Origin of the sequence: Streptomyces sp. NPDC007084 (genome assembly GCF_040703595.1) — a bacterium.
Classification (GTDB): domain Bacteria; phylum Actinomycetota; class Actinomycetes; order Streptomycetales; family Streptomycetaceae; genus Streptomyces.
This window is the reverse complement of sequence record NZ_JBEYFY010000028.1, coordinates 60,837-103,843: the sequence shown is the minus strand read 5'-3', so window position 1 is coordinate 103,843 and position 43,007 is coordinate 60,837. Positions and strand designations below refer to the sequence as shown.

Sequence of the window (43,007 nt, the reverse complement as noted above, 5' to 3'; positions counted from 1 at the left end):
CGGGACCTGCTACCGGGCACTCCGGTGTCTACCCGGACGGGACTTCCACCCGCAGGCTGGGACCAGCTTTCAGGACGCAACATGGCGGCAACCTATCCCGCGCCCGCCGGCCGGCCGTCCGGCGTTCAGCGGGCTCGGGGCAGGTCACGGCGGCCGGCCGGGGCGGCGCCGAGGACGACTCCGCCGAGGATGAGGGCCGTGCACAGGGCCTGCGTCCAGGTGGTGCGCTCGCCGAGGACCAGGTAGGAGAGGGCGGCCACGCAGACCGGCTGGAGGTGATAGACCGCGCCGGCGCGGGCGGGGCCGATCAGGGCGATGGCCCGGTTCCAGGCGAAGAAGGCGAGCGCCGAGGAGGCGACGCCGAGGTAGAGGAGCGGGCCGAGGGTGGCGGCGGACGGGGTGAAGGGTCCCTCGGCCGCGAGACTCACCGCGTAGGCGGGCAGCAGCAGCGCGGTGCCGAGGGCGAAGGTGGTGAACAGGAAGGCGGGACCGGCGAGTTCGGCGGGGCGGCGGCGCAGCAGGGCGCTGTACGACCCGAAGCACACGGCCGCCGCGATCATCCACAGGTCGCCCGCGCCGAACCCCGTGCTCCCGGCCGGCCCGCCGCTCACCAGGAGCAGGACACCGGCGCAGGCGACGAGCAGTCCGGTGACGCGGCGTGCGCCGAGCCTGCTCCCGCCGAGGCGTTCGCACACCGCCATGAGGACCGGCGACGCGGCCATGATCATGCCCATGTTCCCGGCGGAGGTGGTCCGGCCGGCCTCGTTGACCAGGGTGTTGTAGACGGTGACGCCGAGGAGCGCGGCGAGCAGTACGTACCCGAGGTGGCGGCGGACGAGGGCCCGTTGCCGCCAGGCCTCGCGGGCGGTGAACGGGGCGACCGCGAGGAGGGCGATCACCCAGCGCCAGAAGGCCTGCTGGACGGGCGGCACGCTGTCGTGCAGGGCGCGCACGGCGACGAAGCTGCCGGACCAGACGAGGGTGGCGACGACGGCGAGGCCTAGTCCGGTCCCGGCCCGCTTCGGCCCGCCGGGCCGCGCGCCCTCCGGCCGGACGGCGGGGCCGGGGTGGGGCCGCGCGGTGGTGGGGGTCTGCGTCCGGTCCAGGACTGCCATCTATATGCCGTGCCTCTCGGTGGTCGGGGAGCACGTGGGGTCGGAGATCACGTGCGCGTCCACCGTCGCAAGCCGGGAACCATCAGGTCCATCGAATCTTTTCGAGCATTCCATTCAGCAGAACTGAAAGGTTGGGAGGTGGCGGCACCCGCCCCGACGGCCGCCGTCCGGGCGGCACCCGCCCCTACCGCCGCCGTCCGGGCGCGCGAACGCGTCGAGGGAGTCACCGCACACCATGGGTGCGGTGACTCCCTCGACGGAGAACGGGGAGCGGCGAAGGGGTGAGCGGTGCTCAGCCCCGCTTCGGCTGCTTGCGGGACTTGTCCAGGACCATCACCAGGCCGGCGATGACCAAGAACAGCACGATCGGCGCCGCGACGTAGAGGCCCAGCGTGTCGATCACGCTCAGCCCGTCGCCGGGGTCGTCACCGTCGTCGCGGGTCAGCGCGAGCGCGGGGGACGACATGAGCAGCATCATCAGCGTCGTACCGGCGGCCAGGGCACCGGCGCGCAGAGCGTTCTTCTTGTCCACGGTGCAAACGTAGCGAACACCGGAACGCCCCGCGCGCCCGGGGGTGCCGTACGGAGGTCACGGCCGCCCGCCCACCTCCGGCGGGGGCCCCTCGCCCGGCCCCGGCGCAGTCCCTCCGCCAGACTCCGGCCCCGGCCCCGCTCCCGCCGCGCCCCCCGGCCCGCCCTCCGCCCGTACGACGTCCAGCAGGGCGTGCAGCCGGGGTGAGGCGGCGAGGTCCTCCAGGGTCACCGGGCGGCCGTCCGCGTCGGCGATGGGCAGCCGCCAGTTGGGGTACTGGTCCCAGGTGCCGGGGAGGTTCTGCGGGCGCCGGTCCCCCACCGTGTCCGGGAGCCAGACACCGATCATCCGGGCCGGGGTGCGCAGCAGGAAGCGGTGCACGGCCTGGATCTCGGCCTCCTCGGCCGACGCGGGGCTCCCGCCGGCCGTGCCGTGCAGCAGTCCGAGCCGGGACAGCAGAGTGAGCCACTCCCGGGTGTCCGCCGCGGCGGCGGCCCGCTCCTCGTCGAGGGAGCCGAGCAACAGGCCGAGACCGGCGCGCAGTTCGACGTGGTCGCCGGTGAGCCGGGCCGCGGTGGACGGCAGGTCGTGGGTGGTGGCGGTGGCCAGGCAGTCGGCGCGCCAGCTCTCCGGCGGCAGCGGGCGCCCGTCGCCGTCCCAGTCCCGCTCGAACCACAGCACGGACGTGCCGAGCACACCGCGCTCCTGGAGGGTCTCGCGCACACCGGGTTCGACCGTGCCGAGGTCCTCGCCGATCACCAGGGTGCCGGCCCGCGAGGCCTCCAGGACCAGGATCGCGAGCATGGCCTCGGCGTCGTAGCGGACGTAGGAGCCCTCCGTGGGCGGCTGTCCCTGGGGGACCCACCAGAGCCGGAACAGGCCCATGACGTGGTCGATGCGCAGGGCGCCCGCGTGCCGCAGCAGGGCGCGCAGCAGGCGGCGGTAGGGGGCGTAGCCGGAGGCGGCCAGCCGGTCGGGCCGCCAGGGCGGCAGGCCCCAGTCCTGGCCGCGCGCGTTGAACGCGTCCGGAGGCGCCCCGACCGACATGCCGGCCGCGAAGTACTCCTGCTGCGCCCAGGCGTCGGCGCCGTCCGGGTGGACGCCGACGGCGAGGTCGTGGACGAGTCCGACGGCCATGCCCGCGTCGCGCGCGGAGCGCTGGGCGGCGGCGAGCTGGGCGTCGGTGAGCCAGGCGAGCCTGCTGTGGAAGTCGACGCGGTCCATCAGCTCGCCGCGCGCGCGGGCGGTCTCCGGCGAGCGGGGGTCGCGCAGCCCGGCGGGCCATGTCCGCCAGTCGGAGCCGTGCACCTCGGCGAGCGCGTACCAGGTGGCGTGGTCCTCCAGGGCCTGGCCCTCCTCGGCGAGGAAGTCGGCGTAGGCGGCCCGCCGGCCGGGGCCAAGCGGCACCGCGCGCACCGCTTCCAGGGCCTCGCGCTTGAGTTCCCAGACGGCGTCGCGGTCGATCAGCGCGCCCTTGCGCAGCACGGACTCGCGGAGCTGCTCGGCGCGCTCCAGGACCGGGGCGAGCCGGTCGCGGTCCGCCACGTACGCGTACTCCGGGACGTCCTCGACGCGCAGGTGCACGGGGTCGGGGAAGCGCCGGGAGGAGGGCCGGTACGGGGAGGGGTCGGTGGGGTCGCCGGGGACTGCCGCGTGCAACGGGTTGACCTGCACGAATCCGGCGCCGAGCGCGCGGCCCGCCCAGGCGGTCAGCTCGGCGAGGTCACCGAGGTCGCCCATGCCCCAGGAGCGGCGGGAGAGCAGGGAGTAGAGCTGGACGAGCAGTCCGTACGTGCGTCCGGGCGGCGCGGGCAGCCGGGCCGGGGCGACGACGAGGTGGGCGTCGGCGGTGCGGCCGTCGGGGGCGGTGGCGTGCAGCGCGTGGACGCCGGGCGGCAGGTCGTCGACCGAGGCGCGGGTCTCGCCCTGTTCGGTGGTGATCCGCAGCCGGGTGCCGTCGGGGAGGGTGTCGAGCCAGGCGGGGGCGCGGCCGGCCCAGCGGACCACGGTCGGCGGCAGCAGGCGCCGCGCCGTCTCGGTCTCGTGGCGGGCGAGGGCGGCGGCGACGGCTTCCGGGGTGCTCGCGTCGACGCCGAGGGCGGCCAGGATCGCGACGAGCGCGGTGTCCGGGGCGGCGACCGTGCGGTCCGGGGAGGGGCTGTAGGACGGGGCTACGCCGTGCAGTTCGGCGAGCCGGGACAGCGGGGTGCGCGGGGCCGGGTCCGTCGGCGTCCGCTGCGGCTCGGCGGGCCCACTGGATGCCATCTAGAACCCCGACGCGGCGCCGGTGGAGGTGGGCTCGCTCGTCAGGTGCGCGGCGTCGGCCAGCGGCGGCTCGCTGGTCAGCGGTTCCGCGTCGGGCAGCGGGGGTTCGCTGGTCAGCGGCAGCTCCGTGCAAGCGCCTTCCGCGCTGAGCAGGCACAGATCGGGGCCGGCCGGTTCGGCGGCGGCGCGTCCGGAGCGCTGGCCGGGCAGGGCCGGCTCCGCGTCGCGTTTGGACAGGGCCGAGAGAAGCAGGTGAGCCGATGCGGCCACGGGGGCCTCCTTGGTCGAGTCGAGTCGGGTACGGCGTCCGAGGGCGGTGCGGCGGGTGGCGGGTGTGCGGCGGGTGATGGCGTGCCGTTGCCGCGAAAGGCCCGCCCGGGCGGTCACCGCAGCCCTACCCAGCGGGCGCGACGGCAGACGTACCCGGGCGGACAACGTGCTCCTGGTCACACTCCACCGCCGTCCCGTCCCTCGGGGCACCCCTTCCAGGCTGGGGCAATCCTGACACTTCGGCCGCCCTCGTTGACACCCTCACCACCCGGATGGTGGGCTCGTCGCCACTCCGGCGCTGCGGCCGGAGGCGAGCTACGAGGGGGAAGCGTGCGGCTCCGGCGGGCGAAGGGGACGACTGCACTCGCGTTCGCCGTGGTCGCGAGCGCTCTGGGGACGGCTCCCGTGGCCGTCGCGGCGCCGCACGGTCCGGGTCCCGCGGTCGCCGCGGACGACGGTTCCGCCGCCGACGCCGAGTCCACCGGCGGCGCGCCCTCGGTCTGGCCCCGCCCGCAGTCGCTGCGCGCGAACGGCGCCCCGGTCGCGGTCCCCGACGAGGTGGTCCTGGTCACCGGCCCGGCGGGCGCCCCGGCGTCCGGTGCGACGGCGGACCCGTACGCCCCCGGCGCACCGCACACCCCGTACGCCCCCGGTGTCACCCTGCCCTCCCCGTACGCGCCCGCCCCCTCCGGCCCGTCGAACGCGCCCGAGGCGCCCGAGGCATCCGATGTGTCCGAGGCATCCGACGGCACGCTCGACCCCTACGCCGTCGAGGTGTTGCGCGCGGTGCTGCGGGAGGCGGGCGCGCGGAGGATCAGCACGGCGCGCGAAGGCGACCCGCTGCCGGAACGCGCGCTGGTCGTGCGCCTGGGCACGGAGGCGGCGCACGCGGGCCGTTGGGACGCGCGGGGCGCGGCCTCGCTCCCCGGCGCCCGGCCGAGCGCCCTGGAGCGGGCGCTCACCTCGCTCGGCGCGGCACCCCGCGCCGACATCCCCTCCGGCGGCTACCGGCTGGCCGTCGGCCGGGCCGACGGCCGCGACACCCTCGCGCTCGCCGGCGTCGGCGAGGACGGCCTGTTCCACGCCGTGCAGACGCTCCGTCAACTCCTGCGCCCCGACGGGACGTTCGCCGGAGCCGTCGTCCGGGACTGGCCGGGCACCGGCGTGCGCGGTATCACCGAGGGGTTCTACGGCAGCCCGTGGACCGACGAACAGCGCCTGGAACAGCTCGACTTCATGGGGCGGACCAAGCAGAACCGGTACGTCTACGCGCCCGGCGACGACCTCTACCGGCAGGCGCGCTGGCGTGAGCCGTACCCGGCGGCGCGGCGCGCGCACTTCCGGGACCTGGCGGAGCGGGCCCGCCGCAACCACGTCACGCTGACCTGGACGGTGGCCCCCGGACAGGCGATGTGCTTCTCCTCGGACGCCGACGTGAAGGCCCTCACGCGCAAGCTCGACGCCATGTGGGCGCTCGGCTTCCGGGCGTTCCAGCTCCAGTTCCAGGACGTCAGCTACACCGAGTGGCACTGCGGGGCGGACGCCCGCGCGTTCGGCTCCGGACCCGACGCGGCGGCGCGGGCGCAGGCCCGGGTGGCGAACGCGGTGGCCCGGCATCTCGCCGCGCGCCACCCGGACGTGGCCGCCCTGTCGCTGATGCCGACGGAGTACTACGAGGACGGCTCGACGGAGTACCGGCGGCGGCTGGCGAGCGCGCTGGCCGAGGGCGTCGAGGTCGCCTGGACGGGCGTCGGGGTGGTGCCGAAGACGATCACGGGCGGTGAACTGGCCCGCACCCGCGAGGTGTTCGGCGATCACCGGCTCGTCACGATGGACAACTACCCCGTCAACGACTACGCGCAGGACCGGGTGTTCCTAGGCCCCTACCAGGGGCGGGAGCCGGCCGTCGCGACCGGCTCGGCCGCGCTGCTGGCGAACGCGATGCCGCAGGCCGAGGCCTCCCGTATCCCGCTGTTCACCGCCGCCGACTACGCGTGGAACCCGCGGGACTACCGGCCCCAGGAGTCCTGGGCCGCCGCGATCGAGGACCTCGCCGACGGGGACGCCCGGCGGGCGGGCGCGCTGCGGGCGCTGGCCGGGAACGAGGCCTCGTCCGTGCTGGGCGGCGAGGAGTCGGCCTATCTGCGTCCGCTCATCGAGGCGTTCTGGCGGGCGCGGACGACCACGGACCGGGCCGCGAACAAGGCGGCGGCCGAGCGGCTGCGCGCCGCCTTCACCGTGATGCGCGAGACCCCGGGGCGGCTCGCGGGACGGCCGGTCGCCGCCGAAGTACGGCCCTGGACCGAGCAGTTGGCCCGCTACGGCGAGGCCGGCACGACCGCCGTCGACCTGGCCGCCGCGCAGGAGCGCGGGGACGCGACGGCCGCCTGGACGGCGTATCGCACGCTGGGGCGGCTGCGCGCCGAACTCGCGGCGAGCGGGGTGACGGTCGGCAAGGGCGTCCTCGACCCGTTCCTGGCGCGGGCCCGCACCGCCTACGAGCGCTGGGCGGGCCTCGACAACGCTCCGTCCGCCGGGTCCGGGGAGGCAACGGAGCCCGGCGGGACCGGGCCGGACGACGGGGCGGCACCGGGCGACGACGGCCGCACGGACACCGGCACCGGCACCGGCACGCCCGACGGCACTGGCGCGCCCCGGCGGGACGGCGAGGGCGACGCGGACGGCAAGGGCGACGGCGGCGGGGGCGACAGTGGCGGCGCGCGGGACGGCGCGCCCCGGGACAACGGCGGTACGCCGGACGACGACGCGCGCCGGAACGCCGACCCGCGCTCCCTCACCCTCCCCCACCCCCGCGCCCTGGCCGCCGTGAGCGTGCTCACCGACCCCGGCGCCACGGGTTCCGTCGAGGCGCACGTGCCCGGCGAGGGCTGGCGGCGGCTCGGCGCGCTGACGGCCGGGGGCGCGACGGAGATCCACATGCCGGAGGTGCGCGCGGACGCCCTCCGGGTCAGCGGGCCCGCACCCGAACAGGTCCGGCACCTGGTGCCGTGGTTCGCCGACTCCCCCGCCGCCGCACTGGAGTTGACCCGGCCGACGACGGACGTGGAGATCGGCGGCACACGCCGGGTGACGGCCCGGCTGACCTCGCTGCGCCCCTCCGCCGTCCATGGCGAACTGACCGCGAAAGCCCCGAAGGGCATCCGGGCCGAGGTGCCCGCCGGCTCCTCGACGCTCCCGCGCGGCGCGGTCGTCGACACCCCGGTGGAGATCACGGTCGCGCCGGGGACCGCGTCCGGCACGTACGAGGTGCCGGTGTCCTTCGGCTCGCAGACGCGCACGCTGACCGTCCGGGCGTTCCCGCGCACGGCGGGCCCCGACCTGGCGCGTACCGGCACGGCCTCCTCGTCCGGGGACGAGACGCCCGACTTCCCGGCCTCGGCGGCCAACGACGGCGACCCGGGCACCCGTTGGTCCTCCCCCGTCGAGGACGGCGCCTGGTGGCAGGTCCGCCTCGCCGCACCGGCCCGCGTCGGCCTGCTCACCCTCCACTGGCAGGACGCCCACCCCTCCGCGTACCGGGTCCAGGTCTCCGCCGACGGCCGCGTCTGGCGCACGGCGGCCACGGTGACCGACAGCCGGGGCGGCCGGGAAGAGATCCGCTTCGACGAACGCGACACCCGCTACGTACGCGTCCAGGGCGTCAAACGGGCCACGCGGTACGGGTATTCGCTGTGGTCGGCGGAGGCGTACGCGGTCGCGGACTGACCCACCCCCACCGACCGACCCACGGGCGCCCCTCCCGGCACCCCCCTCCCGGCACCCGTCCCTTCCCGCGACCCGCTCCCTCTGGCGACCCGCCCCTCCGGCCACCCGCTCCCTCTGGCGCCCCGCCCCTTCCGGCGACCCTTCTTCGACGGGGCCGCGATCGCTCCGGCCGGTCAAATTCCGGCGATCTCCGGGCAGCTATTCACTCAGTACATATCCTCAGTACATACTGAGTCCCATGAGCACCCGTCATATCCTGTTGGGGCTGCTCGCCGGAGGGCCCAGCCATGGGTACGACCTCAAGCGACGGCACGACGAACGCTTCCCGCAGGCGCGCCCGTTGGCCTACGGCCAGGTCTACACGACCCTGCAACGGCTGGTCCGCGACGGACTCGCCACGGTCGACGGCACCGACTCGGACGGCGGTCCGGAGCGGACGCTGTACCGGTCGACCGACGACGGATCGCGCGAACTGACCCGCTGGGCGGGCGAGATCGCCCCGCCCGCGCCCTTCGTGACGAACGAGATCTTCGCCAAGGTCGTCGTCTCGATCCTCGCCTCGGCGGACGCGGCCGGTTACCTCCGGGCCCAGCGCGCCGCCCACATGGAGCGGATGCGCGAACTCACCGCCGTGAAGACGGCGCCCGGCGCCGACCTCGCGACCGTCCTCTCGGCCGACTACGCCCTCAACCACCTGGACGCCGACCTCCGCTGGATGAACACCACCGCGGCCCGGCTCACCCCCCTGACCGCGGAGGTCGACGCAGCATGAGCAACCCCCTTCTGGCAGCCCGTGGCCTGGTCAAGGCCCACGGTCCGACCCCGGCGCTGCGCGGTGCCTCGATCGAGGTGGCCGCGGGCGAGGTGGTCGCGGTGACCGGGCCCAGCGGCAGCGGCAAGTCGACGTTGCTGCACTGCCTGGCGGGCATCCTCCGGCCGGACATCGGCACGGTGGAGTACGACGGCCAGCGCCTCGACCTGCTGCCCGAGAAGCGGCTCAGCGAACTGCGCAGGACCGAGTTCGGGGTGGTCTTCCAGTTCGGCCAGCTCATACCCGAGCTGACCGCGGCGGACAACGTGGCGCTGCCGCTGCTGCTCGCGGGCACGCCCCGCCCGGCGGCGCGCGAGCGGGCGGGCGAGTGGCTGGAGCGGTTCGGCGTCCGGGACCGGGAGGGGCGGCGGCCCGGCGAGATGAGCGGCGGCGAGGCCCAGCGGGTGGCGCTGGCCCGGGCCATGGCGACCGGTCCGCGGGTGGTGTTCGCGGACGAGCCGACCGGCGCGCTGGACTCCCTTGCCGGGGAGCAGGTGATGACCGCGCTGGTCCGGACCGCCCGGGAGTCCGGCACGGCGGTCCTGCTGGTGACGCACGACGACCAGGTGGCGGCGTACGCGGACCGGGAGGTCGCCCTGCGGGACGGCGCGGTGCCCGGCGACGGCTCCCCGTCGACGGTCTCGGCGGCGCTCCTCGCGGGGGAGGCGGCCCGGTGAGAACGGACCTCGCGCTCGCGCTGCTCCTCACCCGCGGTTCCGACCGGCGGGAGTGGTGGCGGGTCACGCTGACCGCGGCCGGGGCGGCGCTCGCCACCGGTTTCGCGCTGGCCGCCGTCACGCTCGTCGCGATCCGCGGGCACCAGCGCGTGCCGATGGCCCACGGCCTGCTCGACGATCCCAGCGAGCGTTCGGGCGTGGTGATGGCCCTGGTTCTGCTGCTGATGCCGGTGCTGGGCTTCCTCGGGCAGTGCGCCCGCGTCGGCGCCGTGCACCGCGACCGCAGGCTGGCCGCGCTGCGCCTCGCCGGGGCCACGCCCGCCCAGGTCCGCCGGATCGCCGCCCTGGAGACCGGCCTCGCCTGCCTCGCCGGCTCCGCGGTCACCACCGCCTTCGCCGTCCGGTATCTGGGGCACCGGTGGTCAGAGCCGCCCGTCCACCTGTGGGTGGCGTGGGGGCTGATCGCGGTGGCGGTGCCCGTGCTGGGCGGGCTGGTCGGCGTGTTCGCGCTGCGCCGGGTCGTGGCCTCGCCGCTGGGCCTGGTGCGCCGGACGCGTCCGGCGGCCGGGCGGGCGCCGGGCGCCGCCGTGCTGGTGGGGGCGGTGACGGTGTTCCTCATCGGTCTCGTCCTGGTCCCGCGCCGCCTCGGCGGGTTCGAGACGACCCGGGGATTCCTCGTGACCGTGGTGGTGCTCACCGGGCTCGGCGCCGTCCGGGCGGTCGGCGCCGGGGCGCGGCTGATCGGCCGGGTGCTCGCCGAGCGGACCGGCAACCCGGCGACGCTGATCGCGGCCGAGCGGCTGCGGGACGACCCGTGGGCCGGTGCCCGCACCCACGCGGCCGTGCTGCTGGTGACGGTCGTGGGCACCGCCTTCGTGGGGGTGAGGGAGGTGCTGCTCGACGACCTCGCCGGGCGCGACCCGCGCACCCTCGCGGCGGACCTGGCCTTCTACACCACGGGCGTCGACCTCACCGGGGCGGCGATCCTGATCGCCCTCGCGCTCGCGCTGTCCGGGCTGGCGGTGGGGACCGCCGAGTCGCTGGCCACCCGGCGCCGGGGCCTCGCGGCTCAGGTCGCGGCGGGCGTGCCACGGGCGGTGCTGGGCCGCGCGCTGCTCCTGGAGACGGCGCTGCCGCTCGCCCCGGCCGTCGCGGTCGCCGGCGCCGGGGGCTTCGGGATCGGCCTCTGGTACGGCTTGCTCGTGGACGGCGGAACGGTCCCGGTGCTGCCGCTGCTGGTCCCCGTGGCCGTCTACGCGCTCTGTCTGCTCGCGGCGGCCACGTCACTGCCTCTGCTGCGCCGCTCGATGCGGCCGGCGGAGCTGCGCCGGCTCTGACCGACGGCAGGCGACAGGCGGCAGGCGGCAGGCGGCAGGCGACAGGCGCACGCGCCGAGACACGCGTCACCGCCCCGGCCGCCGGAAGGCACAGCGGGCCTTCCGGCGGCCGATGGCCGGTGGCCGATCACCGGCGGCCGGGATGGGGCGGCCGGTGGCCGGGGTGTGGCCGGTGTCGCATGTGGCGGTGCCAACACAAAAGCCCGGATCGTCAGGCGGAAATGCCGTCGATCCGGGCCATCGCGTCGTCCGCGCCGTACGGCTGCAGGTAGGGCAACCAGCGCGGGTCCCTGTGCCCGGTTCCGATGATGCGCCAGGCGAGCCCCGTCGGCGGGGCCGGTTTGTGGCGCAGGCGCCAGCCGATCTCGACCAGGTGGCGGTCGGCCTTGGTGTGGTTGCAGCGGCGGCAGGACGCCACCACGTTGTCCCAGGCGTGCTGACCCCCGCGGGAGCGCGGGATGACGTGGTCGACGCTGGTTGCGACGCCACCGCAGTACATGCACCGGCCGCCGTCGCGGGCGAACAGCGCCCGCCTGGTCAGCGGGACGGGCCCACGGTAGGGAACCCGTACGAACCTCTTCAGCCGGACCACGCTGGGTGCGGGGACAGTAACGGTCGCGCTGTGCATGAAGGCGCCGGATTCCTCGAGGGAGACGGCTTTGTTCTCCAGGACGAGGACGAGCGCGCGGCGGAGCGGTACGACGCCGAGCGGCTCGTACGACGCGTTGAGAACCAGGACGTGCGGCACGGATGCCTCCTTGTACGCCGGCGGCGCGTGGCTCGCGCCGGGACGATCTGTAGTCAGTCTCTCCTCATGCCTGGTGGAAGCGCCACCATGTCCCGGTAACGGGCTGGGAGTGTTTTCGACCACATCCCCCGCCTGCCCAGGTGAGCACCGTCTCTCCCGCCGGGAGGACAACGATCCACTCACGATGCCCCGTTAGTGTGGTGGTTCTGCCCGAACGGCGCCTCGTGTGTCCCCGGCCGTGGGCAGACCGCTACGCCTGGAGGTACCTGCTGTGTCCCTGCCCGTCCTATCGGCCCTGGCCGCCGGTCCGACCCCGTCGCCGTCCCCGTCGACGACCGGTCGGGTCGCCCCCACGCTTCAGGACGCCCAGGAGAGCGCGACCAACGCCGCGAGCTGGGTCGAGGAGAACTGGTCGACCTGGCTCGCGATCGGTCTGCGCGTACTGCTCATCGTGGTGATCGCCGCGATACTCAGAGTCGCCGTGCGGCGGGCGATCACCAAGCTCATCGACCGGATGAACCGCACGGTGCAGGCGGTCGACGGCACCGCCCTCGGCGGTCTGCTGGTGAACGCCGAGCGCCGCCGCCAGCGCTCGCAGGCCATCGGCTCGGTGCTGCGCTCGGTCGCGTCCTTCGTGATCATGGGCACGGCCGCGCTGATGATCCTCGGCACCTTCGAGATCAACCTCGCCCCGCTGCTCGCCTCGGCGGGTGTGGCCGGTGTCGCGATCGGTTTCGGCGCCCGGAACCTGGTCACGGACTTCCTCTCCGGCGTCTTCATGATCCTGGAGGACCAGTACGGCGTCGGTGACACGATCGACGCGGGCGTCGCCTCCGGCGAGGTCATCGAGGTGGGCCTGCGCGTGACGAAGCTGCGCGGCGACAACGGCGAGATCTGGTACGTCCGCAACGGCGAGGTCAAGCGCATCGGCAACCTCTCCCAGGGCTGGGCCACGGCCGGCGTCGACGTCACCGTGCGCGCCTCGGAGGACCTGGACCAGGTCCAGTCCGTGCTGAACGAGGTCGCCGAGGCCATGAGCAAGGAAGAGCCCTGGAACGAGCGCCTGTGGGGCCCGATCGAGATCCTCGGCCTGGACAGCGTGCTCCTGGACTCCATGGTGGTCCGCGTCTCGGCCAAGACCATGCCCGGCAAGGCGCTGTCCGTCGAGCGCGAGCTGCGCTGGCGCATCAAGCGGGCCTTCGACCAGGCGGACATCCGGATCGTCGGCGGTGTGGCGGCCGACGCCGAGGAGGAGCCGGCCGACCCCTCGGAGGGCGTGGCGGCCCCCTCGGCGCACGCCAACCCGACGTCCCCGCAGTCCCTGGCGGCGGCCCCGATCGTCCCGGCGCCCAGCTCACCGGGCCCGAACAAGTAACGCGCCCAGGCGCCCCCGTACGGTCGACGCACTTCCGTACGGTCAAGGCACTTCCGTACGGTCCAGGCGCTCCCGTACGGCGGAGGCGGCACCCGGTCATCCCGGGTGCCGCCTCCTTCTCGTACACCCCGGTCCGCGCGGGCTCGTACACCCCGGTCCGCGCGGGCCCTCCGCACGCCCCGCACCGCGCAGGTAACGAGTCGGTTGCCTCGGGGGTGGTTTCTCTTGACGCCTCCGCCTCCCCCGGCCTAGTTTCCTCGCACCAGCAATAGGAAACTTTCCTAACAATGATCTTTCGGTAGGGGCAGGTGGCGACAGACATGGCAGGACCCGCCGGTACGCCGGGCACCCCGCGCGTCCTGCGCGCCATGAACGACCGGGCCGCACTCGACCTGCTGCTCGCGCACGGCCCCCTCTCGCGGACCCGCATCGGCAAGCTCACCGGCCTGTCCAAGCCCACCGCCTCCCAGCTCCTCGCCCGTCTGGAAGCGGCGGGCCTGGTGCTCGCCACCGGCACCAGCGAGGGCCGGCCAGGGCCCAACGCCCAGCTCTACGCGGTCAACCCGGCCGCCGGTCACGCGGCGGGCCTGGACGTCACCCCCGAGCGCGTCCTCGCCGCCGTCGCCGACATCACCGGCCGCACGGTCGGCACGTACGAGCTGCCCACCCCGGGCCGCCGCCCCGCGCAGCCCGTCGTACGCCAGGTCACCGACGCCCTCGACGGGGCGGTGAAGGCCGCCGGGCTCGCCCGGGACGACGTGCGCCGTCTGGTCATCGGCACCCCCGGCGCCTTCGACCCCAACACCGGCCGGCTGCGGTACGCCTCGCACCTGCCCGGCTGGCACGCCCCGACGCTGCTCGACGAGCTGGCGGCGGCGCTGCCGATGCCCGTCGAGTACGAGAACGACGTCAACCTCGTCGCCATCGCGGAGCAGCGGCTCGGCGCGGCCCAGGGCCACGAGGACTTCGTGCTGCTGTGGAACGAGGGCGGTCTCGGCGCCGCGCTCGTCCTCGGCGGCCGGCTGCACCGCGGCTGGACCGGCGGCGCGGGTGAGGTCGGCTTCCTGCCGGTGCCCGGCGCGCCCCTGGTGCGCCAGGTGACCCGGGCCAACAGCGGTGGCTACCAGGAGCTGGCCGGCTCCCAGGCGATCCCCAAGCTGGCCCGCGAACTCGGCGTCAAGGACCTGCCCACCGGCCCGTACACCGAGGTCGCGGCCACCCTCGTCGGCCGGGCCGCGGCCGTCGGGGACGGGGACGGGGGCGGGGTCGGGGTCGGGGTCGGGGACAACCCCTACCGGCGGCTCCTGGAGACCTACGCGACCGGTCTCGCCACCGGTCTGGCCTCGCTGGTCTCGGTGCTCGACCCCGAGCTGGTGGTGCTCAGCGGATCGTCGCTCACGGCGGGCGGCGAACCCCTGCGCGCCCTGGTCCAGGCCGAGCTGGAGGAACTGGCCGCCTCCCGGCCGCGCCTGGTGGTCGGCGGCGTCCGCGAACACCCCGTCCTGCGTGGCGCGCTGGAGAGCGCCCTGGCGGCCACCCGCGACGAGGTCTTCGACACCTCCCGCTGAACCGCCCGCCGCCCCCTCACACCCCGCACCCCGCACCCCGCACCCCGCAAGATCCCCTTCCGTCCCGCCCGCCTCACCCCCCGCACCCCTCTCAGCCCTGTCATCCATCCCGCCCGTCATCCCCGTTTCGCCCCGTCCTTCGCAGGGAGACCTCGCCATGCCCGGAATGTCCCGAAAGGCGGCTGTCGCGCTCGCCGCCTCCGCCTCGATAGCCCTCCTCGCCACCGCGTGTACCGGCCAGTCCGACGCGGGCGCGAGCGACGACGCCTCCAAGGAGCAGACGATCAACTTCTGGCACGCCTGGAGCGCGCCGGGCGAGGTCAAGGCCGTGAAGTCGCTGGTCGCCGGCTTCGAGAAGGCGCACCCCAACATCCACGTCAACGTCGTCGCCAACATGACGGACGACAAGATCAACCAGGCGCTGCGGGCCGGCGGTGACAAGGCGCCCGACGTGATCTCCTCGTTCACCACGAACAACGTGGGCAAGTTCTGCTCCTCGGGCGCGCTGGTCGACCTCAACCCCTTCTTCAAGAAGGCGGGCATCGACCCGGAGACGACGTTCCCGAAGGCGATGAACGAGTACACCCAGTTCGACGGCGACCGCTGCACGGCGCCGCTGCTCGGTGACGCGTACGGCCTCTACTACAACAAGACCGCCTTCGCGAAGGCCGGGATCTCCGCGCCGCCGAAGACCTGGTCGGAGTTCGAGAAGGACGCCAAGAAGCTCACCGTCCCGCAGGGCGACTCCTACTCGCAGCTCGGCTTCATGCCGAACTACCACGGCTGGGAGTCCACCACCGAGCACTACTTCGGGCAGTTCTCCCCGACGTACTTCGACAGCGACGGCAAGTCGAACATCGCCAAGGACCCCGCCTTCACCGCCGGTTTCACCCTCCAGAAGAAGCTGGTGGACGAACTCGGCGGCTTCAGGAAGCTGGAGACCTACCGCTCCAAGCTCGGTGACGAGTGGGGCCCCAAGCACCCCTTCCACACCGGCCAGGTCGCCATGCAGCTCGACGGCGAGTGGCGGCTCGGCATGGCCGAGGAGACCAAGCCCGGCTTCGAGATCGGCGTCGCCCCGCTGCCCGTCCCGGACGACCAGGCCGACCAGTACGGCAAGGGCTACATCACCGGCACGATCACGGGCATCGCGGCCACCAGCAAGAAGCAGAACGCGGCCTGGGAGCTGGTCAAGTACATGACCACGGACACGGACGCGGTGGTCGGCTTCGCCAACGCCATCCACAACGTGCCGTCCACGCTCGCCGCCCTCAAGTCGCCGAAGCTGAAGTACGACCCGCGCTTCAAGACGTTCCTGGACATCGCGTCGAACCCGGCCTCCACGACGACGCCGGCCTCCGTCAACGGCGGCACCTACCTCGTGACGATCCAGCAGTTCGGCTACGACTACGAGAGCGGCAAGACGAAGGATCTGAAGGCGGGCCTCGCTTCCACCGCCCAGCAGATCGACACGGACATCGCGCAGGCGAAGTAGCCGCACGATGAGCACTGTCACGCCGGCCTCGAAGCGCCGCAGGGCGGCGCTTCGGACCCTCGCCTTCATGTCGCCCTGGCTGATCGGGTTCGCGGTCTTCTTCGCCTACCCGCTCCTGTCGACCGTCTACTTCTCCTTCATGCACTACGACGGCTTCAAGCCGCCGACCTGGGCCGGGACGAGGAACTGGACGTACGTCTTCGAGAACTACCCGCTGTTCTGGCCCGCGTTGCGCAACACACTGTGGCTGGTCCTGGTGATGGTGACCCTGCGGGTCCTGTTCGGACTCGGCGTGGGCCTGCTGATCACGAAGATCAAGACGGGCACGGGAGTCTTCCGCACCCTCTTCTACCTGCCCTACCTCGCCCCGCCGGTGGCGGCCACCATGGCCTTCGCCTTCCTCCTCAACCCCGGTACCGGACCGGTCAACTCCCTGCTGGGAAAGGTCGGCATCCCGGCCCCGGGCTGGTTCAACGACCCCTCCTGGTCCAAGCCGGCGCTGACCCTGCTGGCCCTGTGGGGCATCGGCGACCTGATGGTCATCTTCATGGCCGCGCTGCTCGACGTGCCGGCCGAGCAGTACGAGGCCGCCGAGCTGGACGGCGCCTCCGCCTGGCAGCGCTTCCGGTACGTCACCCTGCCGAACATCTCGCCCATCGTGATGTTCGCCGTGGTCACCGGCGTGATCCAGACCATGCAGTACTACACGCAGCCGCTGATCGCCGGGAAGGTCGCCTCGGGCGTCATCCAGGGCGCCGGTACGCAGTTCGAGCCCGGCTATCCCGACAAGTCGACGCTCACCCTGCCCCAGCTCGTCTACAACCTCGGCTTCCAGCGCTTCGACTACGGCTCCGCCTGTGTGGTCGCGCTCGTGCTGTTCGCCCTGTCCATGGTGTTCACCGCGTTCCTGATGCGGCGCCGGGGCGGTCTCATCCAGGCAGGTGACTGACCGATGACCCAAGTACTCGACAAGCCCGCGGAGTTGGCCAAGGCCGTCTCCCCCGCCGAACGCGCCGCCCGGCGCAGGGCGCTCCTGGAGTGGGTCGCGGTCCACTCGCTCGGCGTCGCCGCCGCCCTCTTCTTCGTGCTGCCCTTCGTGTTCGTGTTCCTGACCTCGCTGATGAGCGACAGCCAGGCACTCAGCCGCGACCTGATCCCGCACACCTGGGAATGGGGCAACTACAGGAAGGTCTTCGACACCCCGGGCTTTCTCACCTGGTGGAAGAACACCCTGCTGTACGCGGGCTTCGGCACCGTCCTGACCGTCGTCTCGTCGGTCCCGGTCGCCTACGCGCTCGCCAAGTTCCGCTTCCGCGGCCGGAACCTGTCCCTGATGCTGGTCATCTCGATGATGATGCTGCCGCCCCAGGTCGTGGTCATCCCGATGTACCTGTTCTGGGCCAAGCAGCTCGACCTGTCCGGCACGCTGTGGCCGCTGATCATCCCGATGGCGTTCGGCGACGCGTTCTCCATCTTCCTGCTGCGCCAGTTCCTCATGACCATCCCCAACGAGTACCTGGACGCCGCGAAGGTGGACGGCTGCGGGGACCTGCGGACCCTGCTGAGGGTCGTCCTGCCGATGGCGAAGCCCGGTATCGCGGCCGTCGCGCTGTTCCAGTTCTTCTACGCCTGGAACGACTACTTCGGCCCGCAGATCTACGCCTCCGAGAACCAAGGCGCCTGGACCCTGTCCTACGGCCTGGAGTCGTTCAAGGGCGCGCACCACACCGACTGGAATCTCACCATGGCCGCGACCGTTCTGGTCATGGCCCCCGTGATCCTCGTGTTCTTCTTCGCGCAGAAGGCGTTCGTCGAGGGCGTCACGCTCACCGGAGTGAAGGGTTAACCATGAAACTCACCGTGGTCGGCGGAGGTTCGACCTACACCCCCGAACTCATCGACGGATTCGCCCGGTTGAGGGACACCCTGCCGGTCCAGGAACTCGTCCTGGTCGACCCCGCGGCCGACCGCCTGGAGCTGGTGGGCGGGCTGGCCCGGCGCATCTTCGCCAAGCAGGGCCACCCCGGCCGGATCGTCACCACCTCCGACCTGGACGCGGGCGTGGAGGGCGCCGACGCCGTGCTGCTGCAACTGCGCGTCGGCGGCCAGGCCGCCCGCCTCCAGGACGAGACCTGGCCGCTGGAGTGCGGCTGCGTCGGACAGGAGACGACCGGCGCGGGCGGGCTCGCCAAGGCGCTGCGGACCGTCCCGGTGGTGCTGGACATCGCCGAGCGGGTGCGCCGCGCCAACCCGGACGCCTGGATCATCGACTTCACCAACCCGGTCGGCATCGTGACACGCGCGCTCCTCCAGGCGGGCCACAAGGCGGTCGGCCTGTGCAACGTGGCGATCGGCTTCCAGCGGAAATTCGCCGCCCTGCTGGGCGTCTCCCCCGCCGACGTGCACCTCGACCACGTGGGCCTCAACCACCTCACCTGGGAGACCGCGGTGCGGCTCGGCGGCCCCGAGGGCGAGAACGTGCTGCCCAAGCTGCTCGCCGAGCACGGCGACGCCGTCGCCGACGACCTGCGGCTGCCGCGCGACCTGGTCGACCGGCTCGGCGTGGTCCCCTCGTACTACCTGCGCTACTTCTACGCGCACGACGCCGTGGTGGACGAGCTGCGCACCAAGCCCTCGCGGGCCGCCGAAGTCGCCGCGATGGAGCGCGAGTTGCTGAAGATGTACGGCGACCCGGCGCTGGACGAGAAGCCGGAGCTGCTGGCCCGCCGGGGCGGCGCCTTCTACTCGGAGGCCGCGGTCGACCTCGCCGCGTCGCTGCTCGGCGGGGGCGGCAGCCCCTACCAGGTGGTGAACACGTACAACCGGGGGACCCTGCCGTTCCTGCCGGACGACGCGGTGATCGAGACGCAGGCCGCGATCGGCGCCAAGGGCGCCACCCCGCTCGCGGTGCCGGCCGTGGACCCGCTGTACGCGGGCCTGATGGCGAACGTGACGGCGTACGAGGACCTCGCCCTGGAGGCCGCCCTGCGCGGCGGGCGCGACCGGGTCTTCCGGGCCCTGCTCGCCCACCCCCTGGTCGGCCAGTACGCCGTGGCCGACGCCCTGACCGACCGACTGATCGCGCACAACCGGGAGCACCTCGCGTGGGCATGACCTCGACGGAATCCGGCGCCGGGACGGCCGCCGGGTCCGGCCCGACCGGTCTCGTACTGGCCATCGACGCGGGCAACAGCAAGACGGACGTCGCCGTGGTCGGCGCGGACGGCCGGGTGGCCGGCACCGCGCGCGGCGGCGGGTTCCGGCCCCCGGTGGTCGGCGTCGAGACCGCCGTCGACGTGCTCGCCGACGCCGTGCGGCGGGCCTTCGCGGAGGCCGGGGTCACCGCGGTCGAGCATGTCTCGGCCTGTCTCGCCAACGCCGATCTGCCGGTGGAGGAGGAGCGGTTGGCCGCGGCGCTGGACGCGCGCGGCTGGGGCGCGGACGTGGCGGTGCGCAACGACACGTTCGCGATTCTGCGCGCCGGGATAGCCGAGCCGCGCGGGGTCGCCGTCGTGTGCGGCGCGGGCATCAACTGCGTCGGCATGCGGCCCGACGGCCGTACCGCCCGGTTCCCCGCCATCGGGCGCATCTCCGGTGACTGGGGCGGCGGCTGGGGTCTCGCGGAGGAGGCCCTGTGGCACGCGGCGCGGGCCGAGGACGGCCGGGGCGGGCCCACCGCGCTGGCCCGCACGCTGCCCGCGCACTTCGGCCTGGACTCCATGTACGCGCTCATCGAGGCCCTTCACCTGGAGCGCATCGGCAACGCGCGCCGGCACGAGCTGACCCCGGTCCTGTTCGCCACGGCGGTGGACGGCGACCCGGTGGCCCGCGCGCTCGTGGACCGGCTCGCGGAAGAGGTGGTCGCCATGGCGGCCGTCGCGCTGGCCCGCCTCGACCTGCTCGCGGAGGAGACGCCGGTGCTGCTCGGCGGCGGCATCCTCGCGGCCCGCCATCCGCAGCTCGACGACCGGATCGGCGAACTCCTCGCCGCTCGCGCCCCGAAGGCGGTCCCGCGGGTGGTCACGGCCCCGCCCGTGCTGGGCGCGGCGCTGCTCGGCCTGGACCGGGTGCGCGCCGGAGGCGACGTCCACGCGCGCGTGCGGGCCTTCTACGAAGGGGGCTGAGAAGGGGCTGAGAAGGGGGCCGACCGCCTGCCGCCAAGGAGGTGGACGGACCGGCGGAACACGGGGGCGCCCGAGGGGGGCGCGTCCGTGTTCCGCCGCGCCGGGGCGGGAACCAATCCGGACCGGAACACGTGTTCATGGACAGGGGCGCGGCGGCGGGGGTTTCGTGCTGCGCCGTGATCCGAACAAGATCCAGGCAAGGCCTGTGCGGATGTCGGTCCCGGCGGCGATACTTGCCGCCGTGCACCTACGCCGTACGGCCGCGCCGGCCGTGTCCGCGGCGAGCGTGACCGGACGGATGACCATGGGGGAGGTCAAGTGACTCAGCCGACGAACGGCAGGGCGGCGCCACCGGGGCGCGGCGCGCCGACGATGCCCGCCGTGCCGCCGCCGGCCGGGCCCGCCGTGCCGCGGCAGGCCGGCACCGCTCCCCAGGGCCCGCCGCCGGCCGCCGGCGCCCCCGCACCGGCCGCCCCGCCGCGGCGTACCGCGTGGGCGGAGGGCGTGGACCGGCTGCGGGCCGGCGCGACCACCGAGCCGGGCCGGCTGCGGATCATCGGCGCCGTCCTCGCCCTGCTGGTCGTCGCGTTCGGCGCCGTCACCGCCCTGCAGACGACCCAGCGTTCGGACGCCGCGGACAACGTGCTGCACAGCAGCCAGCCGCTGAGCGCGAGCGCCGCCGACATCTACCGCTCGCTGGCCGACGCCAACACGGCCGCCGCCAGCGGTTTCCTGGCGGGCGGCGAGGAGACCAAGGAGTCCCGCGACCGCTACGAGCAGGACATCCGGACCGCGGCGGCCAAGCTGATCACCGCGGCCAACAGCTCGAAGCCGGGCTCCCCCTCGTCCGCCACGATCTCCCGGCTGAACGAACTGCTGCCCGAGTACAAGGGCCTGATCGAGCGCGCCCGCGCCAACAACCGCCAGGGCTACCCGCTGGGCGGCGCCTACCTGCGGTACGCGAACGACATCATGCAGAACCAGATGCTGCCGAAGGCCCAGCAGCTCTACACCCGCGAGAACCAGCGGCTGAGCGACGACTACGCCGACGCGAAGCCCTACCCGTGGGCGGCGATCGCCCTCGGCCTCGCCGCGCTCGGCGCCCTCGCCTGGGCGCAGCGGCGCCACTACCGCCGGACGAACCGGGTGCTGAACCAGGGGATGGCCGCCGCGACCGCCGCCTCCCTGGTGGTCCTGCTGTGGCTCACCGTCGGGCACACCGTCGCCCGGTCCGGCCTCGACGCGTCCTACGACCACGGCGTCCGCTCGCTGAACGTGCTGCACGACGCCCAGATCGCCTCCCTCAAGGCCCGCGGCAACGAGAACCTCACCCTGGTCAGCCGCGGCGCGGAGACCGCGACGAACGCCGACGGCGAGACCGTCGACCTGTACGACAGCGAGTTCGACGCGGAGATGAAGTCGCTCACCAAGGGCCTCACCGTGGCGGCCGGCCTCGCCGACGACCCGGCGGGCGAGAAGCCCGTACGCACGGCGACGGCCAACATGAAGGAGTGGAAGGCCCGGCACCGGGACGCCCGCGTCCTGGACGAGCAGGGCAAGTACCAGGACGCGCTCGACAAGGTCATCGGCTCCGCGGACAAGAAGCCCACGGGCGCGTGCTTCGACGGTGTCGACAAGAGCCTGACGCGCGCCCTGGCGCACGAGCAGGCGCAGTTCCAGCGGGCGGCGGGCGACGGCCTGGACGCCATGACCGGACTCCCGGCCGGCGCGGCGGTCCTCGCCGTACTGGCCGCGGCGGGCGCGGTGTTCGGCATCGGGCGCAGGCTTTCGGAGTACCGGTGAGAGGGGGAGCGGCGATGATCGCACGACGCCTGAGGGCGAGCCTGCGCGGCTGGGGCGGGGTGGGCGCGATGGCCGTCGCCTGCGCGGCGGCCCTCGTCCTCGCGCTGCTGCTCCCGCTGAGCGACCCGCGCGGGGACGGCGGCGCGGGCGTCGGCGGCCGGGGCCTCGGCCGGGGCACCCAGGCCGCGGCGGCGAAGTGCGCCGACCCGCAGGACCAGAGCCTCACCCCCTCGGGCGCCGACGGGCCGACGATCGAGGCCATCAAGGCGCGCGCGGACCGGCGGCTGATCGTCGGCGTCGACCAGAACAGCTACCACTGGGGCTACCGCGACCCGAACAACCCGAAGGCCGGCAGCGACCTGGAGGGCTTCGACATCGACCTGGTCCACGCCATAGCCGAGGAGATCCTCGGCGACCCGAACGCGGTGCAGTTCCGGGCCATCCCCACCAGCGAGCGCGTCGCCGCCCTCCGAAAGGGCACGGTCGACATGGTGGTGCGGACCATGACGATCACCTGCGACCGCCTGAAGCAAGTGGCGTTCTCGGCGCCCTACTTCACGACCGGGCAGCAGGTCCTCGCCCCCGACACGTCCGGGATCACGGGGTATGACAAGTCCCTCGCCGGCAAGCGGATCTGCGCGGCGGCCGGCTCCACGGCGAACGACCGGCTGAAGGCCGACCGGCAAAGCGGCAGGCTGGTCTCCTCCGCGACCGTCACGACCGTGCCCAACCAGCTCGACTGCCTGGTGCGGCTCCAGCTCGGCGAGGCGGACGCGGTGGTGACCGACGGCGCGCTCGCCGCGAGCCAGGCGGCGCAGGACCCCACGGTCGGGCTCAAGGGCGACACCTTCACCACCGAGTACTACGGGGTGGCGATGAAGCTCGGCTCGGACGACCTGGTGCGCCGGGTCAACCGGCTCCTCGCGGACTACCGCAAGGACGGCTGGCGGCAGTCCTACGACAAGTGGCTCGCGCCGACCCTCGGCAAGGACTCCCCCTCGCAGGACCCGCCCACCGCCCGCTACAAGTAACCGCACACATAACCGACCTGATAACACTGGAGAGTTGCCCGGGCGCACCGCCGAGTGCGCGGGAGACGGACAGGAAGCGAGAGGTGATCGATGGGCGCCACGGAGCCCCCCGGGCCGGTGATGGACCGGGACGAGGCGGACCGTGCGCTGGCGCGCCTCGGCGCGGAGCACGAGGCCATCGAGACCTCCCTGCTCGCCTTGCAGGACCACGCGGGCCGCAGACTCCTGGAAGGCGCCGAGCTGACCGGCGTCACCAAGGAGCGCTGGGCGTCCGCGGACGCCTCGATCACCCTGCTGTGGGCGTACTTCGACGCGTACACGGACGCGCTGCGCGCCGCCCGGGAGATCCGCTCCCGGCGCCGCTGGTCCAGCCGCGAGGACCTGGCCGAACTGACCGAGCTGCTGCGCGGTTCGGGCATCACGGTCGCCGGTTCCACCACGGCGACGGCGAACGCGCCGACCCTGGCCGGCACCGGCAAGCTCAGCGAGCGGTTCACGCTGGCCGCCCTGGTGGACCGGATGAACGAGCTGTACGCGTCCTCGCTGGACATGGTCGTCTCCGCGGACGCCGTGTGGTCGGCGCTGCCCGCGCGGATCGATTTACTGGCCGCGGAACTCCAGCGCACCCGCCGGCTCGCGCACTCGGTGGGCGTGCGCCCCGGCGAGCATCCCTCGGGCGACGACCTGGAGCGGATCACCCGGACGCTGACCGCCCTGCGCGAGCAGGTCGTCTCCGACCCGCTGGCCTTCTGGAAGCCCGCGCAGGGCAGTTCGGCCCCCGGCGGCGGCAGGCCGGACACCACGGCGTACGACCGCGAGGCGCGCGCCCTGGAGGAGGTGCGCCGGGAGATCGACGCGGTGCTCACCGTGCGGCAGGACGCGGAGGCGCGGCTGGTGAAGCTGCGGGACGTGCTCAGCCGCGCGGACCGCACGCTCGCCGAGGCCCGCAGCGCCCGCGGCGAGGTGCTCGCGAAGATCGCCGCGTCGGAGGTGCCGGCCGTGAGCGGTCCGCCGACGGCGTTGCAGGAGCAGCTCGCGACGGCCGCGGAGTACCGCAGGCACGCCCAGTGGCACCGGCTGTCGCCGCTCCTCGAAGCGCTGGAGGAGAAGGCGGAGGACGAACTGCGGCGCGCCCGCGAGTCGTTGACGGCGGTCACCGCACCGCTCGCGGTCCGGGCGGAGCTGCGGGGCCGGCTCGACGCGTACAAGGCGAAGGTCGCCCGGCTCGGCCTCGCCGAGGACCCGTTCCTGGTGGAGCGCTACGACGCGGCCCGGCGCATGCTGTGGAGCGCTCCCTGCGATCTGCGGGTGGCGGAGGAGGCGGTGCTGCGCTATCAGCGGGCCGCCGCGGAGGCGCTGAGCCCGCGGGTGCCCGAGCAGGGCGGTCCGCAGGACCGGGCGGAGCACGGGGGTTTCGACGCGTGAGCGGGAGAGGCGGGACCCGCACGGGAGACGGGAAGGGGGGCGCGGCGTGAGTGAGCACGCTGTGGGTGAGCGGCGCGGCTGCCAGCGGCCCGGCTGTGAGGGGTCGTACGAGGACATGGGCGGCGGTGAGCTGTACTGCGACACGTGCGGGCTCGCCCCGGTGGTGTCCGCGAAGGGGATGGTGAGTTCGCCTCCGACGGGGGTGACCGCGGGCGGCAGCCGTTCGCGGGGGTCCGTCGGCGGAAGCGGCGGCGGTTCGCGGGCCAGCTCGCGGACCTCGTCGCGTTCCTCGCAGTCGCGGCGCTCGGTGTCCGGGCGGCTGTCGCGGTCGCTGTCCGGCGGGGCGACGGGCCGCTCGGTGTCGGTGCGCAGCTCCGGTTCGACGGCGAGTTCCTCGGGCCGGGGCCGGCTCGGCGCGGGTCTGGTCGAGGTGCCGGGCGTGCCGCGTCCCGACCCGCGCGAGATGGTGCAGGAGAACCCGGAGGTCCCCGAGCGCAAGCGGTTCTGCTCGCGCTCCGACTGCGGTGCCCCGGTGGGGCGTTCGCGCGGGGACCGGCCCGGCCGCACCGAGGGGTTCTGCACGAAGTGCGGCCACCCGTATTCCTTCGTGCCGAAGCTCCAGAGCGGTGACATCGTGCACGGGCAGTACGAGGTGGCGGGCTGCCTCGCGCACGGCGGGCTGGGCTGGGTGTATCTCGCCGTCGACCGCGCGGTCTCCGACCGCTGGGTGGTCCTCAAGGGCCTGCTCGACACCGGCGACCAGGACGCGATGGCGGCGGCGATCTCCGAGCGGCGCTTCCTCGCGGAGATCGAGCACTCCAACATCGTGCGGATCTACAACTTCGTGGAGCACCTGGACCAGCGGACGGGTTCGCTGGACGGCTACATCGTCATGGAGTACGTGGGCGGCAAGTCGCTCAAGGAGATCGCCAACGACCGCCGCACGCCCGACGGCAAGCGGGACCCGCTGCCGGTGGAACAGGCCTGCGCGTACGGCATCGAGGCCCTGGAGGCGCTCGGCCATCTGCACAGCCGCAACCTGCTGTACTGCGACTTCAAGGTCGACAACGCGATCCAGACCGAGGACCAGCTCAAGCTGATCGACATGGGCGCGGTGCGCCGGATGGACGACGACGAGTCGGCGATCTACGGCACGGTCGGCTACCAGGCGCCCGAGGTCGCCGAGGTGGGCCCCTCGGTCGCCTCCGACCTGTACACGGTCGCCCGGACGCTCGCGGTCCTCACCTTCGACTTCCAGGGCTACACGAACGTCTTCGTGGACTCCCTGCCCGACCCGGGCCACATCGAGGTCTTCCACCAGTACGAGTCGTTCTACCGGCTCCTCGTGCGCGCCACCGACCCGGACCCGGCACGCCGGTTCGCCTCGGCGCAGGAGATGTCCGAGCAGCTCACCGGTGTGCTGCGCGAGGTGGTGTCCGTCCAGACCGGGCGGGCGCGGCCGGCGCTGTCGACGCTGTTCGGGCCGGAGACGAAGGTCACCGACACCGAGTTGTTCGCCGCGGTGACCGAGGACGTGTCGCGGCTCGGGGCCCGGCCGGTGCCCGTACGCGGCAGGAAGGCCGCGCCCGCGCCGCCCGCCGGCACGAACGGGTCGGGGCCGCTCCCGCCGCCGTACGCCTCCTCGGCGCCGTACGCCCTCCCGGCGCCGCACGCCTCCTCGGCGCCGCACGCCTCCTCGGCGCCGTACGCCCTCTCGGCGCCGGACGGCCTTTCGGCGCCGGGCGGCCTCGCGCCGGACGCCGGGGCGCTGGTCAAGCCCGTCCCGGCCGCTGCCGCCGCGCTCGCGCTGCCGGTCCCCCGGGTGGACCCGGGCGACCCCAACGCGGGCTTCCTGGCGGGCCTGATCGCCTCGGCCCCGGCCGAGCTGATCGCGGCGCTGCACGCGGCGCCGACCGGCTCCCCGGAGCTGCGGCTGCGCGAGCTGCGGGCCCGGCTGGAGATGGGCGAACTCGCCGCCGCCAACCACGGGGTGGAGGCGCTGGAGGCGGACCACCCGGACGACTGGCGGGTGGTCTGGTACCGCGGGGTCACGGCGCTCGCCACGGGGGCGCACGAGATCGCCGCGCTGTCCTTCGACGCGGTGTACGACGCGTTCCCCGGCGAGCCCGCGCCCAAGCTGGCCCTCGGCCTGTGCGCCGAGGTGCTCGGCCAGTTGGACAACGCCGCCGAGTACTACCGCCTGGTGTGGACGACGGACCCCGGCTATGTGAGCGCCGCGTTCGGCCTGGCCCGCGTGCAGCTCGCCGCCGGGGACCGCCGCGCGGCCGTGCGGACCCTGGAGTCCGTACCGGAGTCGTCGATCCACTACACGGCGGCGCGGGTCGCCGCCGTGCGGGCGCGGCTGCGGCGGCGCCCGGTCGCGGAGGCCGCCGCGCCGCCGTTCCTGGCGGAACTGACGGCCGCCGCGGGACAGGTCGAGGCGCTCGACGGGTTCGGCCTGGACGCGGTGCGCCGCGAGCAGTTGTCGACGGAGGTCCTCGGCTGCGCCCTGGACTGGGTACTCTCCGGTAGCCAGGGTTCCGCTCCGGCCTCCGGAGGCGGACAGGTGCTGCTCGGCAGTGCCCTGGACGAGCGCGGCCTGCGTTTCGGCCTCGAACGTTCGTACCGGACGCTGGCCCGGCTCGCGCGGGGCGGCGAGGAGAGGATCGACCTGGTGGAACGCGCAAACCGTTACCGCCCCCGGACGTGGGTGTGATTGATGTCCCAGATGCCCCAGCCCACGGCCCTTTCGCGGTGCCCCAGTTGCGAGGAACCGCTGGAGGCGGGTGACCGTTTCTGCGGTGCCTGCGGCTACGACCTGTCGACGGTGGCGGCGCCGCCGCAGGACCATCCGACGATGGTCGTCAACGGCACGGGAGGAGCGGCCCCCTCGGCCGCCCCCGCCCCCGGGCCCGACCGGGCCCCCGCACCCGGGTCAGCACCGGCACCGGCCCCCGCGCCGGGCTCCGCGTCCACGTCCACGTCCGCCCCCACCGCGCCCTCCGTGGACTGGCCCGTGGCCCCGGAGACCGACACCTCCGACGTGCCCGCGCCGGTGCACCACGCGGCCGACATCCAGGGCACCGACTCCGGCGGTTCCGAACTCCCGCACCCGGAGCACCCGCACGACCCCTCGGGCGTACGGTTCGACCGGCCCGCGGAGCCCGACGAGTACCCGCTCGCCCCGCCGGCCGCCGAGGACCCGGCCGGCGTCCCCGGCGCCCCGCAGGCCCCGGCCGACCCCCGCACCGCCGGCCCGCCGGCGCCGCCCGCGGGCAAGACCTGCGTGGCGTGCCGCTCCGGCCAGGTCGACACCGACGGATACTGCGAGAACTGCGGCCACGCGCAGCCACGGGAACGGGACCACATGGAACAGGAGTTGGGCGCGGTCGCCGCGGTCAGCGACCGCGGTCTGCGGCACCACCGCAACGAGGACGCGTTCGCGATCTCCTCGACCGCGCTGCCGGACGGCTCCCCCGCCGTCGTCGCGATCGTCTGCGACGGCGTCTCCTCCGCGACCCGCCCCGACGAGGCGTCCCTCGCCGCGTCCCGCGCGGCGAGCGAGTCGCTGATGGCGGCCCTGCCGCTGGGCACCCACCCGCAGCAGGCCATGCACGAGGCGATCGTCGCGGCGGCCGAGGCGGTCAACGCGCTGGCCGACCCGTCCACCGCGCAGGGCGAGCACGCCCCGCATGTGAACGCGCCCGCCTGCACCATCGTCGGCGCGGTCGTCACCCCGGCCCTGCTGATCGTCGGCTGGATCGGCGACAGCCGCGCCTACTGGGTGCCCGTCGACCGCGGCTCGCTGCCCGCCCGGCTCACCGAGGACGACTCGTGGGCCGCGCAGATGGTCGCCGCCGGCCTGATGAACGAGGCGCAGGCGTACGCCGACGAGCGCGCCCACGCCATCACCGGCTGGCTCGGCGCCGACGCCTACGAACTGGAGCCGCACACCGCGTCCTTCAAGCCGGACCGGCCGGGAGTGGTCGTGGTGTGCACCGACGGCCTGTGGAACTACGCGGAGGCCGCCGAGGACATGGCCGCCGCCGTACCCGCCGACGCGGCCGAACGGCCGCTGCACAGCGCCCGGGTCCTGGTCGGCCACGCCCTGGACGGCGGGGGCCACGACAACGTAACAGTGGCCGTCCTCCCGTTCCCCGCCCCCGCGCAGGGGGCAGGATCGGCCTGAGGCCGCGAACGGACGGGGACGGCCGAGGACCGAAGGGGACCGGTCCGCACAGCCATGACCCCCGCCGGTGGCGGGGGCGCGAGGGGGACAAGAAGGCATGGCCAATTTCTCGAAGTCGAACGTGCCGCAGTTCTCGGTCGACGTGTACCAGAACGAGTACCTGCCCGAGGGCGGGCGTGAGGTCAACGCGATCGTCACGGTGAGCGCGACCGGCGGCGGCACGGTCGGCAGCGCGGTCGCCGCGCCGCATGTGTACACCGCCGGTCAGGGTCCGGACGCCGCGGTGGTCGTCATGGTCGACTCCTCGGGGTCGATGGACTATCCGCCGACCAAGATGCGCAACGCCCGGGACGCGACGGCCGCCGCGATCGACACGCTGCGCGACGGCGTGCACTTCGCGGTGGTCGGCGGCACGCACGTCGCCAAGGAGGTCTATCCGGGCAACGGCCGGCTCGCGGTCGCGGACGCGGCCACCCGCGAGCAGGCCAAGCAGGCGCTGCGCAAGCTGAGCGCGGGCGGCGGTACGGCGATCGGCACCTGGCTGAGGCTCGCGGACCGGCTGCTGTCCTCGGTGGACGTGGCGATCCGGCACGGCATCCTGCTGACCGACGGCCGCAACGAACACGAGTCGCCCGAGGACCTGCGGGCCGCCCTGGACTCCTGCGCCGGCCGCTTCACCTGTGACGCGCGGGGGGTGGGCACCGACTGGGAGGTCAAGGAGGTCACCGCGGTCGCCTCGGCGCTGCTCGGCACCGCGGACATCGTCGCCGATCCAGCCGCGCTGGCCGCCGACTTCACGCAGATGATGGAGACGGCGATGGGCAAGGAGGTCGCGGACGTGGCGCTGCGGCTCTGGACACCGGTCGGCACCGAGATCAAGTTCGTCAAGCAAGTGGCGCCCACGGTCGAGGAGTTGACCGACCGCCGCACCGAGGCGGGCCCGCGCGCCGGCGACTACCCGACCGGCTCGTGGGGCGACGAGTCCCGCGACTACCACGTCTGCGTCCAGGTCCCGACGGCGGGCATCGGCCAGGAGATGCTCGCGGCCCGGGTCTCGCTGGTGATCCCGGAGCCCGACGGCAGCGCGCGGAACCTGGGCGCGCAGGGTCTGGTACGGGCCGTGTGGACCGACGACATGGTCGCCTCGACGTCCATCAATCCCCAGGTCGCGCACTACACGGGCCAGGCGGAACTGGCACAGGTCATCCAGCAGGGCCTGGATCTACGCAAAGCGGGAGATGTCGACGGAGCCACGGCCAAGCTGGGACGGGCCGTTCAGCTCGCCGGTGCCTCGGGCAACGCCGATACTGCGAAACTGCTTGCGAAGGTGGTGGACGTGGTCGACGTCGCGGCGGGTACTGTGCGATTGAAGGCCCGGGTCGAGGAGGCGGACGAGATGACCCTCGAGACACGGTCCACCAAGACGGTTCGAGTAAAGAAGTAGCGAGCCCGGTTCCCGCGGGGAACCGGAGAGTCCCGGCCACACCGGCCGGAAAAGAGAGGGGGAAGCGCCGACATGCCGACCTGCCCGAACGGACACCAGTCGGGTTCCGACGACTGGTGCGAGGTCTGCGGTCACCGCATGGCCGGTGCCGTGCCCCCGTTGCCCCCGCCGCCGCCCGGTTCCGGATATGGCTATCCGCCGCCCGGCTCCCAGCAGGCCGGGGGCCGCTCCCACCTGTCCGCCGTGCCGGACGGCGAGCCCGAGCTGTGCCCGCAGTGCCGGACGCCCCGTGAGGGTGCCGCGCCGTTCTGCGAGGAGTGCCGGTGGAACTATCTGACCAACACGGCGACGTCCTACACCCCGGCCGCGCCGCGCCCCACCGGCTCGTCGCCGGGCGGGCCCGGCGGCCCGTCGCCGTTCGGCGGCCCCGGTGGCCAGGGCGGTCCCGGCCGGCCGGGCGGTCCCGGCAACCAGGGCGGCCCGCCGCGCTTCCAGCAGCAGGGGCCGGGCGGCCAGGGCGGTCCGGGCGCCGGGCATGACCCCTTCGACTACCAAAGTTCGCGGCCCTCGCAGATGAACCGGCCCGCCGAGCCGATCCCGCCGGGCCCGCCCGGCCGGCAGTACGGCGACCCGTCCGCGTTCGGCGGCGATCAGGGCTTCGGCGCGGCCCCGGGACGTCCGGTCCCGCCGCCGCCCGGCCCCACCCCCGGCGGCCAGGGAGGTCAGGGGGGCCAGGGCGGTCAGGGCGGTCAGGGAGGCCAGGGCGCTCCGCAGCAGGCCTACACCCAGCAGCCCGCCGCGCCCTTCACCCAGGGCCGGCCGCCGCAGCAGGGCGGCCCGCAGCCCGGTGGTCCCGCCTTCGGCGGCGGTGACGACGACTGGGTGCTCCCGCCGCCGACGGCCGGTTCCCCCGGCGGCCCGGGAGTCCAGGGCCAGGGCGGCTACGGCTACCCGCAGCCCGGCGCCACCCAGGCACCCCCCGGTTCCGGCTACCAGCAGCAACAGCAGCCGCTGTCGTGGAGCGCGACCATCGGCCCGGACCGCGAGTACTTCATGGCGATGATGCAGCGCTCGGGCCCCGAGGCCGCGGGCCTGAACCTGCCCGCGTACTCGCCCGAGCAGCAGCGTCCGCTCACCGGCAACCAGCTCACCATCGGCCGCCGCCGGCACTCCACCGGCGACACGCCTGACATCGACCTGTCGGTGCCGCCGGAGGACCCGGGAGTGTCGCACCAGCACGCGATCCTGGTCCAGCAGCCGGACGGAAGCTGGGCGGTCGTCGACCAGAACTCGACGAACGGGACCACGGTCAACGGCGGCGAGGAACCGATCCAGCCGTTCGTACCGGTCCCCCTCCAGGACGGCGACCGGGTCCACGTGGGCGCCTGGACGACGATCACGATCCGCCGGGGCTGATCGGGAGAGTCGTTCCCCCTCGCTCGGCGGCTTACGGCAGTGGCCAGACGTACGGCCCCTCCGGGTCGTCCAGCCAGGCGCGGGCCCGCCCGTCGGCGACGGTGACCCCGTACCGCTCGCGCTCGGGCCGCCCCTCGCGCTCCCACAGGGCATAGGCGTCCCCCGGGTCCAGGCGGCCGGCGGTCAGGGTCAGCAGGAACCGGAAGAGGTCCTGCCGCCGGGCGCCGCGCGGCAGCCCGTCGAAGGGCTCCGGCTCGGGGGCGGGCGAGGTGCCGCCGCGCAGGGGCACGAAGTAGGCGGGGGTGTGCAGGAAGTTCCCCTCGGCGTGCCCGGGGCCGCTGACCCGCAGCGCGATCAGGCCGGTGGCGAGCGGGGCGAGGATACGGGCGCCGGGCGCGCACTGGGGCAGCCAGGCGGGCGGGATCGTGGTGAGCGTGCAGGTGGCGATGATCCGGTCGTAGGGGGCGCGCTCGGGCACTCCGCGGGCGCCGTCGCCGGTGACGACGGCGGGGTGGTAGCCGGCCCGGTCGAGGTGCCGGCGGGCGGCCTCGGTGATCTCGACGTCGAGGTCGATCGTGGTGACCCGCACGTCGCCGAGCCGGTGCGCGAGCAGGGCCGCGTTGTAGCCGGTCCCGGCGCCGATCTCCAGGACGCGGTGACCGTCGCGCACGTCCAGCTCGACGAGCATCGCGGCCATCAGGGAGGGCTGGCTGCTGGAGGAGAGGAGTTCGCCGTCCCGTACCCGGGTCGCGAGCGGGGTGTCGGCGTAGGCGCCGCGCAGCCAGTCCTCCCGGGCGCGCGGGTCGGGGTCCTCGCCCCAGACCCGCTCGAAGCCCCCGGCGACGCCCACGTAGTAGTACGGCACGAAGAGATGCCGGGGTACCGCCTCGAACGCCTCCCGCCAGGCGCGGTCCCCCGCGAAGGCCCCGCTCCGCTCGATCTCCCGCACCAGCCCGTCCCGGACCCGCCCGCCCAGCCCCTCAGGCCCGCTCTCCAGTCCGTCCGCACCCATAGCTCCACTGTGCTGCCGGACGGGGCCGGGGGCGAGTGGCCGCGGTGGTCCTAAGCCCTCGGTCCTCGGCCGTGGTGTCTGAGAGCATGGGGGCGTGAATGAGATTCGGCGCGGCACGTTGCAGGAGCAGACCTTCTATGAGCAGGTCGGCGGCGAGGAGACCTTCCGTCGCCTCGTGCACCGGTTCTACGAGGGGGTCGCCGGGGATCCGCTGCTGAAGCCCATGTATCCGGAGGAGGACCTGGGCCCGGCGGAGGAGCGGCTCACGCTGTTCCTGATCCAGTACTGGGGCGGCCCGACGACGTACAGCGAGAACCGGGGGCATCCCCGGCTGCGGATGCGGCACGCGCCCTTCAAGGTCGACCAGGCCGCGCACGACGCGTGGCTGCGGCACATGCGGGTGGCGGTGGACGAGCTGGGCCTCTCCGAGGAGCACGAGCACACGCTGTGGAACTACCTGACGTACGCCGCCGCCTCGATGGTGAACACGGCGGGCTGACCGCCGGACACCGACAGGAGCGGAGCGCGGTTCGCAGCGGAGAGGGTCGGGGCCGGGTTCCTCGCCGGACAGGATCGGGGCCGGGTTCCCTCAGCGGTCCATTTTCAGTGGACGCTGACGTCCAGCGCGCCGAGGCCGGCCCGGCGGACGGCGATCGAGCCGTAGGGGGTCCGCAGCCGCAGCCAGGCTCCCGACGAGTACAGCCCCAACTCGCCCTCACCAGAGGGCGGTCGCCGGTCGCCCGCGCCCTGGTCCGCCGGCGCCGGGACGGGGACCGCGGCGGGCCGCAGGAATCCGAGGGACTGGGCGGCGTGCGCGGCCCTGACCGGCAGGGCGGTGTCGCCGAGCGGCCGGGACCAGATCTCCCGCCCGAGGCGGTCGAGTTCGGCACGGGTCCGCTGCTCGGGCGCCAACTCCTGCGTACGGGCGCGGAATTCGGCGACCACGGCGGCGACCGTGGCGCGTACCGCGTCCGGGGCGGGCAGCCCGGGCTCCGGCCGCCAGCCGCCGCGCGGCGGCATGACCCCGGCCCAGGGCGGCCCGGTGACGGCGCCGGGCACGGTGGCGGTGGCCGCCGGCTCCTCGATGGACTCCAGGAGTTCGCCCGCGGAGACGGTCACGTCGAGGGTGACGTCGAGACCGTGCTCGTAGGGCTTGGCCAGCCGGGCGGTGCGGATCGCGAGGACCTCGAACGACGGGGGCCGGCCGAAGACCGCGAGGGTGGTGCCGCGCGCCTGGAGGCGCACCGCGGCGGCACGGTCGTAGTGGACCAGCCGGGCGAGGAAGGCGCCGAGATCGGCGGCCTCCCCCGCGTCGGCGAGGTGCAGGACGGTCATGCCGCGACGGCCTCGTCCTCGTCGTCCCGGTAGGACTCCAGGAAGTCGCGCTCCTCGGCGGTGATCCGGCGCGGGCGCTGCCGCTCGAAGTCGAACGGCACGATCACCGTCGAGGCCGTGACGTAGACCTGGTCCGGGTCCTTCACCTCGTAGGCGATGGTGAAGGACGCGGCCCTGATCTGCGTGACCCACAGCTCGATGTCCACCGGGGTGTGCCGGTGGACCAACTGCCGCTTGTAGTCGATCTCGTGACGCGCCACCACGGACCCCTGCTTGAAGTCCTTCTCCGGACGGAACAGGAAGTCGATACGGGCTTCCTCCAGGTAGCGGAGGAACACCACGTTGTTGACGTGGCCGTACGCGTCCATGTCGGCCCAGCGCAGCGGGCAGCGGTAGATGTGGCGCAAGACCGATCAGCCCCGGGTCAGCTTCTTGTAGGTGGCACGGTGCGGGCGGGCCGCCTCCGCGCCGAGGCGCTCGATCTTGTTCTTCTCGTACGACTCGAAGTTGCCCTCGAACCAGAACCACTTGGAGTCACCCTCGTAGGCGAGGATGTGGGTCGCGACCCGGTCCAGGAACCAGCGGTCGTGGGAGACGACCACGGCCGCGCCCGGGAACTCCAGCAGCGCGTTCTCCAGGGAGGAGAGCGTCTCGACGTCGAGGTCGTTCGTCGGTTCGTCGAGGAGCAGCAGGTTGCCGCCCTGCTTGAGGGTGAGCGCCAGGTTCAGGCGGTTGCGCTCACCGCCGGACAGGACGCCGGCCGGCTTCTGCTGGTCGGGGCCCTTGAAGCCGAAGGCGGACACGTAGGCGCGGGAGGGCATCTCGACCTGGCCGACGTTGATGTAGTCCAGCTCGTCCGAGACGACGGCCCACAGCGTCTTCTTCGGGTCGATGTTCTCGCGGCTCTGGTCGACGTAGGAGATCTTGACGGTGTCGCCGACCTTGATCGAACCGGAGTCCGGGGTCTCCAGGCCCTGGATCATCTTGAAGAGCGTGGTCTTGCCGGCGCCGTTCGGGCCGATCACGCCGACGATGCCGTTGCGCGGGAGGGTGAAGCTCAGGTCGTCGATGAGGACCTTGTCGCCGAACGCCTTGGAGAGGTTGTTGACCTCGACGACGATGGAGCCCAGGCGCGGGCCCGGCGGGATCTGGATCTCCTCGAAGTCCAGCTTCCGCATCTTGTCGGCCTCGGCCGCCATCTCCTCGTAGCGCGCCAGACGCGCCTTGGACTTGGCCTGCCGCCCCTTGGCGTTGGACCGCACCCACTCCAGCTCTTCCTTGAGCCGCTTGGCGCGCTTGGCGTCCTTCTGGCCCTCGATCTTCAGGCGGGAGGCCTTGTTGTCGAGGTACGTCGAGTAGTTGCCCTCGTAGGGGATGGCGCGGCCGCGGTCCAGCTCCAGGATCCACTGGGCGACGTTGTCCAGGAAGTACCGGTCGTGGGTCACGGCGACGACGGTGCCGGGGTACTTGGCGAGGTGCTGTTCGAGCCACTGCACGGACTCGGCGTCCAGGTGGTTGGTGGGCTCGTCGAGGAGGAGCAGGTCGGGCGCCTCCAGGAGCAGCTTGCAGAGCGCGACGCGGCGGCGCTCACCACCGGAGAGGTTGGTGACGGGCCAGTCGCCGGGCGGGCAGCCCAGGGCGTCCATGGCCTGTTCGAGCTGGGTGTCCAGGTCCCACGCGTTGGCGTGGTCGAGGTCCTCCTGGAGCTTGCCCATCTCGTCCATCAGGGCGTCCGAGTAGTCGGTCGCCATCAGCTCGGCGACCTCGTTGAAGCGGCGCAGCTTGCCCATGATCTCGGCGGCGCCGTCCTGCACGTTCTCCAGGACCGTCTTCGACTCGTCGAGCGGGGGCTCCTGGAGCAGCATGCCGACGCTGTAGCCGGGCGACAGGAACGCGTCACCGTTGGAGGGCTGCTCGAGGCCCGCCATGATCTTGAGGACGGTGGACTTACCGGCACCGTTCGGACCGACCACACCGATCTTCGCACCCGGGAGGAAGCTCAGGGTGACGTCGTCGAGGATCACCTTGTCGCCGTGCGCCTTGCGCGCCTTGCGCATGGTGTAAATGAACTCAGCCAAGAGAAACCGTCCGGACGCTTGAAATCGGCAGTGGGCAGATACACCCCATCTTGCCTGACGGCCACCCCTGGACGGAAACCAGTCTCATCGGGGGGCTGTGACCTGGCCGTTCACTGTCCGTACCGGTAGCGGGACGGTCACGGCCCGTCCCGGCCCGGCCCCTCCCGCCCCTCGGCTCCGCCCGTCTCGTGCCGGGCCGGGCGCAGGAGGACACTTAAGGAAGAGGGTCTTCACGGGGCCGGGGGGACACGGCTGTGGAGGTGATCGCGATGACACGGACACAGGACCGGCCACGGACCACGGTGGGCTGGCACGTCGAGATGGAGTTCGAGGAGGACGAGCACCGCACGCGGGCCGCCGCCCTGCTGCGGCTCCCCGACGGCAGCGAGGTCCGCGCCCACGGGTACGCCAGCCGCCATCCGTCCGACGCGAACCAGCCCCGGGTCGGCGAGGAGGTCGCGGGCGGACGCGCGCTCAACGAGCTGGCCATGCGACTGCTGACCAAGGCGCACGACGAGATCGACGCCGCGTCGGGCAGGACGTCCCACGCTCTGCGGTGACGGGCGGAGGGCGGCTACGCGCTGCGGTGACCGGCGGGTGCGCGGTGCGGTGACCGGTCGGCGCCCTGGGGACGGCGGCTCGTTCGCGGCGGAGGCCGACTTTCCGCACGCGTCGAGGTGATCGCAAGACGCTATGACCCTGCGTTCGGTTCGCTCTCCCGAAATTTGGGGGACCGCGCCGCCGAACTCTCCGCCCGCTCCTCCTGGTTTCCCGGAAAACCGCCCTTGACCGGCGGCTCACACGTACGGAAGGAAGGCCGAGCGAGGCCGGGAGCCCGTGGCGCGGGAGAGGGCCGCCGAAGGGGCAGGTCCGCATTGGCCGAAAGATGGTGCGAACATACCCGCGGGCGGGATGTTTCACCGGTACACGATCGCGTCGAGGTTTCAGCGGTACGCGATGGTGTCGAGCAGGAAAGGCTGATGAGGATTGCGCCCGTTCGCGCTCAACTACGTACGCGCCGCTGTGGAATATCCAGCGGACGCTCCCTATGTCTATGATCCCGAACTCCAGCTGAACGTTCTTCAGGACGGACGCGCCGCCATCGACGATCACGATCTGCTCCGCGCCCTGGGGAACACCACGTCGACCGCGGGATCGAAGACCCATTTCGACGACTGACCGGGGCACGGCGTCCCATTCGGTGCGTCCGTTGGTTTCGGGCAGCCATTCACATCGCACACATGGAGGGGCTTGTGATCGACAGAAAGTGCAGACGTCCCGGTTGCCGGTTTCCCCGTGGCCGGACGATCGGACGCGTCGAACGCCTGAGGCCCTGTTGCTCCCCCGAGTGCCTGGAGTGGCTGCGGTGGGCCCGCGCGGTTTCCACCTGGGACGACGGGCCTGCCGCAGACGCCGAGGCGCGGGAACTCATCCGGATCTCCGACGCCCTGGACCGGCGGCGCCGCCCTGACGCCCCCATCCCCGAGTTCCCCGTCGACCCCCATCGAAGCTGGGCATACAGCGCTTCCATCACCGGCGGACAGCGATTCCGCACCGGTGCACAAGCCGAGCCTTCCTCGCGGACCTAGGTGCCGCTCCGGCCAAATCGCGCTCTTGATAGCAGTCAGATATGTGCCCGATGACACACGCACCGCAGTTGGGCTTTCCTTTCTAGCATCGCGAGTCCACTGCAGTCGCCACCGTTGCTTTGCATTCGACCCGCCGCATAGCGTTCCCGAATGCGCGTTTTACCTTCCTCACCAAGTCCCGCCGAGCAGCCGCACGTCAAGCTCGCCGCGGAGGTGATTGCCGACCTCGAAACCGTGGGAATCCCGGTATTTTTCCTCGCCGAGGACGATGACTACTCTCACATTGCCGGTGGTCTGGTCATTCGTCCCGACAGCCTCACCGAGGGCGTGTTCCTTTCCTGGCATGTTCCGGAGGAGAACCACCTGGTGTCGGTTCAGAGTGTGGAGTCGGCGAGGGCCTTCTCGGCCGCCGCGGCGATGACATCGGCCTCGGCGGGGATCTTGACCAGCTTCGGCTATCACGTGAAGGCCGAATTCGCCGACCCCGCCTTTCCCTACCCCGTCATCTACGTACGGCCGTAAGCGCAGCGTTCCGCGCCCTGCTCTCAGGGCTGCGTGCTCGCGGGGTCGTCGGCCCGCTCCGGCAGTTCGAGGTCCTCGACGCGCCGGGGAGCGTTGTTCCGTCGCGGAGCCTGACCTTCCGGTTCGGCCGCCGTCTCCGCGCCGGACTCGGTCGGCCGGACCCGCGGGGCCTCCAGGCCGACTTCGGTGAACGCGGCCTCGAAGACATCGGCCTCGTCCGGGGACACCTCCGGTACGGCGGGGGCGGGGGACGCGCCGGCCGGGGCGTCCCCCGCCCCAGCCGGGGCTTCTTCGCGTATCCCGGTCGTACGGGGGCCGCCGCGCCGCCGCTCGGCCAGCGCGTCAAGGAGCGTCTCCGCGGGGACGACGATGCTGACGGGGGCCGACGGGCTGAGGAAGTACAGGTCCCATTCGTCGTTCGTCCGGCGCAGCAGCTCCTCCACCGGCATCCGCACGTGCGGGTTCTCCTCCTCGTCGACCAGGACCGCGTCGGCGGAGACGGCCACCACATCGGAACCGTCGGGGGCGCGGACCAGCGCCGGTTCACCGTTCTCATCGACGAACACCAGGACGTCGGAGGCCGCGAGCTCGCGGGCCAGCGTGTCCTCGGTGATGTAACCCGTGGCCGCCAGTTGCACCGCCTCGTCCAGCGGGCCTATCGGCGGCGGCCAGCCCATCGCGGCGGGAGAAGGCTTGTAGTCCTCGTTGACCTCTCCCTCGACGATGTTGCCGTCCTCGTCGCTGCGCCAGACACCGCCGACGGCCCATTCAGGCGGCTCGCCGTCACCGTTCCACGCGGGGTCGATCATGCGTATCCAGTGGTCCGGAGCGATCTTGGCCGCGTCGAGAAGTTCCTGCGGCCACTCCTGCTCCTCACCGGGAGCATCACCCTCCGGGTGCTCCCGTTCGCCTTGCTCGCTCGCTTCGGCCGGGTCCGACTGCTGTTCGCTCACCGTGTTCGCTCCATTCGAAGAATCCGCCGCGGGCACTCAGAGGGACCCGTCCGTCGCGGGCAGACCGAGCCTGAAGGGAAGGCCCTCGCCGCCGACCAAGAGGAGGGCCGGACGTCCGGGCTCGCCATAGGTGGTGAGCGAGATACGTCCATCACCACCCTGCTCCCCGATGATAAAGCGAACACCCAACTCATGGGCCAATCTCATGGCAATGATGTGCCGCAGAGACGCGTCCCACTGCTGCTCCTCGCCACGCAGCAGCAACAACCGCACGTATTCCTCCTGTTGAAGGCCCCATTCGGTGACGGACAACTGACCACCCATCAGTTCTGCCTGGGTTCGCAGCGCGGTGGATACGTTTACGCCCAAACGCCGTGCCTCGTCCAGCGTCATCCGCAGTCCGCCGTCCATCTCGACCGCTCCCTGCGGGAGTTCGGCCGCGGCCGGGCTGTCTGTCAGCCAGTCCCGCAGGACGCGCGCCGGTGACCGCCCGCCGCTGTCGCCGCCTCCGGCGAGGGGCGCCAGTTCGGCGACGGCGGCCCGGACGTCGGGCGAACTCTCCAGCACCGTCGAGGCGGCCTCGGCGAAACCGGCGGCCGCCCCCGTCACCTCGCGCAGGCGGAACGCCGCTCCGTCGAGCCGCAGCACTCCGTCGCTGCCGGGGGCCGGCACTTCGGCCGGGCCGGCCGTGGCGTCCCGCGTGTCTCCTGGGCCCGCCTCACCGGCCAGGCCCTCCTCCAGGCGCGCGGCCGCGTCGAACCAGGCGGCGAGTTCCTTCTCGTCGGTAGGGGGCCCGTCTTCGGAAGGGGTTCCGTCTTCGGCGATGGTCCCGGGAGCGACGTCCTCCTCCGCGCCGGCATCCTCGCCGCCCGATGCACCCGATGCACCCGATGCACCCGATGAGACCGAGTAGCCCGACGAGATCGACGGGGGCAACGGGGGCAAGGGGGATGACGGGGTGGGTGAGGGGATCGGAGGCGGTGGGGGCGTCGGGCCGGAGGAGGGCTCGTCGGCGACGGACTCGGCGTCATCGGTGCTCATGTCCTCGGCGGAGACCGGGCGTTCCACCGCCGCCAGGTACTCGCCGCCACGTTCGTAGAGTGTGACGCTGTAGTGCGGTTCGCCCGTCGGCGCGTACGTGCTGAAGGAACCGTCCTCGTGGACCAGCGTCAGGGCGATCGTGGAGGAAAGGGCCGTCTGGCGGGCGGCGAGATCGACCGTCGCCGCGTCCCACGTCCGCGCCGTGATGAGCTGGGAGAGCAGCAGGGCCTCCTCGTTGTCGCGGTCTGTCGCGTACACCTCCGCCGGGAGACGTCCACCGCTGCGTTCCAGCTCGGCCGCCAGGTCCCCGTAGGTCATCGTGGCGGGGAGTGTCAGCCCGAGCCGACGGACCTCACCGGCGTCGAAGACGGCGTCGGGATCGAGCCGGGCGCTTCTGGGCAGCCTGCGTGCGGTCGCCGCGGCGGCGATGGTGACGGCGAGCCGGGGGCCGCCCGACGCGCCGGCCCGCGTCATGGCCACGGCCGGCCCCGGCGTTCCGCCGGCCACGACGGCGCCCGCGTCCCAGTCGTCCTCGTCCGACGCGGAGCCGGAAGGCTGTGTCGCGCTGATCGCCAGGGCCACGGCCGCGTAGAAGCGGTTCCCGTCGCCGTCGGCCTCGACGAGGTCGTAGGTGCGGCCATCGGGGCCGGTCAGCTCTCGGTGGCTGCGTACGGTCTCGAAGCGCTCCTCGTCCGGGCGGCCCGAGGGTCTCCAGGGCAGCTCCGCGTGGGCGGGCACGGTGCCGGGTGCGGTGACGGCCGGCCGGGGGCGCTCGTCGAGGTCGGGGGCGGGGTACGGGGCGACGCCGGGAAGGGCCTGGGGCGGCACTACCGGAGTTTTCCCCTTGCCCTTCACGTCGGCTCTGTCGTTGTGGAGTCCGGCCTCGCGGATGTCTTCGTCGAGCCGCGCGGGGTCGATGTCGCCGTGCAAGGCCACCCGGTAGTGCCGTTCGGCGTGGTCCAGGTACAGCACGACGGGGGCGGTCACCGGCGAGGTGTGGCCGGCCGGGTGGAAGGTCTGGAAAGTTCCGTCGTTGTCCACCACGGTGAGGCCGATACCGAGCACGCGCGCCGCGAGAGCGGGCAGCAGGTCCGCGGCCCCGGTGTCCCAACCCGTGTCACGGGGGGCGTCGGGCGCCCGCAGGATCTGCTCGACGGCCAGGTCGAGGCGCTGGCGCCGGGTGAGCGCCACCGCGGAGGACAGGACACCCAGCGCGGTGTACTCGCTCTCCGCCGCGGGTTGTGTGCTGAGGTCGATCTCCGCGGTGTCGAGGTCCTCTCCCGTGAAGGTGTCCGTCTCGTCCGGGGCGAGGGCGTCCAGGAGGTCCTCGTTGCCCGGGTCGGCGAGCTGGTCCGCGAAGTCGAAGCGCAGGGCGTCCGGGCCGGGCAGCCGTGCGGCCATCTCGGGGTCGTGCTGCTGCAGGCCGGCCAACAGCGCGTGGTAGAAGCCGTTTCCGTCCCTGGGGACGTCGAAGACCGTGTACCTCTCGCCGGCCGGCGAGAGCAGGGTCAGCAGGCCTGCCGCGTTGGGGGAGGCGGTGAACCGCTCGGGGGCGGCCTCCGGCGCCGGCTCGACAAAGGTCACGGCGGCGGGACGGGGCGTGGTGCCGAGCTGGGCGCGCCCAGCCGCGGTGGCGTTGAGGAAGTGCCAGCGCGTGAGCCGCTCCGCTGCCGCGCGGACGCGGTGGTGTTCGGCGGCGAGGCTCTCCGCCTTCGCCAGCAGGGGAGCGAGCCCCTCACGGTGGGCTGCCAGCTCGTTCCTGGCGGCGGCGAACTCGTTGTTCGCCCGCCGCAGTTCGCCACGCGCCCGAGCGCGCGCGGCGGAGTCGATCAGCCCGCTCGGCTCGCTGCCCCTGTAGGCGGGGCCGGTACGGTTTCCGCTTTCCGGGCCCATGCTGTCCCAGGCGGCCTGCGCCCGCTCCTGGTCCCCGCGGGCCGCTTCCAAGCGCCTCAGCGGCTCCGCGCCGACCGCCCTGCGGGCCTTCCAGTACGCGTTGTCGGCGGCGATCCAGGCCTCGGCTGAAGCCGTCACCGCGTCCCAGGCCGAGGAGACCTCGGGGGGATGATTCTCGTCGTTGATCAGGCCCAGTTCCCGGCCGACGATCTCGTTGACCCACACCAGCAGGGTGGCCTGAGTGCCGTACGCCCTCGGACCCGCGTTGCCCACCCGCCCGTTGGCACCGAGGACCTGAAGAGGGGAGATGAGGGCGCGGCCGACCGTGCTGTCCTTGAAGCTGCGCCGGACCTGGGCCACCGCGAGCCAGTCCGCGGGCACGGCGAAGAGGAAGCCGCGACCCGGAGGGACATCCGCGGTGCCCACGCCGCGCCAGGCGACGTTCTCGGATCCGGCGGGGAGCATGTCGAAGCCGCCGGCGTTGGGGCCGGAGACCGGGCCGCTCGGGAACAGGCCACCGGCCGGCGTCGCGACGCTGCTCTGTGCTCCGGCCGTCGAACTCGTCGCCTCGGTGCTGCCGGTGTCGGCCTGCTCCCAAACCTGTGCGCGGCGCTGGCTTGTTACGCGGAAACCGTCAGTGACGGTCAGCATCGTCGCCTGGTCCAGGTGAGGACGCGCGTGCAGCGTCACTTCGCCCTGGGCGCCGCCGATGGTGGTGTCCTCGATCAGGTCGGGCAGCCGGTGACCATCGCGGGCCAGGGCACGCGGGGCGAAGGCGGCCAGGGAGGTGCTCTGGGTGGCGTCGCGCAGTGCGCTGTCACCGCCGGTCCCGGCAGCCGTGAGACCTGTCTTGTCGATCCATTCGGGGGTGCCGGTGCTCGTTTCCCTGAAGCCGATGTCGTAGGCGCGGGCGACGGCACGGCGCGAGGCGTCCTGGATCTGCTGGGCCCCGGCCACGTCGACGACGGCGAACCCGTCCGACGGCACATCGAGGACGCCTTGACCGCCGTCGGCCAGCTTCACCGTGCGCCAGTCCGTGGTCGGAGTGAAGGCGGGCAGTGCGGCCGGCACGACGGTACCCGGCGCGGGCAGTGTGGGAGGCCGGTCCAGCAGGGAGGCGGTGGAGGCACCCGCCACGGGGCGGTTGAGGGCGAGGGCGCTGTGTGTCACCAGTTCGCCGACGTCGCCCTCGACGGTCACAGGCACGCGTCCGCGGAACGCCGCCAGGAACCC

Annotated in this window: 33 protein-coding genes (1 of these 33 only partly in view); 22 read left to right on the top strand and 11 right to left on the bottom strand. The window is 73.3% G+C overall.

Annotated features, from left to right (window positions below):
• Positions 1–125: 125 nt before the first annotated feature.
• The 4 genes from AB0912_RS22430 to AB0912_RS22415 all read right to left on the bottom strand — a co-directional run bounded on the left by AB0912_RS22430 (position 126) and on the right by AB0912_RS22415 (position 4,182).
• Complete coding sequence (locus tag AB0912_RS22430; protein WP_366702416.1) at positions 126–1,115, bottom strand: DMT family transporter; 990 nt, start codon at positions 1,113–1,115, stop codon at positions 126–128.
• Between the two features lie 292 nt (positions 1,116–1,407).
• A complete protein-coding gene (locus AB0912_RS22425; protein WP_366702414.1) occupies positions 1,408–1,647 on the bottom strand; it encodes a hypothetical protein in 240 nt (79 codons plus the stop codon).
• Between the two features lie 57 nt (positions 1,648–1,704).
• The gene (gene malQ / locus AB0912_RS22420) at positions 1,705–3,912 is read right to left on the bottom strand and encodes a 4-alpha-glucanotransferase (RefSeq protein ID WP_366702412.1); all 2,208 of its coding nucleotides are present in this window, start codon (positions 3,910–3,912) and stop codon (positions 1,705–1,707) included.
• Positions 3,913–4,182: a hypothetical protein gene (locus tag AB0912_RS22415; RefSeq protein ID WP_366702410.1), complete on the bottom strand. Its 270-nt coding sequence runs from the start codon at positions 4,180–4,182 to the stop codon at positions 3,913–3,915.
• 405 nt (positions 4,183–4,587) lie between these two features.
• Here AB0912_RS22415 and AB0912_RS22410 point away from each other — a divergent pair, with 405 nt between their 5' ends.
• The 4 genes from AB0912_RS22410 to AB0912_RS22395 all read left to right on the top strand — a co-directional run bounded on the left by AB0912_RS22410 (position 4,588) and on the right by AB0912_RS22395 (position 10,733).
• Positions 4,588–7,908, top strand: a complete 3,321-nt coding sequence (locus AB0912_RS22410) for a beta-N-acetylglucosaminidase domain-containing protein (protein ID WP_366702408.1) — start codon at positions 4,588–4,590, stop codon at positions 7,906–7,908.
• Between the two features lie 238 nt (positions 7,909–8,146).
• Entirely contained in the window at positions 8,147–8,680 is a 534-nt protein-coding gene (locus tag AB0912_RS22405) for a PadR family transcriptional regulator (protein WP_366702406.1), read from the top strand.
• Complete coding sequence (locus tag AB0912_RS22400) at positions 8,677–9,396, top strand: ABC transporter ATP-binding protein (protein ID WP_366702404.1); 720 nt, start codon at positions 8,677–8,679, stop codon at positions 9,394–9,396. The genes AB0912_RS22405 and AB0912_RS22400 overlap by 4 nt, the downstream gene beginning before the upstream one ends.
• Positions 9,393–10,733 carry an FtsX-like permease family protein gene (locus AB0912_RS22395; RefSeq protein WP_366702402.1) on the top strand — a complete coding sequence of 447 codons (1,341 nt, stop codon included), beginning with the start codon at positions 9,393–9,395 and terminating at the stop codon, positions 10,731–10,733. The genes AB0912_RS22400 and AB0912_RS22395 overlap by 4 nt, the downstream gene beginning before the upstream one ends.
• A 211-nt stretch (positions 10,734–10,944) precedes the next feature.
• Here the strand turns inward: AB0912_RS22395 and AB0912_RS22390 are convergent, their stop codons facing one another.
• The gene (locus tag AB0912_RS22390) at positions 10,945–11,481 is read right to left on the bottom strand and encodes an HNH endonuclease (RefSeq protein WP_358819353.1); all 537 of its coding nucleotides are present in this window, start codon (positions 11,479–11,481) and stop codon (positions 10,945–10,947) included.
• A 271-nt stretch (positions 11,482–11,752) separates the two neighbouring features.
• On the opposite strand from AB0912_RS22390, the gene AB0912_RS22385 reads away from it, so the two are divergent.
• The 14 genes from AB0912_RS22385 (at position 11,753) to AB0912_RS22320 (ending at position 31,351) form a co-directional block, all read left to right on the top strand.
• Positions 11,753–12,856: a mechanosensitive ion channel family protein gene (locus AB0912_RS22385; RefSeq protein ID WP_366702400.1), complete on the top strand. Its 1,104-nt coding sequence runs from the start codon at positions 11,753–11,755 to the stop codon at positions 12,854–12,856.
• 320 nt (positions 12,857–13,176) lie between these two features.
• Positions 13,177–14,424 carry an ROK family transcriptional regulator gene (locus AB0912_RS22380; RefSeq protein WP_366702398.1) on the top strand — a complete coding sequence of 416 codons (1,248 nt, stop codon included), beginning with the start codon at positions 13,177–13,179 and terminating at the stop codon, positions 14,422–14,424.
• Positions 14,425–14,581: 157 nt separating this feature from the next.
• A complete protein-coding gene (locus AB0912_RS22375) occupies positions 14,582–15,919 on the top strand; it encodes an ABC transporter substrate-binding protein (protein WP_366702396.1) in 1,338 nt (445 codons plus the stop codon).
• Between the two features lie 7 nt (positions 15,920–15,926).
• Complete coding sequence (locus AB0912_RS22370) at positions 15,927–16,868, top strand: sugar ABC transporter permease (RefSeq protein WP_366702394.1); 942 nt, start codon at positions 15,927–15,929, stop codon at positions 16,866–16,868.
• Positions 16,869–16,871: 3 nt separating this feature from the next.
• Positions 16,872–17,765, top strand: a complete 894-nt coding sequence (locus AB0912_RS22365) for a carbohydrate ABC transporter permease (protein ID WP_366702392.1) — start codon at positions 16,872–16,874, stop codon at positions 17,763–17,765.
• A 2-nt stretch (positions 17,766–17,767) separates the two neighbouring features.
• Positions 17,768–19,033 (top strand): 6-phospho-beta-glucosidase, encoded by a 1,266-nt coding sequence (locus AB0912_RS22360; RefSeq protein WP_366702390.1) that lies wholly within the window; start codon positions 17,768–17,770, stop codon positions 19,031–19,033.
• The gene (locus tag AB0912_RS22355) at positions 19,030–20,043 is read left to right on the top strand and encodes a BadF/BadG/BcrA/BcrD ATPase family protein (protein ID WP_366702388.1); all 1,014 of its coding nucleotides are present in this window, start codon (positions 19,030–19,032) and stop codon (positions 20,041–20,043) included. Before AB0912_RS22360 ends, AB0912_RS22355 begins: the two co-directional genes overlap by 4 nt.
• 318 nt (positions 20,044–20,361) lie before the next feature.
• Entirely contained in the window at positions 20,362–21,846 is a 1,485-nt protein-coding gene (locus AB0912_RS22350) for a hypothetical protein (RefSeq protein ID WP_366702386.1), read from the top strand.
• Between the two features lie 14 nt (positions 21,847–21,860).
• On the top strand, positions 21,861–22,877 hold the full coding sequence (locus AB0912_RS22345; protein ID WP_366702383.1) for a glutamate ABC transporter substrate-binding protein: 1,017 nt from the start codon (positions 21,861–21,863) through the stop codon (positions 22,875–22,877).
• 90 nt (positions 22,878–22,967) lie between these two features.
• Complete coding sequence (locus AB0912_RS22340) at positions 22,968–24,302, top strand: hypothetical protein (RefSeq protein WP_366702381.1); 1,335 nt, start codon at positions 22,968–22,970, stop codon at positions 24,300–24,302.
• A 115-nt stretch (positions 24,303–24,417) separates the two neighbouring features.
• Entirely contained in the window at positions 24,418–27,018 is a 2,601-nt protein-coding gene (locus tag AB0912_RS22335; RefSeq protein WP_366702418.1) for a tetratricopeptide repeat protein, read from the top strand.
• 3 nt (positions 27,019–27,021) lie between these two features.
• Positions 27,022–28,491: a protein phosphatase 2C domain-containing protein gene (locus AB0912_RS22330; protein ID WP_366702379.1), complete on the top strand. Its 1,470-nt coding sequence runs from the start codon at positions 27,022–27,024 to the stop codon at positions 28,489–28,491.
• A gap of 97 nt (positions 28,492–28,588) precedes the next feature.
• Complete coding sequence (locus AB0912_RS22325) at positions 28,589–29,935, top strand: VWA domain-containing protein (protein ID WP_366702377.1); 1,347 nt, start codon at positions 28,589–28,591, stop codon at positions 29,933–29,935.
• 72 nt (positions 29,936–30,007) lie between these two features.
• The gene (locus AB0912_RS22320; protein ID WP_366702375.1) at positions 30,008–31,351 is read left to right on the top strand and encodes an FHA domain-containing protein; all 1,344 of its coding nucleotides are present in this window, start codon (positions 30,008–30,010) and stop codon (positions 31,349–31,351) included.
• Between the two features lie 31 nt (positions 31,352–31,382).
• On the opposite strand, the gene AB0912_RS22315 is transcribed toward AB0912_RS22320, so the two are convergent.
• Positions 31,383–32,363: a methyltransferase domain-containing protein gene (locus AB0912_RS22315; protein WP_366702373.1), complete on the bottom strand. Its 981-nt coding sequence runs from the start codon at positions 32,361–32,363 to the stop codon at positions 31,383–31,385.
• A 94-nt stretch (positions 32,364–32,457) separates the two neighbouring features.
• Here AB0912_RS22315 and AB0912_RS22310 point away from each other — a divergent pair, with 94 nt between their 5' ends.
• On the top strand, positions 32,458–32,862 hold the full coding sequence (locus tag AB0912_RS22310) for a globin (RefSeq protein ID WP_366702371.1): 405 nt from the start codon (positions 32,458–32,460) through the stop codon (positions 32,860–32,862).
• Positions 32,863–32,966: 104 nt separating this feature from the next.
• Here AB0912_RS22310 and AB0912_RS22305 read toward each other — a convergent pair whose 3' ends face one another.
• The 3 genes from AB0912_RS22305 to ettA are packed head-to-tail and all read right to left on the bottom strand — an operon-like array spanning position 32,967 to position 35,776.
• A complete protein-coding gene (locus AB0912_RS22305) occupies positions 32,967–33,698 on the bottom strand; it encodes a hypothetical protein (protein ID WP_366702369.1) in 732 nt (243 codons plus the stop codon).
• Positions 33,695–34,105, bottom strand: coding sequence for a thioesterase family protein (locus AB0912_RS22300; protein WP_366702367.1), 411 nt, complete (start codon positions 34,103–34,105; stop codon positions 33,695–33,697). Before AB0912_RS22300 ends, AB0912_RS22305 begins: the two co-directional genes overlap by 4 nt.
• Before the next feature lie 6 nt (positions 34,106–34,111).
• Positions 34,112–35,776 carry an energy-dependent translational throttle protein EttA gene (gene ettA, locus AB0912_RS22295; RefSeq protein ID WP_366702365.1) on the bottom strand — a complete coding sequence of 555 codons (1,665 nt, stop codon included), beginning with the start codon at positions 35,774–35,776 and terminating at the stop codon, positions 34,112–34,114.
• A 269-nt stretch (positions 35,777–36,045) separates the two neighbouring features.
• Between ettA and AB0912_RS22290 the strand changes: the two genes are divergently transcribed.
• From AB0912_RS22290 to AB0912_RS22280, 3 genes are all read left to right on the top strand, one after another.
• The gene (locus AB0912_RS22290) at positions 36,046–36,336 is read left to right on the top strand and encodes a DUF1876 domain-containing protein (RefSeq protein WP_366702363.1); all 291 of its coding nucleotides are present in this window, start codon (positions 36,046–36,048) and stop codon (positions 36,334–36,336) included.
• A 427-nt stretch (positions 36,337–36,763) separates the two neighbouring features.
• On the top strand, positions 36,764–36,955 hold the full coding sequence (gene tgmA, locus AB0912_RS22285; protein WP_366702361.1) for a putative ATP-grasp-modified RiPP: 192 nt from the start codon (positions 36,764–36,766) through the stop codon (positions 36,953–36,955).
• 560 nt (positions 36,956–37,515) lie between these two features.
• The gene (locus tag AB0912_RS22280) at positions 37,516–37,887 is read left to right on the top strand and encodes a hypothetical protein (RefSeq protein ID WP_366702359.1); all 372 of its coding nucleotides are present in this window, start codon (positions 37,516–37,518) and stop codon (positions 37,885–37,887) included.
• 23 nt (positions 37,888–37,910) lie between these two features.
• Here the strand turns inward: AB0912_RS22280 and AB0912_RS22275 are convergent, their stop codons facing one another.
• Positions 37,911–38,840, bottom strand: coding sequence for a type VII secretion system-associated protein (locus AB0912_RS22275; RefSeq protein WP_366702357.1), 930 nt, complete (start codon positions 38,838–38,840; stop codon positions 37,911–37,913).
• 36 nt (positions 38,841–38,876) lie between these two features.
• Positions 38,877–43,007, bottom strand: the final stretch of a protein-coding gene (locus AB0912_RS22270; RefSeq protein ID WP_366702355.1) for a lonely Cys domain-containing protein. The gene runs 55,170 nt beyond the window's last position; 4,131 of the gene's 59,301 nt are visible here — the last part of the coding sequence; its start codon lies beyond the right edge, outside the window — the gene reads right to left on this strand; the stop codon is at positions 38,877–38,879.

Excerpts from the sequence above, each read along its gene's own strand:
- AB0912_RS22430 (WP_366702416.1), bottom strand. The coding sequence starts at position 1,115 with ATGGCAGTCCTGGACCGGACGCAGACCCCCACCACCGCGCGGCCCCAC.
- malQ (WP_366702412.1), bottom strand. The coding sequence starts at position 3,912 with ATGGCATCCAGTGGGCCCGCCGAGCCGCAGCGGACGCCGACGGACCCG.
- AB0912_RS22405 (WP_366702406.1), top strand. The coding sequence starts at position 8,147 with ATGAGCACCCGTCATATCCTGTTGGGGCTGCTCGCCGGAGGGCCCAGC.
- AB0912_RS22400 (WP_366702404.1), top strand. The coding sequence starts at position 8,677 with ATGAGCAACCCCCTTCTGGCAGCCCGTGGCCTGGTCAAGGCCCACGGT.
- AB0912_RS22380 (WP_366702398.1), top strand. The coding sequence starts at position 13,177 with ATGGCAGGACCCGCCGGTACGCCGGGCACCCCGCGCGTCCTGCGCGCC.
- AB0912_RS22375 (WP_366702396.1), top strand. The coding sequence starts at position 14,582 with ATGCCCGGAATGTCCCGAAAGGCGGCTGTCGCGCTCGCCGCCTCCGCC.
- AB0912_RS22370 (WP_366702394.1), top strand. The coding sequence starts at position 15,927 with ATGAGCACTGTCACGCCGGCCTCGAAGCGCCGCAGGGCGGCGCTTCGG.
- AB0912_RS22365 (WP_366702392.1), top strand. The coding sequence starts at position 16,872 with ATGACCCAAGTACTCGACAAGCCCGCGGAGTTGGCCAAGGCCGTCTCC.
- AB0912_RS22360 (WP_366702390.1), top strand. The coding sequence starts at position 17,768 with ATGAAACTCACCGTGGTCGGCGGAGGTTCGACCTACACCCCCGAACTC.
- AB0912_RS22355 (WP_366702388.1), top strand. The coding sequence starts at position 19,030 with ATGACCTCGACGGAATCCGGCGCCGGGACGGCCGCCGGGTCCGGCCCG.
- AB0912_RS22345 (WP_366702383.1), top strand. The coding sequence starts at position 21,861 with ATGATCGCACGACGCCTGAGGGCGAGCCTGCGCGGCTGGGGCGGGGTG.
- AB0912_RS22340 (WP_366702381.1), top strand. The coding sequence starts at position 22,968 with ATGGGCGCCACGGAGCCCCCCGGGCCGGTGATGGACCGGGACGAGGCG.
- AB0912_RS22335 (WP_366702418.1), top strand. The coding sequence starts at position 24,418 with ATGGGCGGCGGTGAGCTGTACTGCGACACGTGCGGGCTCGCCCCGGTG.
- AB0912_RS22330 (WP_366702379.1), top strand. The coding sequence starts at position 27,022 with ATGTCCCAGATGCCCCAGCCCACGGCCCTTTCGCGGTGCCCCAGTTGC.
- AB0912_RS22325 (WP_366702377.1), top strand. The coding sequence starts at position 28,589 with ATGGCCAATTTCTCGAAGTCGAACGTGCCGCAGTTCTCGGTCGACGTG.
- AB0912_RS22320 (WP_366702375.1), top strand. The coding sequence starts at position 30,008 with ATGCCGACCTGCCCGAACGGACACCAGTCGGGTTCCGACGACTGGTGC.
- AB0912_RS22315 (WP_366702373.1), bottom strand. The coding sequence starts at position 32,363 with ATGGGTGCGGACGGACTGGAGAGCGGGCCTGAGGGGCTGGGCGGGCGG.
- AB0912_RS22305 (WP_366702369.1), bottom strand. The coding sequence starts at position 33,698 with ATGACCGTCCTGCACCTCGCCGACGCGGGGGAGGCCGCCGATCTCGGC.
- AB0912_RS22290 (WP_366702363.1), top strand. The coding sequence starts at position 36,046 with ATGACACGGACACAGGACCGGCCACGGACCACGGTGGGCTGGCACGTC.
- AB0912_RS22280 (WP_366702359.1), top strand. The coding sequence starts at position 37,516 with ATGCGCGTTTTACCTTCCTCACCAAGTCCCGCCGAGCAGCCGCACGTC.